Annotated in this window: 59 protein-coding genes and 2 pseudogenes (1 of these 61 running past the window's edge); 8 read left to right on the plus strand and 53 right to left on the minus strand. The window is 33.9% G+C overall.

From position 1 onward, the window contains the following. Positions 1-7: 7 nt before the first annotated feature. Both ACLTBU_RS07075 and ACLTBU_RS07080 read right to left on the minus strand, forming a co-directional pair. Positions 8-204 (minus strand): annotated as a pseudogene (locus tag ACLTBU_RS07075) (IS3 family transposase); the annotation flags it as partial. A gap of 485 nt (positions 205-689) precedes the next feature. Next, the gene (locus ACLTBU_RS07080) at positions 690-1,229 is read right to left on the minus strand and encodes a GNAT family N-acetyltransferase (protein ID WP_412218375.1); all 540 of its coding nucleotides are present in this window, start codon (positions 1,227-1,229) and stop codon (positions 690-692) included. A 681-nt stretch (positions 1,230-1,910) separates the two neighbouring features. Here ACLTBU_RS07080 and ACLTBU_RS07085 point away from each other — a divergent pair. From ACLTBU_RS07085 to ACLTBU_RS07095, 3 genes are all read left to right on the plus strand, one after another. Then, the gene (locus ACLTBU_RS07085) at positions 1,911-2,390 is read left to right on the plus strand and encodes a hypothetical protein (protein ID WP_177672123.1); all 480 of its coding nucleotides are present in this window, start codon (positions 1,911-1,913) and stop codon (positions 2,388-2,390) included. A 201-nt stretch (positions 2,391-2,591) separates the two neighbouring features. Then, positions 2,592-2,984 carry a DUF4358 domain-containing protein gene (locus ACLTBU_RS07090; protein WP_177672124.1) on the plus strand — a complete coding sequence of 131 codons (393 nt, stop codon included), beginning with the start codon at positions 2,592-2,594 and terminating at the stop codon, positions 2,982-2,984. Between the two features lie 1,031 nt (positions 2,985-4,015). After that, positions 4,016-4,354, plus strand: a complete 339-nt coding sequence (locus ACLTBU_RS07095) for a GNAT family N-acetyltransferase (RefSeq protein ID WP_412218376.1) — start codon at positions 4,016-4,018, stop codon at positions 4,352-4,354. Positions 4,355-5,033: 679 nt separating this feature from the next. On the opposite strand, the gene ACLTBU_RS07100 is transcribed toward ACLTBU_RS07095, so the two are convergent. Then, positions 5,034-5,234 (minus strand): hypothetical protein, encoded by a 201-nt coding sequence (locus tag ACLTBU_RS07100; protein WP_177672126.1) that lies wholly within the window; start codon positions 5,232-5,234, stop codon positions 5,034-5,036. Positions 5,235-5,408: 174 nt separating this feature from the next. Between ACLTBU_RS07100 and ACLTBU_RS07105 the strand changes: the two genes are divergently transcribed. From ACLTBU_RS07105 to ACLTBU_RS07115, 3 genes are all read left to right on the plus strand, one after another. Next, a complete protein-coding gene (locus tag ACLTBU_RS07105) occupies positions 5,409-5,561 on the plus strand; it encodes a hypothetical protein (RefSeq protein ID WP_177672127.1) in 153 nt (50 codons plus the stop codon). A 65-nt stretch (positions 5,562-5,626) separates the two neighbouring features. Beyond that, positions 5,627-7,249 carry a recombinase family protein gene (locus tag ACLTBU_RS07110; protein WP_412218379.1) on the plus strand — a complete coding sequence of 541 codons (1,623 nt, stop codon included), beginning with the start codon at positions 5,627-5,629 and terminating at the stop codon, positions 7,247-7,249. A gap of 46 nt (positions 7,250-7,295) precedes the next feature. Next, on the plus strand, positions 7,296-7,529 hold the full coding sequence (locus tag ACLTBU_RS07115) for a hypothetical protein (protein ID WP_412218380.1): 234 nt from the start codon (positions 7,296-7,298) through the stop codon (positions 7,527-7,529). 151 nt (positions 7,530-7,680) lie between these two features. Here the strand turns inward: ACLTBU_RS07115 and tnpA are convergent. Together tnpA and ACLTBU_RS07125 are read right to left on the minus strand one after the other, a co-directional pair. Beyond that, positions 7,681-8,151: pseudogene (gene tnpA, locus ACLTBU_RS07120) on the minus strand (IS200/IS605 family transposase). Between the two features lie 224 nt (positions 8,152-8,375). Continuing rightward, positions 8,376-10,136: a heparinase II/III family protein gene (locus ACLTBU_RS07125; protein ID WP_412218383.1), complete on the minus strand. Its 1,761-nt coding sequence runs from the start codon at positions 10,134-10,136 to the stop codon at positions 8,376-8,378. Positions 10,137-10,852: 716 nt separating this feature from the next. On the opposite strand from ACLTBU_RS07125, the gene ACLTBU_RS07130 reads away from it, so the two are divergent. Continuing rightward, a complete protein-coding gene (locus ACLTBU_RS07130) occupies positions 10,853-11,845 on the plus strand; it encodes a LacI family DNA-binding transcriptional regulator (protein ID WP_249332522.1) in 993 nt (330 codons plus the stop codon). Positions 11,846-11,889: 44 nt separating this feature from the next. Here the strand turns inward: ACLTBU_RS07130 and ACLTBU_RS07135 are convergent, their stop codons facing one another. The 26 genes from ACLTBU_RS07135 to proC form a co-directional block, all read right to left on the minus strand. Further along, positions 11,890-12,462 (minus strand): GNAT family N-acetyltransferase, encoded by a 573-nt coding sequence (locus ACLTBU_RS07135; RefSeq protein WP_177672132.1) that lies wholly within the window; start codon positions 12,460-12,462, stop codon positions 11,890-11,892. Between the two features lie 53 nt (positions 12,463-12,515). Beyond that, complete coding sequence (locus ACLTBU_RS07140; protein WP_249332521.1) at positions 12,516-12,812, minus strand: AzlD domain-containing protein; 297 nt, start codon at positions 12,810-12,812, stop codon at positions 12,516-12,518. Further along, positions 12,803-13,006 carry an AzlC family ABC transporter permease gene (locus ACLTBU_RS07145; RefSeq protein ID WP_177672134.1) on the minus strand — a complete coding sequence of 68 codons (204 nt, stop codon included), beginning with the start codon at positions 13,004-13,006 and terminating at the stop codon, positions 12,803-12,805. Before ACLTBU_RS07145 ends, ACLTBU_RS07140 begins: the two co-directional genes overlap by 10 nt. A gap of 83 nt (positions 13,007-13,089) precedes the next feature. Then, positions 13,090-15,219, minus strand: a complete 2,130-nt coding sequence (locus ACLTBU_RS07150) for a polyribonucleotide nucleotidyltransferase (protein WP_412218386.1) — start codon at positions 15,217-15,219, stop codon at positions 13,090-13,092. Between the two features lie 167 nt (positions 15,220-15,386). After that, a complete protein-coding gene (rpsO, locus tag ACLTBU_RS07155) occupies positions 15,387-15,650 on the minus strand; it encodes a 30S ribosomal protein S15 (protein ID WP_177672136.1) in 264 nt (87 codons plus the stop codon). 118 nt (positions 15,651-15,768) lie between these two features. Next, on the minus strand, positions 15,769-16,698 hold the full coding sequence (locus ACLTBU_RS07160) for a bifunctional riboflavin kinase/FAD synthetase (protein WP_412218388.1): 930 nt from the start codon (positions 16,696-16,698) through the stop codon (positions 15,769-15,771). 21 nt (positions 16,699-16,719) lie between these two features. After that, complete coding sequence (gene truB, locus ACLTBU_RS07165; RefSeq protein WP_412218390.1) at positions 16,720-17,610, minus strand: tRNA pseudouridine(55) synthase TruB; 891 nt, start codon at positions 17,608-17,610, stop codon at positions 16,720-16,722. A gap of 12 nt (positions 17,611-17,622) precedes the next feature. Continuing rightward, positions 17,623-18,582 carry a DHH family phosphoesterase gene (locus ACLTBU_RS07170; RefSeq protein WP_177672139.1) on the minus strand — a complete coding sequence of 320 codons (960 nt, stop codon included), beginning with the start codon at positions 18,580-18,582 and terminating at the stop codon, positions 17,623-17,625. Next, positions 18,572-18,937 carry a 30S ribosome-binding factor RbfA gene (gene rbfA / locus ACLTBU_RS07175; protein ID WP_177672140.1) on the minus strand — a complete coding sequence of 122 codons (366 nt, stop codon included), beginning with the start codon at positions 18,935-18,937 and terminating at the stop codon, positions 18,572-18,574. Before rbfA ends, ACLTBU_RS07170 begins: the two co-directional genes overlap by 11 nt. An 11-nt stretch (positions 18,938-18,948) precedes the next feature. Then, positions 18,949-21,120, minus strand: coding sequence for a translation initiation factor IF-2 (infB, locus tag ACLTBU_RS07180; protein WP_249332517.1), 2,172 nt, complete (start codon positions 21,118-21,120; stop codon positions 18,949-18,951). A gap of 27 nt (positions 21,121-21,147) precedes the next feature. Further along, positions 21,148-21,459 (minus strand): L7Ae/L30e/S12e/Gadd45 family ribosomal protein, encoded by a 312-nt coding sequence (locus ACLTBU_RS07185; RefSeq protein WP_412218393.1) that lies wholly within the window; start codon positions 21,457-21,459, stop codon positions 21,148-21,150. Continuing rightward, entirely contained in the window at positions 21,452-21,721 is a 270-nt protein-coding gene (gene rnpM, locus ACLTBU_RS07190) for an RNase P modulator RnpM (protein ID WP_177672143.1), read from the minus strand. The genes ACLTBU_RS07185 and rnpM overlap by 8 nt, the downstream gene beginning before the upstream one ends. A gap of 5 nt (positions 21,722-21,726) precedes the next feature. Then, positions 21,727-22,860 carry a transcription termination factor NusA gene (gene nusA, locus ACLTBU_RS07195; RefSeq protein ID WP_177672144.1) on the minus strand — a complete coding sequence of 378 codons (1,134 nt, stop codon included), beginning with the start codon at positions 22,858-22,860 and terminating at the stop codon, positions 21,727-21,729. Between the two features lie 28 nt (positions 22,861-22,888). Then, positions 22,889-23,353, minus strand: a complete 465-nt coding sequence (gene rimP / locus ACLTBU_RS07200) for a ribosome maturation factor RimP (RefSeq protein ID WP_249332515.1) — start codon at positions 23,351-23,353, stop codon at positions 22,889-22,891. Between the two features lie 177 nt (positions 23,354-23,530). Beyond that, positions 23,531-24,589 carry a flavodoxin-dependent (E)-4-hydroxy-3-methylbut-2-enyl-diphosphate synthase gene (gene ispG / locus ACLTBU_RS07205; protein WP_283246180.1) on the minus strand — a complete coding sequence of 353 codons (1,059 nt, stop codon included), beginning with the start codon at positions 24,587-24,589 and terminating at the stop codon, positions 23,531-23,533. Beyond that, complete coding sequence (locus tag ACLTBU_RS07210) at positions 24,586-25,614, minus strand: M50 family metallopeptidase (protein WP_177672146.1); 1,029 nt, start codon at positions 25,612-25,614, stop codon at positions 24,586-24,588. The genes ispG and ACLTBU_RS07210 overlap by 4 nt, the downstream gene beginning before the upstream one ends. Beyond that, on the minus strand, positions 25,611-26,777 hold the full coding sequence (locus tag ACLTBU_RS07215; RefSeq protein WP_177672147.1) for a 1-deoxy-D-xylulose-5-phosphate reductoisomerase: 1,167 nt from the start codon (positions 26,775-26,777) through the stop codon (positions 25,611-25,613). The genes ACLTBU_RS07210 and ACLTBU_RS07215 overlap by 4 nt, the downstream gene beginning before the upstream one ends. Positions 26,778-26,792: 15 nt before the next feature. Next, positions 26,793-27,608, minus strand: coding sequence for a phosphatidate cytidylyltransferase (locus tag ACLTBU_RS07220; RefSeq protein ID WP_177672148.1), 816 nt, complete (start codon positions 27,606-27,608; stop codon positions 26,793-26,795). Positions 27,609-27,619: 11 nt separating this feature from the next. After that, the gene (locus ACLTBU_RS07225) at positions 27,620-28,321 is read right to left on the minus strand and encodes an isoprenyl transferase (RefSeq protein ID WP_177672149.1); all 702 of its coding nucleotides are present in this window, start codon (positions 28,319-28,321) and stop codon (positions 27,620-27,622) included. A 51-nt stretch (positions 28,322-28,372) separates the two neighbouring features. Continuing rightward, positions 28,373-28,927 (minus strand): ribosome recycling factor, encoded by a 555-nt coding sequence (gene frr, locus ACLTBU_RS07230; RefSeq protein ID WP_177672150.1) that lies wholly within the window; start codon positions 28,925-28,927, stop codon positions 28,373-28,375. 18 nt (positions 28,928-28,945) lie between these two features. Next, positions 28,946-29,653, minus strand: a complete 708-nt coding sequence (gene pyrH / locus ACLTBU_RS07235) for a UMP kinase (protein WP_177672151.1) — start codon at positions 29,651-29,653, stop codon at positions 28,946-28,948. Positions 29,654-29,791: 138 nt separating this feature from the next. Next, positions 29,792-30,703 carry a translation elongation factor Ts gene (gene tsf, locus ACLTBU_RS07240; RefSeq protein WP_177672152.1) on the minus strand — a complete coding sequence of 304 codons (912 nt, stop codon included), beginning with the start codon at positions 30,701-30,703 and terminating at the stop codon, positions 29,792-29,794. Between the two features lie 21 nt (positions 30,704-30,724). Then, on the minus strand, positions 30,725-31,471 hold the full coding sequence (rpsB, locus tag ACLTBU_RS07245; RefSeq protein WP_249332513.1) for a 30S ribosomal protein S2: 747 nt from the start codon (positions 31,469-31,471) through the stop codon (positions 30,725-30,727). Positions 31,472-31,886: 415 nt separating this feature from the next. Then, positions 31,887-32,465 (minus strand): hypothetical protein, encoded by a 579-nt coding sequence (locus ACLTBU_RS07250; protein ID WP_177672154.1) that lies wholly within the window; start codon positions 32,463-32,465, stop codon positions 31,887-31,889. Between the two features lie 59 nt (positions 32,466-32,524). Continuing rightward, positions 32,525-33,061 carry an NUDIX hydrolase gene (locus tag ACLTBU_RS07255; RefSeq protein ID WP_177672155.1) on the minus strand — a complete coding sequence of 179 codons (537 nt, stop codon included), beginning with the start codon at positions 33,059-33,061 and terminating at the stop codon, positions 32,525-32,527. Between the two features lie 15 nt (positions 33,062-33,076). After that, on the minus strand, positions 33,077-33,877 hold the full coding sequence (gene proC, locus ACLTBU_RS07260) for a pyrroline-5-carboxylate reductase (RefSeq protein ID WP_249332512.1): 801 nt from the start codon (positions 33,875-33,877) through the stop codon (positions 33,077-33,079). A gap of 130 nt (positions 33,878-34,007) precedes the next feature. Here proC and ACLTBU_RS07265 point away from each other — a divergent pair, with 130 nt between their 5' ends. Continuing rightward, positions 34,008-34,466 (plus strand): NfeD family protein, encoded by a 459-nt coding sequence (locus ACLTBU_RS07265; RefSeq protein ID WP_412218397.1) that lies wholly within the window; start codon positions 34,008-34,010, stop codon positions 34,464-34,466. Positions 34,467-34,609: 143 nt separating this feature from the next. Here the strand turns inward: ACLTBU_RS07265 and purB are convergent, their stop codons facing one another. From purB to pgeF, 22 genes are all read right to left on the minus strand, one after another. After that, positions 34,610-36,040, minus strand: a complete 1,431-nt coding sequence (gene purB / locus ACLTBU_RS07270; protein ID WP_177672158.1) for an adenylosuccinate lyase — start codon at positions 36,038-36,040, stop codon at positions 34,610-34,612. A gap of 156 nt (positions 36,041-36,196) precedes the next feature. Further along, complete coding sequence (locus ACLTBU_RS07275; protein WP_320650234.1) at positions 36,197-37,390, minus strand: pyridoxal phosphate-dependent aminotransferase; 1,194 nt, start codon at positions 37,388-37,390, stop codon at positions 36,197-36,199. A gap of 298 nt (positions 37,391-37,688) precedes the next feature. Then, positions 37,689-39,248 (minus strand): ribonuclease Y, encoded by a 1,560-nt coding sequence (gene rny, locus ACLTBU_RS07280; protein ID WP_412218399.1) that lies wholly within the window; start codon positions 39,246-39,248, stop codon positions 37,689-37,691. Positions 39,249-39,340: 92 nt separating this feature from the next. Further along, on the minus strand, positions 39,341-39,970 hold the full coding sequence (locus ACLTBU_RS07285; RefSeq protein ID WP_177672161.1) for a regulatory protein RecX: 630 nt from the start codon (positions 39,968-39,970) through the stop codon (positions 39,341-39,343). Positions 39,971-40,112: 142 nt separating this feature from the next. Next, positions 40,113-41,174 carry a recombinase RecA gene (recA, locus tag ACLTBU_RS07290; RefSeq protein WP_177672162.1) on the minus strand — a complete coding sequence of 354 codons (1,062 nt, stop codon included), beginning with the start codon at positions 41,172-41,174 and terminating at the stop codon, positions 40,113-40,115. A gap of 74 nt (positions 41,175-41,248) precedes the next feature. Then, complete coding sequence (locus ACLTBU_RS07295) at positions 41,249-42,478, minus strand: competence/damage-inducible protein A (RefSeq protein WP_177672163.1); 1,230 nt, start codon at positions 42,476-42,478, stop codon at positions 41,249-41,251. Between the two features lie 84 nt (positions 42,479-42,562). After that, complete coding sequence (locus ACLTBU_RS07300; RefSeq protein WP_330597606.1) at positions 42,563-43,879, minus strand: uracil-xanthine permease family protein; 1,317 nt, start codon at positions 43,877-43,879, stop codon at positions 42,563-42,565. A 28-nt stretch (positions 43,880-43,907) separates the two neighbouring features. Beyond that, positions 43,908-44,438 (minus strand): bifunctional pyr operon transcriptional regulator/uracil phosphoribosyltransferase PyrR, encoded by a 531-nt coding sequence (gene pyrR / locus ACLTBU_RS07305; RefSeq protein WP_177672165.1) that lies wholly within the window; start codon positions 44,436-44,438, stop codon positions 43,908-43,910. A gap of 185 nt (positions 44,439-44,623) precedes the next feature. After that, positions 44,624-45,535 carry an RluA family pseudouridine synthase gene (locus ACLTBU_RS07310; protein ID WP_177672166.1) on the minus strand — a complete coding sequence of 304 codons (912 nt, stop codon included), beginning with the start codon at positions 45,533-45,535 and terminating at the stop codon, positions 44,624-44,626. 3 nt (positions 45,536-45,538) lie between these two features. Then, on the minus strand, positions 45,539-46,033 hold the full coding sequence (lspA, locus tag ACLTBU_RS07315) for a signal peptidase II (protein ID WP_177672167.1): 495 nt from the start codon (positions 46,031-46,033) through the stop codon (positions 45,539-45,541). Positions 46,034-46,075: 42 nt separating this feature from the next. After that, complete coding sequence (gene aroB, locus ACLTBU_RS07320) at positions 46,076-47,158, minus strand: 3-dehydroquinate synthase (RefSeq protein WP_177672168.1); 1,083 nt, start codon at positions 47,156-47,158, stop codon at positions 46,076-46,078. Between the two features lie 2 nt (positions 47,159-47,160). Then, on the minus strand, positions 47,161-47,739 hold the full coding sequence (locus ACLTBU_RS07325; protein ID WP_177672169.1) for a DivIVA domain-containing protein: 579 nt from the start codon (positions 47,737-47,739) through the stop codon (positions 47,161-47,163). 13 nt (positions 47,740-47,752) lie between these two features. Next, the gene (locus tag ACLTBU_RS07330) at positions 47,753-48,526 is read right to left on the minus strand and encodes a YlmH/Sll1252 family protein (protein ID WP_177672170.1); all 774 of its coding nucleotides are present in this window, start codon (positions 48,524-48,526) and stop codon (positions 47,753-47,755) included. 24 nt (positions 48,527-48,550) lie between these two features. Then, positions 48,551-49,000 (minus strand): cell division protein SepF, encoded by a 450-nt coding sequence (locus tag ACLTBU_RS07335; RefSeq protein ID WP_177672171.1) that lies wholly within the window; start codon positions 48,998-49,000, stop codon positions 48,551-48,553. A gap of 38 nt (positions 49,001-49,038) precedes the next feature. After that, entirely contained in the window at positions 49,039-49,728 is a 690-nt protein-coding gene (locus tag ACLTBU_RS07340) for a YggS family pyridoxal phosphate-dependent enzyme (protein WP_177672172.1), read from the minus strand. Between the two features lie 12 nt (positions 49,729-49,740). Further along, complete coding sequence (locus ACLTBU_RS07345; protein WP_412218402.1) at positions 49,741-51,636, minus strand: HlyD family efflux transporter periplasmic adaptor subunit; 1,896 nt, start codon at positions 51,634-51,636, stop codon at positions 49,741-49,743. A 103-nt stretch (positions 51,637-51,739) separates the two neighbouring features. After that, complete coding sequence (gene spoIVA / locus ACLTBU_RS07350) at positions 51,740-53,218, minus strand: stage IV sporulation protein A (RefSeq protein ID WP_249332507.1); 1,479 nt, start codon at positions 53,216-53,218, stop codon at positions 51,740-51,742. Between the two features lie 77 nt (positions 53,219-53,295). Next, positions 53,296-54,291, minus strand: a complete 996-nt coding sequence (locus ACLTBU_RS07355) for an NAD(P)H-dependent glycerol-3-phosphate dehydrogenase (RefSeq protein ID WP_177672175.1) — start codon at positions 54,289-54,291, stop codon at positions 53,296-53,298. A gap of 11 nt (positions 54,292-54,302) precedes the next feature. Further along, positions 54,303-54,908 carry a glycerol-3-phosphate 1-O-acyltransferase PlsY gene (gene plsY, locus ACLTBU_RS07360; RefSeq protein WP_249332506.1) on the minus strand — a complete coding sequence of 202 codons (606 nt, stop codon included), beginning with the start codon at positions 54,906-54,908 and terminating at the stop codon, positions 54,303-54,305. Positions 54,909-54,910: 2 nt separating this feature from the next. Next, complete coding sequence (gene der / locus ACLTBU_RS07365) at positions 54,911-56,239, minus strand: ribosome biogenesis GTPase Der (protein ID WP_177672177.1); 1,329 nt, start codon at positions 56,237-56,239, stop codon at positions 54,911-54,913. Next, positions 56,236-57,582: a DUF512 domain-containing protein gene (locus tag ACLTBU_RS07370; protein WP_249332505.1), complete on the minus strand. Its 1,347-nt coding sequence runs from the start codon at positions 57,580-57,582 to the stop codon at positions 56,236-56,238. The genes der and ACLTBU_RS07370 overlap by 4 nt, the downstream gene beginning before the upstream one ends. Positions 57,583-57,594: 12 nt before the next feature. Beyond that, on the minus strand, positions 57,595-57,671 hold the final stretch of the coding sequence (gene pgeF / locus ACLTBU_RS07375; RefSeq protein ID WP_249332504.1) for a peptidoglycan editing factor PgeF. The gene runs 748 nt beyond the window's last position; only the last 77 of its 825 coding nucleotides appear in the window; its start codon lies beyond the right edge, outside the window; it ends in the stop codon at positions 57,595-57,597.

The following is a 57,671-nucleotide window of genomic DNA, read 5'->3' on the forward strand; positions in this document are numbered from 1 at the left end:
ATTAAATTCATAAAATCAACTTAACTTTGTGTCTACTTTTTATTGACAACTCCACGAATAAGGATTGAATCCTATATTGTACAGGACTTTTAGTTTACTCTTTATTCTTTTAGGATTATAATATTCGATATAATTTTCTAATTCCTCCTTAAAGTGTTCTATTGAGTAGAATTCTTGTAAATAAAATAACTCTGATTTTAGTAGCCTATTTTTCATTCGCATTTTGTCTTTTTCATTAATGCTTCCTTCACCTGAATGAAGGCATTTAACTTTTTTAAGTATTCATTTTCCATACGCAAATATTCTAATTCATTGATTAATCCTTCACTATTCATTTTAGAGCATTTAGGCTTTGTTTGTTTAAATGATACAAGGTTTTCATGCACATATTCTAGTACATGTTACTAGAAATCACCAGAATAAGAATGCTTTTTCATGGCAAGGCACTGAGCACCGTGTATCTCATATCTTTTTACCCACCCGTTGTACAAAAGTATATAGAACACAAAAATATTTACTTGTATATTCAATAGAATGATACCGCCCAACAACTAATAGAACTATTTTAAGTTTTTCTTCATGGGAATATTTAGACATAAAAATGCCCTCCAAATACAAGACATATTTTGTCTAACATTCGGGGGGCACTTCATCTCAAACTGAAAGATTTTCTTCAAACAAAAGAATATCTACTTGCTAAGGATCAACTCCATATGACAATCAAATGGCTCTAATTGATATAAATAGTCATCAATTTCCTCTGCATCTTTACACCCTAATCTTTTATAAAACAACTGTGATTCTTCAGATGAGTGTGCAGAAATATAAAGTTTTTCTGCACCTATATTTTTAGCAAACTCACAGCTTTTAGTGAATAATTTTTTCCCAATTCCTTGTCCTCTATAGCCATAACTTGTATAAATATGATGAAGAATGGCATACTGCTTTCTTGATCCAATCAATAGGCCTTCTACCGAAGCAAATCCTACTAAAATATTCTGTTCAAACGCTCCATAAACAACACCCTTGCCTGCAATCGTTTCTCTTAAAGATTGTATAATTTCTCTTTTATCTTGCTCATTCCATTGTTCTATAAAAGCTATATCTCTTAAATACCATTTATTATTTTCCTTACGCCAACATCTTTTTACTTCTGGATAGCGATTAAATTTCTTGAGAATATGATCTGATAAATGTTGATTACCTAAAGATTTATATACTATCCCCATTTTATAATTCTTCACCTTTCTTATTCTATAAAATATCCAAATATCCCTAAAAATACTTAGCATAAAATTAAAATCATTTTCAAACATCCTTCTTATACTAATTTTTATATTTGTATTATTACATATTTTTTATCGAATTACTATATAAAGTAGAGCTAGAACTTATGTTCAGACCTACCTTTACGTTTATTCTTTCCTCCTTGGCAAGATAAATATCCCTAAATAAGAATAAGTCTATGTAACTTTTTTCTCCTAATAACTTATCTGCCAGTACTTTAATCTCACGTTACATCCTCTTCCAAAAAGTAAATTTATTTCATTGAAATATTCAGAATATATTGTATCATATAATTAAAGAAGGTGATAATGATGTTAGCATGGATTCTTTGGCTAATAAAAAATTTTCCCTAGTTTCTCCAAGGGGGATTTGTCCCTCTTGGAAGCCTCCAAAAGTAAATTTTATTGATTCTAACACCCTATTAACATCTACGATTTAAGTAGATAGGTGTCTCGCTTCCAATTCATGACCTATCTAACGAATATGCCTTATTAGAATAAAATTTAATCAACCCAAACCCCTTTCTCTCACAAGGGATATTTTTTATTGAAAATCAATTTTATCAGTATATTTTTATCTAATATGACACAATATAAATTTAAATACTAATTTAGGAGTATATTATGAAATCAAAATTTAAACTTACTCTTACAATTTTATTATCATTTATTTTGATAATTAATACATCTTTGTATGCATCTACTCTACCTAGTAATTCGCAACAAGATGTGCAGCAGTATATAAGTAATTTAACATTACTTAAAAATAATATGTATACACTAGCTCAAGAAATTGTATTCTCTTGGGATGATACTTCTTCAGCTGATGATGCTCTTACTCGCTTACATTCTTCTTTAAATAATACAGCTAATAAAATAGGACTTAATTTAAATAGTGCTCCTCAAGATTCTTCTCTTTATAGAAATTTACTTATTCTTTTTAACGCTACAAATTACCTTAAAGCTGCCTTATATGAATTAGAATTATTAGCTCAACAAAATACACCTTCCGAAAAAATACGTACTTTAGAAAGATATTTTAATTTCTTGGTATATGCTAATAATTCAATTAGATTTTTTGATAATCTTCAGTCTATCTCCTAGCTGAAGATTATTTTTAATATCAAAGACTAATTTTATTTATTTCAAAACTACTTAATCAAAAAGCTATTTCATTAATTTATATTACCCTACATTATACATCTTAATTACTTTACATACAACTTCAGCATCTAGCTCCTTGATTAATAAATTTTATCTGCCATTCCTCCAAAAAGTTATTGTATAGTAGAATACGCCTTAAGCGTGGAACTTTCATTTATTCATATATGTCTTATAAGAAAAACGCTAAAAAGGCGCTTACAAAATGAAAAAGCTCTTGTAGAACAAATTCTTGAAAACGATGAAACACCTATACTTGAAGAACCTACTGACGAGCTACTTAAAGATATGTTCTATCTAGATGAAAGTTTATATGAAAGCCAGTATACAATGTTTTCTATGTTTAGAACCTCTACTACTAATGTAAGTATTGTAAAACCTAAAGAAAATCAATATAATGCTGTCAAAGATGCTCTTACAAAGAGAAAAGAGGATGTACTAGGTGTATTTGAACATTATGCTATGGAACTTACTATTAGTGTTCCAACTAATGGATGCGTTATTGAAAAGATGGTTATATTATTCTACTTATGTTAGACGATCAAGAAGGTGAACTGGCTAAAATAAATAAAGCTTTCGCCCAGTAAATATATATCCCCCTTCCTAGCCTAAAAGTTCTTTTGGGCTTTTATTTATTTCATGCATTTCCCACTTCTAAACCATCTAAAAGAATTATTTTATTTTTTCTCTTTACTGTGTTAGTCTTTAACTAAAGATTATTTATCTAATAGGAGGCAAGGTAAAATTGGATAAAAGAAGCTCAAGTAAGTTAGTTGATTTAGTTATTGATTCAATAAATTTTGTTATACTTAATTACTTATTGGTTTGTGGCCTGTTATCTTTCAGAACATCACCAATATGGATACTTTTAATAGCAACAAATGTACATTTTATTTCCACGTTTTACACTAACCTTAAAATCTCTACATCAAGTACAATAAAGTCGATTATCATAATTGCTAGTTGTATTATAATCCTTACCATAATGTTATTAACTATTGGATATTTCCCTATCTCTATGAGGACACAAAAACTAATATAAAGATTAAGAGCATACTCTTCATATAATCAAATAGTATTTTTTATAACAGTCTCATTGATTCAGAATAGTGTTGTTATTTCATTAGTTAACTATGTCCCTAAACAAACTTAGTTTTGGCCAATTGTCTACAGTACCCCTTTGCAATACTTACATGTATAACAACTTTTTATCCATACGCTCACTTCCTCAAAAAATTATTTTATTGCTTGAATCTATCTTTTGCTATTTGATATACTCGAGCTAACAATTAGATACTTACTTAATGAACCTTATATACTTTGTACGATTATACTGCTTTGGCATTATAATATAAAATTTTAATGAAGGGGTGATATCTTATGAAGAATACAGTGTCCGTAAAAAAACAACCAAACCAGGAGGGTACAATACTTTAACCCTCCTATAAATAGGAGGAAAGCAGAATGAAAGACATATTGATTTCAGATTTTACCAACCCTTATTTTGAAGTGGCATTTAAAAGATACTTTGCCGAATTAGATATTAAAGTAACAAATTGTTTGAAGAAATGAATAAAGATCAAGGCAACCATGCTTTTGTTAGACTAACAAAAACAGATGATGTTGTAGGCTTTATTCAATTTAAACCAATCGAGTTAACTAATTGGTTCTTTTGTATCAAAATGGGTTTCATTAGAGAATTTTGGATTGCCAAGGAGTTCCGTAACACTGGAAATGGCTCTGATTTATTACATCTTGCGGAAACATATTTTATAGAACATGCAATATATAAATCTATATTAACTACAGATACCGCTAGTTTATTTTACGAAACTCGAGGCTATAAAAAAGAGAATCATATTGTTGCAGAAAACAAAGATAATGTTTACATCAAAAACTTAAAATAATTTTTGATATTGATTATGACTATACTGCGAAGTACCTAAACTGCTTTATTTTCTCTAATAGAATAACTACTCTGAGTAGTAAACCTCACTGTTTAACTCAGTGAGGTTTTTAATTTCTCCCTCTACCTCATCCAAACAAACTTAGATTTTGCTTACTTCACCATGCCTATAGATTTCAAAAACATTCGCTTTTTAGTACTTTATATCCGTATGCCTCTATCTCTTCAATAACATGATCTAAAGTAAGTACTTCATCACCACAAACTCTAGTGATCATCTCCATTTGAATATGCTTAACGTCGTTGCATTCCTTCTAAAATCGCAAAGCAAGATTATCCAAATCCATTTGTACTACAAACCTAATTAAATCTGTACACTCATGCAAGTAAATATATCCAAGCATAGGCTCGTCATAAGCTTATACCATTTTTGAAACTGCTCCTTCTGATGGAATTTCTTTGCCTATCTCCCCTTTACTAAGTGCTGTTGTTCCTATGTTAACTCTCTTCCTTTTCGTGACTTTGCAAGGGCAAATTCATTTTGTTTCATTATGCTTCATTTCTCTCTTGTTCGATTAGACCCATTTTTGTTTATAAAATGGACTGATTGTTCTATTCTTAATATGTATTTAATACAGTAATATGTCTTTAGTATCTACTTATATATGTTCTTCTTAAAGTTACACAGGCGTTGCAGCTAATCTTTCAAAAACAAGTTCCCCAACTTCTTTAGGCATCTTATTAATCTGATTAATGATAACCTTAGCCTGAAACTTCGTAACTTCTTGATTAATACATGTGAGATGTTGGTTCTCTTTAGTAAGAGGTGTTCCATCTTCTAAAAAACATCTGATGTTATACTCTTGTTCTTTGCCTGTCATAACTGCCCCTCCTCTATTTAATGTTTATGAATGTTTAAATTTGTCCTATGCAATAACTGTATTACTTCAAATAGATCTATTGATATTTACTGATACAATCAATGATACTCTATTGAATAACTCCACGAGATACAGTATCATAAGAACTATAGACCTACGAAAAGGATAAATCTGATGGAAGAACCATTTAATAAAATTTTGGAATCTTTACAAGCCTTACAAAAAGGTCCAGAAGATTTAAGGAATACTCAAGATAAATTTTCAACAATAGAAAAAGTAACTGCTAAAAATTGTTACGATATTGCACATTTAAAAATTATAAAATAACATTAAAACTCTGAGCTCCTTGTAGAATACTACTTGGGGCTTATGTTTATATTAGGAGGTCTATTATGAAAATAGCCATATACTCCCGTAAGTCTAAGACTTCTGATAAGGGAGAATCTATAGATAATCAAATACATATGTGCAAAGAATATGCCAACACGCATTTTGATGCACCAGAGTTCTCTATCTTTGTGGATGAGGGTTTTTCTGGTGGTACTACTAATCGTCCTCAATTTAAAATACTTATAGACGAACTAAAAAAAGGCCTGTATGATGTACTCATCTGTTATCGCCTAGATCGTATTTCTAGAAATGTTTCTGATTTTGCATCTACACTAGACATCTTGACTCAGCATGCAATAGGTTTTGTGTCTATCAAAGAAAACTTCGATACCACTACACCAATGGGACGTGCCATGATTCACATATCGTCTGTATTTGCACAACTTGAAAGAGAAACAATCGCAGAACGTGTAACGGATAATCTTCTAGAACTTGCTAAGCTTGGACGCTGGCTTGGTGGTACTTCCCCACTGGGTTACAAAGGTAAAAAAGTAGCGTATCAATCTAATGGTAAGACCAAACATTATTCTGTCCTTGAACAAGATTTAAAGACAGCTCCAACTGTTAAACTTATTTTTGACAAATACTTAGAACTTGGTAGCATTTCCAAGGTTGAAACTTACCTAATGCAAAATGGCATTAAGACATCTAATCAAGCGCATTTTCGTTCTAATGTTATTCGGAATATATTAATTAACCCTGTTTATGCCACTGCTGATGCATCCATCTATGAATATTTTCATAAGCTAAAATGTATCTTACCTAAACCTAAAGAAGAATTTGATGGTAGCTATGGGCTTATGCCATATAATCGTAATAAAAAGGGTAAGGGAAACTTACAAAATCCTCCTGATAAATGGATTATCTCCCTAGGTACTCACCAGCCTATTATATCTAGCCTAGATTGGATAAAAGTACAAAAACAACTTAAAGCAAATAGTGACTTAGCTTACTCCAATGCCAGTGCTTCTCCCGCTCTACTTAGTGGACTTATTTACTGTAAACATTGCGGCGCACCTATGCAAGTATCTGGTAAAGGTGTTTTAGTAAATGGTACAGTATGCTACAACTATAGATGTACTACTAAGACTAAAAGCCGAGGTAAACTATGCAGTATTGCCAATATAAGTAAAGGCTATGCTATAGATACGCTTGTCATCAAACGCATTCGCGCTATGCTTGAAAATGAAACAGCCTTAATTAAAGAACTCAAAAAACATAAGCAAGACTTAACCTTTAAAATAGATACTGTTGAAAAAGAAAAGGTGCGCATTAAAGAGGAATTACAATCCAATACCACTACCATTAGCAGTCTTATTAAAAAGCTTGCACTCTTTGATGATTCTACCATGGAACACTATATACAAGATGAAGTTAAAGCTCTGCATAGTAAAAACTCTGTACTTAAAAAACAGCTTGATGAACTTCAAAATTCAAGTGTAAATCAAGACTATTCACTTGCCAATATTGAGCTTACTCTTCACTCTCTTAAAGAATTTAATGAGCTTATAGATTATGCAACCTTACATCAAAAGAAAACACTTATGCATAACTTGATTAAGCGCATTGAGTGGGACGGTGAAAATATAGATATATTCTTCTACTTCCTGCAGAGTCCATTATGAAGAAACGAAAAATACCCCTATTCATATCATGGTAGCAAAATCTCTTATGCGTAACGGTAAACCTATTATTCTTGCTATTTCCACAAACGATGGCTTAGGCCTCAACCTTGAAAATATTGGACACGTAATGCCAAATCAAAATATTTACTTTGTACCTTTTGGTCAAGACAACGCTGTAGCAAAACCTTACTCCTTAGTAGCTGACTTAACCCTTGTACCTGATACCTTAAAATTTGCATTAGATGGCAAACAAATCCAACCTGTACTCATTAAATACTAAAATTTTATCTATAACCTAAACAATCATAACCACCCGTCTAACGGGTGGTTTGCTCTAGCCCTATAAGGGCATATTACTAGCAATGCCTTAAGGCATATTGAATAGTTCGCCAACTGCATATTTTTTTCAAGCAGCCTCTAAAGAGGCTCTTTTATTTGCTCTTTTTTACCGGCTCACCCGTAAACGGGTCCATATATTCTTTAATTGTCATTTGTTCTTCTGTTAAATCTTCATATAATTGATTTTTTATATATTCTTGTATTGCCTTTTTATTTCTTCCTACTGTATCTACATAATACCCCTTACACCAAAACTATCTGTTTCCATATTTATATTTTAAATTTGCATGTCTATCAAAAATCATAAGTGAACTTTTACCTTTTAAATAACCTACAAAACTTGATACACTTGTCTTAGTTGGAATACTGACCAACATATGAATGTGATCTTTACATGCATTAGCTTCTATTATTTCAATTCCCTTATACTCACATAACCTTCTTAAAATAATACCTATATCCCTCTTTATTTTTCCATAGATTATCTGTCTTCTATACTTAGGTGCAAATACTATATGGTACTTACAATTCCATTTGGTGTGTGCTAAACTATTTTTATCCATTTGGATAAACCTCCTTTGATTTGATTGGTTGGCGAACCTAATCTTATTCTTCAAAGGAGGTTTTTTATTTATACTCATAGCTCTAAGCTTTTTCGAACCCCAGGCATAGCCCGGGGTTTTCTTTATACAATAAAAAGTGGGCATATCTCCTCAGAAATATGCCCACTTTTACGTATATTAACTATAAAATTTCATTTTTCGCTCTACCTTCTATCTCACTCGCTTTATTTTATAAGGACCCTACAACATACATTATTTCCTTTATCCTTCTTAGATGCCTGCAAGATATAAGCTATACACTCTTCCATCTTATGATTCTCATATTCTTCCTTTAAAACCTGTAGATCATATCCTTCATCAAAATAAAGCTTCAATTCTTCCTTACCATTTTTTATCACTACACTTGTTCCTTCTATATTTATAGGTGAACGGCTTATAAAGCGTTCTTGTATCACATCAGGCTTATTAAACTTAAATAAATCTTCTAATTCTATATAGTTTTCTTCTATATTGTGTTTAATCCTGCGAACAAAAGATTCTAAGTTATAAGAAGGATAACAACTCTGTAACTCAGCCTGGAATGTTTCTATCGTCCCAAAGTTCACTAAAACATTCTGCGCACCATATTCTTTCCCTGCTCTTTGCTCTGTTCCTGCTACAATTGGCACATTATGACTTCTGGATGCGTTCACAAAAATATCATACCTCTTATTGGAAAAGTAATCTGCATTATATAAACCTGCCCCTAAGTCCTCTAACATTGGAACACCATTTTTATAGAGGATAAATGAGCCGCAATCATTATGATTATGACTTTCCCCATTGTGACCACCTTTGGCTACAAGAATAAAAGTATTTCCATGAGATAGAAACCATTGTGCCTGAGATAACCAAACAGACTGTTTCTTATCCCCCTGCCACCCTATATTGGGGTCATACCACAGAATATCCCTTAATGCTAAACAAAAACGGTAGCAGGTATCCTCCAATATAGATTGGGCATACTGTAATAGTGGAAGCTGTACTGCCGGATAACACTTTTTCAAATACATAGAAAGCCCTATTCTGTATCTTCCTTCATCCCTACCGTCTGCAAAACTTATGGTATGATTGCCTACTAAATAGTAAGCTTGTTGATTGAGAGCAATTTGCTCTACTTTCTTATCCCTAAAAAAATTTAGCTGTCCATTGGTTCTTTGTTTTAAATAATCTGCAAAGCATACAAAGAAGCCAAAACCATAACTCCAATAATCTACACCTTCTACACATACTCCATCTTCTCCAAAAGATTGTAAATAAACTTCTATACAAGAAATAGCTCTGTGTAAAAAGTTAGTCAGTTTTTCTTCATCTTTAAGAAGTAGAATTCCCACACATCCTACGGCACCACCACATACTGCTGCCCAGTTATTAGCCCTAATTTCAAATGGATAAAATTGATTACCATCTAAAAAAGGTTCAATGATACGTTTATTAAGCTGAATTCTAGCAAATTCTATACATCTCTTAGATAAAAAAGGCTCACACATTCTTAGTGTCTCTGCAATAGCAAAACCTGTTTCTGCCGCAAATAAATCAATCTGTCCTTCGTATTTTTCAAAAGGTAAATCTCTTCCTTCTTTATCTGTAAAATGTGCTGGTAAGGCCCACATAGGTTCACTACAAATATCCCATAAAACATTTTCAAGCTCATGTTTATAGTGTAGATTTTCATGTCTTCTCCAGAGTAGCATAGCATACAGAAGTAATCTCTTCCTTTTAGCGTAATAGGCATCTTGATAGATACTTCTATCTCCCGTTTCCCAAAAAAGCTTAAATTTATCATAACTTAAAGATTTTATTTCTTCTTGCTCTTTTTCCGTCTCTTCTAATAACTGAAATTGCTGCCTTATGTAGGGTATTTGATTGTAGGTTTCATGATAGGCTATTTTAAAAGGCAACGCTTTCCCATTCTGTATACCTTTTAAAATCTCTCTTTTATTCATAGCTTCTCTTTACCTTCCTTTTACTCTATTTTGATCTTGCTAAGGTGTCTTACCAATGTAATGTTACTCCTTCAATTGCCTCATCATTTTTTCTATCATCTGTTCTATTTAACTGTTCCCAAAATATTATTCCCACTGCATATTTTTATTTGTATCCGCTTATTAATTTATGCTTTTTTATTTATGGGAATCTTGTTTAAAGATAACTAGATCATCTATGCATTTCTTACTTCCTACTATTGTACTCAGTAAAAGCGTACTTATATACTTTGAATTCCCCCCCCTATTTAGATTTTTAGTACTTTTATTTTAAAATCATTTTCTTTCTAGTTCTATAATCAGATTTTTACTTTTATCATTAATTTTTTACTTTTATTTTAAATAGTGCCTACTTTAACATATTTTATTGAAGCTAAACCTCTCTAAGTAAGCTATGCTTATAACATCGTGTATCAGCGTGATGAAATATGCTTGAGACTCTATAAAAGCATTTAAAACTTTATACTAGCTAAATACCTTGCCTTCTAGTACATGAGTTCTAATGAGCACCTCTATATCAGCTTGTTTCTTTTCAGTTTTATGCTCTATATAATAAGATTAGAATTAAAATGCTCTTTCTTAAAACTAAAACTTTTTGTACTATAATTGACTTAATGTTCGACTTATGCTACGCTAATCCAAGATAAACTAGATTTTTATAATGACTGGAGGCCTTTATGAGCATTACAATACGTGAAATTGCAAAACTTGCGAATGTTTCTATTGGTACTGTTTCTCGCGTCTTAAATAATAAAGAAACAGGTTACACAGAAGAAACAAAAGCTAAAGTATTAGATGTAGTTAAGAGATACGATTATATTCCCAATAGTGCAGCTCGTGCATTAAGTACACAATCTACAAAGACATTAGGCTGTATTATTCCTGATATTTGTAACCCCTTCTTTCCGGAGCTTGCACGTGGCATAGAAGATATGGCAGGTAGCCATGGATATCATATTTTTCTCTGTAATACTGACCTGGATGCCCAAAAAGAAGAAAGCTATGTCTATACCCTTTTAGAAAGGCAAGTTGATGGACTCTTATTTGCTTCTTCTACTGCTACTACACCAAAAAATATTACACGTATTCAAAAAGTTAATAAGCCTATTATCTTATTAGATGCTTGCATGCATGATGAAGCAATCCCTCATGTCTATATTGATAACTGTTTTGGAGTTTATACAGCTACCAAACATCTTATTGAAAAGGGACATACTTCTATTGCCTTTATAACTGGTTCTATGAACCTCTCTACCTCTAAAGAACGTCTTAGAGGCTATAAAATGGCCTTAGAAGAAGCTGGTTTACCTATACAGGAGCAACTTATCACAGAAGGAGATTATACTGTTGAAGGTGGTTTTAGAGCAATGGAACTTCTCCACCTACAGTCCTATACAGGTTTAATTGCTTCTAATGATTTAATGGCCTATGGCGTTTATAAATATGCACGTACTCAAGGTATTCGTATTCCTGAAGATCTTTCTGTCATAGGTTTTGACAATCTATCCTTTTCTCAAATTATTGATCCACCTCTTACAACAGTTAGTCAGCCTGCTTACGAGCTTGGCCAATATGCAGCTGAAATGCTTATTAAATGCCTTCAGGGCATGGATACACCTTCTTATCATCTTTATAAACCTACTCTTATTGTCCGAGAAAGTGTTAAATAGCTTCAATATACATAAAAAAAGTACCCTTTATTAAGGGTACTTTTTTACTTATGCAACATACAATATTGCACCATATGTTCATAAGAAATCTCTTCTACTGTTTCGAAATTAAAGTGTTTATAAATCTCAGTATTATCTAAATTCTGTGTTTCAAGTGTAAGTGGTAAATTTTTAACTTTTGCTTCATTAATTACATATTCAATAAGCTGTTTAGCTTTGCCTAACCCTCTATAGTCTCTTTGAACTGCTAATAAATCAAGGTGTATATAATTACCTTGTACCACCTCATCAATCCAATTTGAAGACATCTTTTTGACTGTTTTAATCATACGTCTAATATCCTTCAAACTTATAAACCTTAAGAAATCAATCAGCCTAAAGGTCGCAAAAAATAAATCTTTATAATAAAGTAATTTATTCTCAAATCGCTCTTCATAATAAATGTAGGCTATTGCAGTTAAATCTTCAGAAGTTGTAACAATGTCACCGTATTTTCCATATATATCTAAATAAGTTCTAAAGAAAAGCTCCAATACTTCTATTCTAGTTGTATTATCTGGAAACATATACAGATAAAGTGGATCATCATAAAATGCTTCTGCAAATAAATGTGCCATACGTTTTTTTGTAAAGTCGTTCTGTTTAATCCTGATTAAAATAATTTCACCCTCTAAAATAGATTCATAATATAAATGCTAATGACTGCAACAAGCGATACTTGAAGCAAACTTCCACCTAAGTAAGCAAGTACTATGCTTATCCCTGCACCTACTATACCACTTAATAACCTTCCTGTCGAATGAAAAATAGCTGGAAAGGTGATGGAAGCCAATACTGTATAGGGCACATAATATAAAAAAGACTGTAGAAATTTAGACTCTATTTTCTTTTTCATAAGAATTAAGGGGCCAACCCTTGGTAAATAAGTTACAAGGGCAATCACTAAAATTGCTAAAACTATGTACATCTTGTATAATCCTCCTCTTTAATAGGAAATAGCCCTGCAGAGGTAAAATTGGTAAGTGAAATGATAGTTGCCGTTATAGGATCTATGCCTCCACCAGAAGCCATAATACCAAAAGTAAATGATACCGGAAAATAGCCTAATGCAATAGGCATTGCTTTCTTTAGCCCTGCTTTAAAACGATTATGTTGATTCATGCTCTTCTACTTCCCTAATAACAATCATTACAAATAGCAATATGCATGTAGAAGGGTATCTACCAAAGTAGATACCCTTCTAATTATTGTTCAGTTTTTGCTTCTTCTTTTTTAGGCTTTTCAAGGAGTACTTTTCTTGATAGGTTAACACGTCCTTGTTTATCTATTTCAATAACTTTAACCTCGATAGTATCCCCTACATTCACTACATCTTCTACTTTTTCTACACGTTCATGTGCAAGTTGAGAAATGTGCACAAGACCTTCTTTACCTGGTAAAAGCTCAACAAATGCTCCAAAGTTCATAAGTCTTACAACTTTACCTGTATAAACTTGACCTGCTTCAATATCTTTGGCAATACCTTCGATAATTTCGATGGCACGTTTTGTTTTTTCAGCATCAATACCGCAAATGAATACGCGTCCATCATCTTCAATATCAATTTTAACGCCTGTTTCATCAATAATCTTATTAATTGTTTTACCTTTTGGTCCAATAACTTCACTAATTTTTTCAGGATTGATTGTAATTTGAGTAATACGTGGTGCATATGGAGAAAGTTCTTCTCTTGGCATATCAATTGCTTTAGCCATAATATCATCTAAGATATAGGTACGTGCTTTTCTTGTTTGTTCAAAAGCTTGTTTAATAATTTCCGGTGTTAAACCTTGAATTTTCATATCCATTTGGATTGCTGTAATTCCTTTATGTGTACCACCTACTTTAAAGTCCATATCTCCAAAGAAGTCTTCTAGCCCTTGAATATCTGTAAGCATAACAAAATCATCATCTGTTTCTCCTGTTACAAGACCAACAGAAATACCTGCAACAGCGGACTTAATGGGTACACCTGCTGCCATTAATGAAAGTGAAGAACCACAGATACTTGCTTGTGAAGTTGAACCATTAGAGCTTAATACTTCAGATACTGTACGAATAGCATATGGGAATTCATTTTCTGATGGTAATACTGGAATAAGTGCACGTTCTGCTAAAGCACCATGTCCAATTTCACGACGTCCTGGTGCACGTGGTGCACGTGCTTCACCTACTGAATAAGGAGGGAAGTTATAGTGATGCATATAACGTTTAGATACTTCTAATTCATCTAAACCATCTAAAGTTTGTGTATCTGCTAAAGGTCCAAGAGTTGTTACAGTAAGTACTTGTGTTTGACCACGTGTAAACATACCTGAACCATGTACGCGAGGTAATAAGTCAACTTCTGCTGAAAGTGGACGAATTTCATCCAATGCACGACCATCTGGACGTTTATGTTGTCTTAAAATCATACGTCTTACTGTTTTCTTTTCGAAGTTATAGAAAGCTTCGCCTAAATAAGCTAAGTGTTCTTCTTTACCTTCTTCAGTAAGTTTTTGAGTTACTTCTTCTTTTAATGTTTTAAGTTGTTGTTCACGCACTTGTTTATCATCTGTAAATACAGCTTGTTCCATACGTTCATCGCCAATGATAGCTGTAATTTCTGCTACAATTTCTTCTGGAACTGTAAATCTTACATAATCTTCTTTCTTAGCTTTACCACAGTCTGCTTTGATTTCATTAATAAAATTAACAATTTCTTGGTTTACTGCATGTGCTTTCATAATTGCTTCAAACATAAGATCATCATCAATTTCATTAGCACCAGCTTCAATCATCATAACTTTAGAGCTACTTGAAGATACTGTTAAAGCAAGTTCACTTACTTCTCTTTGTGCTGAAGTCGGATTGATGATAAGCTCACCATCTACATAACCTACTTGTACGGAACCAACTGGACCTGCAAAAGGAATATCCGAAATATCTACAACAAGTGAAGCTGCAATCATAGCTGTTACTTCTGGGCTACAGTCTTGATCTACTGCCATAACTGTTGTTGTAATCACGACATCATTACGGTAATCTTTTGGGAAAAGAGGACGCATTGGACGGTCAATAACACGTGATGTTAAAATTGCTCTTTCTGAAGGACGCCCTTCACGTTTAATATAACCACCAGGAATTCTACCTACTGCATAGAATTTTTCTTCATAATTTACACTAAGAGGGAAGAAGTCAATCCCTTCTTTTGGCTCCTCACTTGCAACAACTGTTGCTAAAATAACTGTTTCACCATAACTTACAAGCGCACTACCATTTGCAAGCCCTGCCATTTTACCAATTTCAACTTTAAGTGGTCTACCGGCTAAAGTAGTAGAATAATTTTTTATCATAATCAATTTCCCCTTCCGATTTTATTTGAGGAAGAGAGACATAACTTGCGCAATCTTAGAAAGATTTAGATATTAAATCCTTTTAACATTGCACAATAAGTATGCTCATTCCTCTATAATATTACAAAAAAGGGTGGAATGCCTCCACCCTGTCCTGTTTAAAATTATTATTTTCTGATACCTAAATCTTTAATGATAGCACGGTATCTTTCGATATCTGTTTTGATTAAGTAGTCTAAAAGACCTCTTCTTTTACCGATCATAAGGAATAATCCACGACGTGAGTGGTGGTCTTTTTTGTGTGTACGTAAGTGCTCTGTTAAGTGGTTGATTCTTTCTGTAAGAAGTGCGATTTGTACTTCTGGAGAACCAGTATCATTAGCAGTTCTTGCGTATTTTTGCATAATTTCTTGTTTGAATTCTTTAGTCATTGTTATTTCCTCCTATAATTTCAATCTATCCGATAACTAAGATAAGGTCGGAGTGTCCACTATCTGAGTAACGGCTTAAATACTTAATTAGTATAGCACACGCCTTTAAGCTTGTAAACTATTTCATATGTGTGCTTAAAAATTTTTTGCCTGTCTGTGTATCTCTTGCAATTTGTTTAGAAAGTTCTTCTACATTATCGAATTTCTGTTCAGGTCTAATAAACTTATGGAAAGCTACTTCTACTTCTTCGCCATAAATTTCACCTGTAAAATTAATAATATGTGTTTCTATCATTTTGTAGCTACTGCCAACCGTTGGATTATAGCCTACATTAGTTATACCCATATATTCATGATTATATACCTTTACTGTTGTAGCATAGACACCGTTAGGTGGATGGATACGAGCTGGATCTGCAATCATATTAATTGTTGGAAAGCCAATGGTTCTCCCTAATTTTTTACCATGTACAACTGTTCCAATAACTGTATAAGGATGACCAAGAAAGCTTTCGGCTTCTTCCATCTTACCTTCGCTAATCAATTGACGAATATGTGTACTTGATATAACCTGTCCATCTTTTTTAACCGTATCTACTACTAGAATTTCTACATCATACTTTTCTCCAAGTACTTTCATATAATCTACATTCCCTACTTTATTTTTGCCAAAGAAATAGTTGCTACCAACAACGACTACTCTTGCATGAAGTTTATCTACAAGAACATCTTTAAAGAATATATCAGGACTAATATGTGCAAAATCTACGGTAAAAGGATATTCAATAAAAAGATCCATGCCTTCTGCTTTAATTTGATGCTTACGGTCTTGCCTAGACATAACAAGAGGCTTAGGATTATTGCCTAGCACCCACGTAGGGTGAGGATAAAAAGATAGTGCAATAGCCATTAGGTTATTTTCTTTTGCCTTTGCTTTTGCCTCATGTAAAAGCATTTGATGGCCTTTATGTACACCATCAAAATTCCCTAATACAACTACACTTTCTCCTGTTATTTGTATGTCTGTTGACCCACAAATATATTGCACTACCCCACCTCCTTCTAAAAATCAAATAAATAATTTCTCTACTATAAATTGCTGTAACTTATTATTAACTTTATAAATACCCCTAAAAGTACCTTCTTCATCATAGATACGTACGAATTGATCTAATTGTTCTGGTAATAGCTGAGCTGACTTAAAAGGAAGTGCATTGCCATTATAAAGATATTTATTATAAGTGTGTAAAATAGTAATCTTAGGATAATTCCCAAACATTTCTTCTACCGGCTCAATATACTTATCTATCTCATGCTTATGACTTTCTAATGCTCCTAATGTCAGACTATCCTCTAGGCAATAATGGCCTACTCGTACTCTTAAAAGATATTCCATGTAAGCTCCACAACCTAAAGCTCTACCTATATCTGTACAAAGTGTACGAATATAAGTACCCTTAGAACAGTCTACACGGATTTTAAAGGTTGTATCATCAATCCACTCTATTAAATTACAACTTGTAAGGTAAACATCTCGACTTGGTCTATCGACTACAATCCCTTTTCTAGCTAATTCATAGAGTCTTACACCATTTACCTTAATAGCTGAATACATAGGAGGTGTTTGTGTATAGGGACCTTCAAAGCTTTTAACAACTTCCTCTACCTGACTCCTTGTAACATTTACATCAAAAGTTTCAAGGATTTCACCAGATGCATCTTCTGTTGTAGTATATGCGCCTAATTTAACAGTCGCTTCATAGCATTTATCCGCATCTGTTAAATAAGGAACTACCTTAGTTGCTTTGCCTATACATAAAGGTAACACCCCTTCTGCATCAGGATCAAGCGTTCCAGTATGACCAATTTTTCTTTCACGCAAAATACCTCTAGCTTTGGCTACCACATCATGGGAAGTAAAACCTTTTTCTTTATAGATGTTTAATATACCGTTTAACATAATAACCTCTTTCTAACTTTCCATAAAGGCACAAGTGGCATCTTGAACATGTTTAAGTACTTCTTCAAGTGTACCCTCTAAAGTTGCACCAGCAGCTCTTTCATGTCCACCACCATTAAATTGCTCACAAAAGGCAGCTACATTGAAAGGTGGATTACTTCTCATACTTAATTTATAAGTCTGTGAATCTGTTCCTTTTGGATAAATAAAAGCAATAAGCTCTGTTCCTTTGATTGTCTTTAAATAACTTACTACGCCGTCTATATCTTCTTTAGAAGCCTCACTTCGTGCAATATCTTCAGAAGTAATATAACTTAAATACATACCTGGTTTATTCATTTGCTTCATATGTTCTACAGCTTTAGCTTGCAGTTTAGCTGTTGCTAAAGATTTTTCACATAAAATCTTTTCGTAAAGTTCACTAAAATTAAAAGGGAATTGAATAAGCTCTGCTACTGCTAAAAGTGTGCTGGGACACGTACAAGAATGCCTAAAGCCACCTGTGTCTGTTAAAAGACCTGTATAAAGCGCCTTAGCTATTTCTACATTTACAGGTATATTTCCCTCTTTAATAAGCCTATAGATGAGTTCACTTGTAGAAGAAGCTTCTGCATCTACATAATTATACTGAGCAAACTTTGTATTACTTATATGATGATCAATATTAATAGTATGTTGAGCCTTATCAAAATAAGCATCATAACCTACTAAGCGTTCTAAATTTCCACAATCTAAAGCAATAAAAGTATCTACCGTGTCTTTTAAATCAAATGCATAATGACACCCTTTTAAAAGATAACTAAAAGCCTTGGAAGATTGCTCTAATAAAACGGTATAACTTTTTTTATAGTAAGCACAAAGATGGCCCATAGCCACCATAGCCCCGATAGCATCGCCATCGGGGTTAGTGTGTGCACTTATTACTATAGAGTTAGCATTTTTTATCACTTCAAGAATAGCTTTAAAGTTCATTACTCTCACTATCCTTTAAGACATCATCAATCATCTTAGACATTTTCATACCATAAGCAATAGTTTCATCTAATTTAAAGATCAGCTGTGGGGTATTACGTAAGTTAATGCGTCTTGCAATCTCTTTACGTAAAAAACCTCCTGCCGCATTAAGTCCTACAAGGACATCTTCTTTTTTGCTTTCTTCTAGTACGCTAATAAATACTTTAGCAAACTTTAAATCATTTGTTGTATCCACATCAACAACAGAAATCATAGCACCAGATACACGAGGATCTTTGATTTCTGAGCGTACAAGTTCTGATAATTCTTTGCGAATTGCTTCGTTAATTTTAATAATACGTTGACTGGCCATTATGCCACCTCCTATCTTGGAACTTCTTCCATAATAAAGGCTTCTGCTATATCGCCTTCTTTAATATCATTAAAACGTTCAAACATAACACCACATTCATAGCCTGTGTTAACTTCTTTAACGTCATCTTTGAAACGTTTAAGAGATGCAAGTTTACCTTCGTAAACAACAATACCATCACGTACAATACGGATACCACTATGACGAGCAACTTTACCATCTAATACATATCCACCACCAACTGTTCCTACACCAGATACTTTGAATGTTTGACGGATTTCAATATGTCCTGTTACTTTTTCAACGAATTCTGGATCAAGCATACCTTTCATAGCTGCTTTAATATCCTCAATTGCATTGTAGATAACACGGTAAAGTCTAATATCGATTTCTTCTCTATCTGCAATAGCCTTTGTTGCAGCATCTGGTCTAACATTGAAACCAATGATGATTGCTCCTGATGCAGATGCAAGCATAAGGTCAGACTCTGTAATAGCACCTACTGCACCATGAATAATGCGGATACGTACTTCTTCATTTGAAAGACGTTCTAAACTTTGTTTAACAGCTTCAACTGAACCTTGAACGTCCGCTTTAACAATAATATTAAGATCTTTTACTTGCCCTTCTTGAATTTGATTGAATAAATCATCTAAAGATACTTTTTGTTGAGATTGTCCAAGAATTTGTAAACGTCCTTGTGCTTTTACTTTCTCAGCAGCTTGACGTGCTTGTTTATCGCTATTTGCAACATAGAACATATCGCCTGCTACTGGAACTTCTGATAAACCTAAAATTTCAACTGGTGTAGATGGACCAGCTTTCTTCACTTGGCGACCTTTGTCATCTACCATAGCACGGATTCTACCATATGCTGTACCTGCAACAACTGGGTCACCTACTTTTAAAGTACCACGTTGAACAAGTACAGTTGCTACTGGACCACGTCCTTTATCAAGTTGTGCTTCTACAATAGTACCACGTGCTTTACAGTTTGGATTTGATTTGTAATCATTCATTTCAGCTACTAATAAAATCATTTCAAGAAGGGTATCAAGACCTTCCCCTTTAAGTGCTGATACTGGTACACAGATTGTATCACCGCCCCAGTCTTCAACAAGTAAGCCTTGATCTGCTAATTCTTGTTTAACACGATCAGGGTTTGCACCTGGTTTATCCATTTTATTGACTGCAACGATAATTTCAACACCTGCTGCTCGAGCATGGTTAATCGCTTCGATTGTTTGAGGCATTACCCCATCATCTGCTGCTACTACTAAGATAGCAATATCTGTTACCTGAGCACCTCTCATACGCATTGCTGTGAATGCCTCATGCCCAGGTGTATCAAGGAAAGTAATTTTCTTACCATTTAAAGTTACTGTTGAAGCACCGATATGTTGTGTAATACCACCTGCTTCTCTTGATGTAACATGTGTTGAACGAATTGCATCTAATAAAGATGTTTTACCATGGTCAACGTGACCCATTACAACTACAACTGGTGGTCTTGCTTCTAAATCTTCCTCTTTATCTTCTACTTCTTTAAAGATTTCTTCAAGTAAATCTTTCTCTTCTTCAAGTTCTACAATTACTTCGAATTCTTCTGCTACCTGACTTGCAAGTTCAAAATCAATTTCTTGATTAATTGTAGCCATCTTGCCTTTTTTCATTAAACATTTAATAATTTCAATTGCAGCAATACCCATTTTATCAGCTAAATCTCTTACGCTAATAGATGCTGGTATTTCAATTACTTTAATATCGTCTTCTGTAATCATCGTATCATTCCCTAAGTTAGTTTGTTGTCCCATATTTCCTGCCTTTTCTGCTTTTTCCGCTTTTTTATTTTTCTTTTTATTTTTACTTTTTGTTGATTTCTTATGATGTGTTAAATCTGGCATACGTCGCTCTACTTCAGGAGCTTTTGAAAAGTTAGCCTCTTTTTGTTGTATAATCAGTTCAGTTGGTGGCTCAGTTTTTTCGGTAGTATTAACCTCATGGATTATTTGATTTTTAGGTTTATCTTGATTATAGTAGTCAATAATGAGTTTCACTTCTTCATCTTGTAAGGAACTCATATGGCTATGTACGTCAAAACCATATTCCTTTAATTGATCAAGGATTTCTTTTGTACTAATATTAAGCTTCTTTGCTATTTCATAAACTCTAACTTTTGACATGAATCCACCTCCGTATTACTTTACTTTTTATCCATCACTTTTTATCATAGTTGCTATCTTCTCCGCTAGTTTATCATCTACTATTCCTATTACAACGCGAGTTTCTTTTCCAAGCATTTTGCCCAGCTCGAAACGATCTCCCCACTTAATGCAAGGAATATTTCTATAATTACATTTATCATTAAAGAGTTTTGTTGTATTCGCAGAAGCATCTTCTGTTATAATAACAAGCTTAACAGTTTCACTTAATACAGCCTGCTTAACTGCAAATTCACCTGATATTAATTTACGTGCCTTTTGGCATAATCCGATTAATTGATAAACTCTTTGATCATTCATTTGCTTTAAACTCATTTCTTAAATCATTATAGATTTCTTTGCCTACGTTTGTCTTAAATGAACGTTCTAGTCCTTTATTTTTCTCTGCTTGATTTAGGCATTCTATTTGCTTACAGATATATGCACCTCTACCTGGTTTTTTCCCTGTAAAATCTAATGAATAGTTCCCCTCACTATCTCTTACAATACGAACCATCTCGCGTTTATCTTTCATTTCACCACAACCTGTGCATTTACGTAAAGGAATCTTTCTTGTTTTCATTGGCATTACTCCTCTGTATTTTCTACAGGTGTACTTTTAATGTCAATTTTCCATCCAGTAAGTTTTGCTGCTAAGCGTACATTTTGACCACCTTTACCAATTGCTAAAGTTAAGATGTTTTCTGGTACGATAACCTTTGCACTTCTTTCAATGCCTCTTTCAGTTTCTACTTCTTCAAGTGATACTTCAAGAACTTTAGCTGGACTAAGCGCCGCTTCAATAAATTCTTTTGGATCTTCACTCCAACGTACAACGTCAATCTTTTCACCATTAAGTTCATCTACTACAAGACTGATACGTTTACCTTTTTCACCTACACAAGCCCCTACTGGATCAACTACAGGATCATTTGAGTGAACAGCAATCTTTGTACGAGAACCTGCTTCTCTTGCAATACTCTTAATAACGACAACGCCTTCTTTAATTTCAACAACTTCTTGTTCAAAGAGACGTTTTACTAAATCTGGATGTGTACGAGAAACAATAACTTGTGCGCCACCCTTTGATTTACCATCCATTTTTTGCTCATTTTTGTTAAAGTCTTTTACATTTAATAAGTAGAAAGCTCTTTGTGTCGTATGATCTTCACCACCCATTTCAGTCTCAAAAGTTTCACCTGGGATAGCTTCTGTAAGAGGAAGAGAAGCTTCTGTATGGTCAAGTTGAACAATAAAACCATTTTTTTCTTTTCTCATTACAGTTCCTTTAATGATATCATTAAGCTTAACACTGTATTCATCATAAACCATTTCACGTTCTGCTTCTTTAATTTTTTGAATAACAACTTGCTTAGCATTTTGAGCTGCAATACGTCCAAAGTTTCTAGGTGTAATTTCAACATCAATAACGTCTTCAACATCAATAACTGGATTGATTTTTTTAGCTTCTGATACACCAATTTCAGCAATATCTACATCTACTTCGTCATCTTCAACAACTTTTTTCACTGCATAGACTTTTACATCACCAGTTTCTTCATTAATGTCTACACGAATAATTGGTTTAACTGCCCCTACACTTCCAAAGTGTTTTTTACAAGCTGCCTCTATAGATTGTCGAATGGCATCAAATAGCTTATCTCTATTAATTCCTTTAGATTTCGCAATTTGATCAATTGCCATAATAAATTCCTGATTCATTATAATCCTCCTCTAGTGCATTTTACATTTAAAATAGTATAGCAAGTCTTACGACTACAACATTTTTCATTGGGATTTCGATTGTTTCTCCATCCTCATCACAAAGTGTAAGAGTTTCTTCTGTTTTTGAAACAAGCTCTCCTTGAATCATTTTTTGTTTATTAATTGGTGTGTAAAGTTTTACATCTACAACATGACCATTAAAGCGTTCAAAATCTTTATCTTTTTTTAGTACACGATCAAGACCTGGTGAACTTACCTCTAACATATAAGCTGGCTCAATAATATCTTTTTCATCTAATACTTCTTCAATGGCACGACTTGTTATACGGCAGTCTTCAATAGTAACGCCGCCCTCTTTATCAATATAGATTCTTAAAAAATAAGAAGGACCTTCTTTTACAAACTCTACATCAACTAATTCAAAGTTGAACTTTGCAAGAATAGGTTCAAGGTAATTAGTTACTTCATCGACTATTTGTTTTTTGTTCATTTGCGCTCATCCTCTCATACAAATAGTTTTGCTTATTCTAGATGAACTATTCATTTAAGTTATAAACAATTCATCCATGCATATAGAAAGAGTGGGCAAATTACCCACTCTTTCTAGTCGCATCAATATATACTACAAAAAGTATAATACGTTTTATACTAAAAATCAAGACTCTATTCAAAGAATCTGATTAAGTTCCTGCATAAACACTTCTAGTAGTTCATTTTCTTTCACTTTACGTACAATCTCACCTTTTTTAAAGATAAGTCCTTCGCCTCTGCCTCCCGCAACACCAATATCTGCTTCCTTAGCTTCTCCTGGCCCATTTACTGCACAACCCATTACTGCAATCTTAAGAGGCTTTGTAATATGTTTAGTACGTTCTTCTACTTGTTTAGCAAGTCCAATTAAATCGACATTTGTTCTACCACAAGTTGGACAAGAGATAATCTCTACACCAAATTGTCTAAGTTCCAAAGATTGTAATACTGCCCTTGCACATTCAATTTCTTGAACTGGATCATCTGAGAGTGAAACACGTATCGTATCACCGATATCTCTTGATAAAATAGCACCAAGTCCAGCTGATGATTTCACTGTCCCTCTATAAAGTGTCCCAGCTTCCGTAATCCCTACATGTAAAGGATAAGCATATTTCTTAGCAAATAATGTATAAGCTTCTATTGCAAGAGGAATCGTCGAAGCTTTAAGAGATACTACAATATCGGTAAAATCCATACCTTCTAATAAATCAATATGTTTCTTAGCACTCTCTACCATAGCAGCTGCACAGACCCCACCATATTGCTCAAGTAATACTTTTTCTACAGAGCCTGAATTCACACCAATACGTATTGGAATATGATACGCCTTAGCCTTTTCTACAACCTTTTGTACACGCTCACTATTTCCAATGTTACCTGGATTAATTCTAAGCTTTTGTACACCATTTTCAATAGCCATCAAAGCTAGTCTATAATCAAAATGTATATCCGCAACAAGTGGAATATGAATGCGTTTTGTAATATCTGAAATAGCTCGAGCAGCCTGCTCATCTGGCACTGCTACTCTAACAATTTCACATCCTGCTTCCTCAAGTTTAAGGATTTGATTAACTGTTGCTTCTACGTCATGTGTTTTGGTATTCGTCATAGATTGGATAGCTATAGGATTGCCTCCTCCTATTTGAACACCACCAATATTAATTATTTTTGTTTCATTTCTTGTATACATCATCCAAAAATCCTCATTATATCATTATAAAGTACAAATACCATAAGCCCCATTAAAAGAACGAATCCAATAAAGTGTACCATCCCCTCTTTTTCTGGGTCAACTGGTTTACGTCTAATCATTTCAATTAAAGTAAAGACGATACGTCCACCATCTAAGGCTGGAAGAGGTAGTAAATTAAAGACACATAAGTTTGCTGAAAGTATACCGGCTACATATAACAAATTCATAAATGCCGCTGTAAAACTTTCTTTCATTCCTTCATTCCATACGTCAGAAGTAATCTGTACAACACCTACAATCCCTGCTAGCTGGTCTGCGCCTAGCTTTCCTGTAATAAGATCAATAAAACTTTGGAAAACTTGTTTCACCATCACAAAGTTAGTCTTAAATCCATCTACAATCATACGTCCTATGTTTGTATGTGCACTGGTAGTTGAAAATCCAAATTTAGCTGTATTATCTTCCATAATTTGAGGCGTCAGATTGATATCCTGCTTCGCACCATTACTTTTCTCAATAGTAAAGGCATAGCTTTTATGTGGATCACTTACTTGATTTAGTATATCCTCTAAATCCTCTGTCTTATTCCCATCTACAGCAATAATACGGTCTCCTGCTTCTAAACCTGCTTCATAAGCCGGCAAACCTTCTTGAACAACTCTAATTTCATTGGTACTATACCCTAAATAGCCAATAATAACAGTAAAAATCAGCCATGCAAGTAAAAAGTTCATTACTGCTCCAGCTATGAAAATAATGAATTTTTGCCATGGTTGTTTAGTCATCATAGAATTTTCTTCATAAGAGTCTCCGGACTCTCCTTCTATACTACAAAATCCACCTAAAGGGAGTGCACGTATAGAATATAAAGTTTCACCCTTTTGCTTGCTAAAGAGCTTAGGCCCCATTCCTATAGCAAATTCATTAACTCGTACTTTAAAAAAACGTGCTGCTAAAAAATGTCCAAGTTCATGAATCAAAATAATAAGTGCAAACATTAATACAATCATTATGATTTTACTCACAGTTTTGCAACCTCCTGTCTACTGTATACCCTTGCCCATTTATCTATCTCTAGAATTTCTTCAAGGCTTGGCTTACTTATACATATGTGGCGATTCATAACTTCATGAATCATTTCAGGAATTTGCAAGAAGCTTATTTCTCTCTGAAGAAATGCCTCTACAGCAACTTCATTAGCTGCATTTAAAACAGCTGGCATAGTGCCACCTATCTCTAAAGCATCATAAGCAAGCTGCAAGCAAGGGAATAAGTCTTTTTTAGGTGCTTCAAAAGAAAGATTACTCATTTTAGTAAAATCTAATTTAGGTATATAAGATGTCATAGTACGTTCTGGATAATATAGGGCATAGGCAATAGGATGTCTCATATCTGGCATACCAAGCTGAGCGATTGTTGAGCCATCTATGTACTCTACCATGGAATGAATAATACTTTCCTTGTGTACAACGACATCAATCTGACTTAAAGAAACATCAAATAAATGTTTAGCTTCAATAACTTCAAGTCCTTTATTCATTAAACTAGCTGAATCAATAGTAATTTTACTTCCCATACTCCAGTTAGGATGTTTTAAAGCCGCTTCAACCGTTACATTTTGAAGCATGTCTTTTGTATAATCTCTAAAAGGCCCACCCGAAGCTGTTAGAATAAGACGTGAAACGGTCTGATGACTATTACCTCTTAAACATTGAAAAATGGCACTATGCTCACTATCCACAGGTAAAATGGGTACATTATAAGCTTTAGCTGTCTCCATTACAAGGTCCCCTGCTGTTACTAAAGTTTCTTTGTTAGCAAGAGCAATAATTTTACCTTTTTTAATAGCTTCCAGTGTAGGGAGCAGACCAATCATGCCTACTACAGCAGTTACAACAACTTCTGCTTCCTCTAAAGTTGCTACTGCAATAAGCCCCTCCATGCCGCAGGTTACTTCAACAGCAAGATTTTGACTAGCCATTCTTCTACTTAATTCTTGCGCTTTTGTTTCATCCATTACACAAACTACTTTAGGATGATATTTTTTAATTTGTTCTTCTAACAAATCTATATTACGATGTGCACTCAGCCCCACTACTTCTATGTGTTCATCATGACTGACTACATCGAGTGTCTGTGTTCCTATAGAACCTGTTGAGCCTAATAAGGCAATTTTTCTTGTTCTCACGATTTAAACTCCTATCTATGCAATCATCTTAAATTCTGAAATAAATTGCAATGCAATCACAATAAAAGGTGCTACAAATAAAATACTATCAAAACGATCTAATACACCACCATGACCTGGAAAAATATATCCAAAATCTTTAACGCCTAATGTACGCTTTATAGCTGAAGCTGCTAAGTCACCAAATTGAGAAAGTATAGCACTTACTACCACTATTCCTACTATGAGCAACATATTTTCACGCATATATGGAATTGCAAACAATGTATAAATATAGGTATAAACTACTGCTAAAAGTCCTGCTCCTACTGCCCCACCAATAGCACCTTCAACTGTTTTCTTAGGACTCAATACAGGCGCTAATTTATGCTTTCCAATTAGGCTACCTGTAAAGTAAGCACACGTGTCGCTTCCCCATGCACTAATAAAAATAAGCCACACGAAAAATTGTCCATACTCCGCTTCGCGTAAGAGGATTACAAAACTTATTAAAAGTCCTACATATAAAGGCGCAAAGAGGGTAAGTGCTAAATCCACAATATTATATTTAGGATAAGTACATACCATAAAAATCAGTAATCCCATAATGACTAAACTTATAAATAGAGCGAAATGCTCCATAATCCCCCTATGATTTAAGAAAAAGATTATAGTTACACCATATCCTATCCAATCAATAGGATGATACTGTTTTTTTATCACATCATAAAACTCATAGACACCAATCAGTGCTACGATACACCCCATAATTTGTAAAAGTGGATTTCCTAGAATCATTATTAAAATAACAAGTGGTATACCTATAACACCTGTTAAAACTCTTTTAAGCACGTGAGTTCCTCCTATTCACTTTTACCAAAGCGTCTTTTTCGGTTACTGTATTCTTCTAATGCTTTATCAAATTCTTTGGTTGTAAAATCTGGCCATAAACAAGGTGTAAAGTAAAATTCACTATAAGCAAGCTGCCATGGTAAATAATTACTTGTTCTCATTTCTCCACTTGTTCGAATCATTAAATCTGGATCTGGTATCCCTTTCGTATCTAGAAAACTTTCAAATAATTCCTCATTTAAAGCATTTGGTTCTACACGAGCTTCTATCATGTGTCTACATGCTCTAATGATTTCATCTCTTCCCCCATAATTAATGGCAATATTAATACAAATACCTGATTTATCTTTTGTTAGCCCCTCCAGCTCTTCAATCTGGTTTTGAATATCTTGCGGTAACCCTATACGATCTCCAATTACTCTAAACTTGGCATTATTCTTTTTGGTATCTTTTATATGATTTTTTAAATATCGGCGTAAGAGATTCATTAAGCCATCTACTTCATCTTGTGGTCTCTTCCAATTTTCAGTTGAAAAGGCATATACTGTTAAATATTCTATACCTAATTTTTCAGCATAGTTCGTAATCTTTTTTACAACTTCACTTCCTTTTTTATGACCTTCATTACGGGAGAATCCACGTTCTTTAGCCCATCTCCCATTTCCATCCATAATAATTGCAACATGTCTAGGTAATTTGTTTTTCTCTATCATAATGCCTCCTAAAAAACAATAAAACCCCTCATATTGAGGAGTTTTAAATGATTAAACAGATAAAATTTCTTTATTTTTATTCTCAATATGACGATCAATTTCTTCAACAAATTTATCCGTTAATTTTTGCACGCCATTTTCTATTGTATTATATTCATCTTCTGTCATTTCATTAGCTTTTTGCATTTTTTTGAATGCATCTAACGCTTCACGACGAATATTACGAATAGCAACTTTAGCATTTTCGCCTTTTTTCTTAGTTTCTTTAGTAAGTTCTTTTCTGCGTTCCTCTGTAAGCTCAGGGAATACAAGACGAATAACTTTACCATCATTAGATGGGTTAATACCTAAGTCAGATTCATTAATTGCTTTTTCAATTGCTTTAAGTAATGTAGCATCCCATGGTTGAATCATAAGGATACGTGGTTCTGGAACACTTACGTTACCTACTTGCACAACTGGTGTTGGTGCGCCATAGTAATCTACAGAGATACGATCTAAAACGTGTGGATTCGCTCTCCCTGCTCTAATTGTGTTAAACTCATCTAAAAGGCTATTGATAGTTTTTTGCATTTTGTCTTGATATTTGTTTAATTGTTGATTCATAAAATATCCTCCTATAAGTTATTCCACATAAATGGTGGTGCCTATTGGTTCACCTGCTGCAGCTTTTAAAATACCCCCTGGTGTATCTAAATCAAATACGATAACTGGAAGCTTTTGATCAATACATAAAGTTGCCGCGGCAGCGTCAATTGCTTTTAAGTTTTTAGCTAACATTTCTTGACATGAAAGACGCTCATATTTTTTAGCTTCTGGATTAAGCTTTGGATCGCTATCATATACACCGTCAATATTTTTAGCAAAAAGAAGTGCTCCTACTTCTACTTCACAGCCTTTAAGTGCTGCACCTGTATCTGTAGAGAAATAAGGATGTCCTGTTCCGCCTGCAAAGAAAACGATTCTTCCTTGTTTCATATGTAGAAGAGCGCTATCTTTTGAGAAAAGTTCAGTCATGTTTCCTACTGCAAATGGTGTTTGAACTACGGATTCAATACCTTCACTACGACATACATCTGCAACATAAATGGCATTCATAATTGTTGCCAACATCCCAATTTGGTCAGCTTTTGTACGATCCATATCTCCACTTGTACGGCCTCTCCAGAAGTTTCCGCCACCAATTACAACACATACTTCTATTCCATTTTGAACAAGTTGTTTAAGTTCGCCAACTACACGTGTAATAACCTCATGATCAAAACCTCTTTGCTTGTCTCCTGCTAACGCTTCACCACTTAACTTAACAAGTACACGGTTATATTTTTGCATTACATTCACCTTCCTGCTATGAATACTCTACCACAAAATTCTTCTTATTTCTAGACGTAAATAAAAATAATTAAGTATTTTCATGGCGTCTACGCTGTAAAAAAGGGGACACCATGTGCCCCCTATATGTTACTCTTATTAGTTTCCAGCCATTTGTTTAGCAACTTCTTCAGCAAAGTTTTCTTCTACTTTTTCGATACCTTCGCCAGTTTCGAAACGTACGAAAGCTTTAACTACATCAGCATTGCCAAGTTCAGCTGCAACATATTTACCAACTGTGAAATCTGGATCTTTAACATATTCTTGTTCAAGTAAGCAGATTTCTTTAAGTTGTTTATTTAATCTACCAATTACCATTTTCTCAATGATGTTTTCAGGTTTACCTGGGTTTTCATTAAGTGCTTGGTGCATTAAGATTTCTTTTTCTTTTTCTTGTTTTTCAGCAGACACATCTTCTGTTCTGATGTATTCTGGGTTAACAGCTGCAATTTGCATTGCAACGTTACGTCCTACTTCAAGAGCTTTTTCGCCTTCAGCGCCCATTTCAACTACAGCGATAATTTTACCACCACCATGTGTATAAGCAGCAAATACACCATCTGTTGTCATACGAGCAATACGACGAAGTGTTAAGTTTTCACCAATTGTAGCGATTTTTTCTGTTAAAACATCACCAACTGTTTTAGATGCATCTTCACACCATGGAAGAGCCTTTAATGCTTCTACATCATTTACTTCGTTGTTAAGTACCATTTCTGCTACTTGATTTACGAAAGTAACGAATTGTTCGTTTTTAGCAACGAAGTCTGTTTCTGAGTTGATTTCAACTAAAGCAGCTGTTTTATGATCAGCAGAAATCATTTCTTTAACAAGACCTTCAGCAGCAACGCGACCAGCTTTTTTAGCAGCTTTTGCTAAACCTTTTTCGCGTAATACTTCGATAGCTCTTTCCATATCGCCATCAACTTCATTTAATACGTTTTTGCAGTCCATCATACCTGCGCCAGTTCTTTCACGTAACTCTTTTACCATAGCAGCTGTAATAGCCATTGTACATTACCTCCAGATTAATTATTCAGCGATAACTTCTTCGCTGTTTGCTTCTGTTTCTTCTTCTGCGTTTGCTTCAAAGATTTCACCTTGATTTGTCTCTATAATTGCATCAGCCATTTTAGCTACGATTAATTTAACCGCACGAATAGCATCATCGTTACCTGGGATTACATAATCAACTTCTTCTGGATCACAGTTAGTATCAACGATAGCTACTACTGGAATTCCTAAGATGTGAGCTTCTTGAATAGCGATTTTTTCTTTTCTTGGATCAACTACGAACATAAGGTCTGGTAATTGTTTCATTTCTTTGATACCACCTAAGTTCTTTTCAAGTTTGTCCATTTCTTTACGAAGTTCAATTACTTCTTTTTTAGGAAGTACTTCGAATGTACCGTCTTGTTCCATTTCTTCTAATTGTTTAAGTCTAGCAACACGGCTTTTAATTGTTGAGAAGTTTGTAAGCATACCACCTAACCATCTTTGGTTAACATAGTACATACCACTGCGTTCTGCTTCTGATTTGATTGATTCTTGAGCTTGTTTTTTAGTACCTACGAATAATACTTTTCCGCCTTCTTCAGCTACTTGACGAATTGCAGCATAAGCTTCATCGATTTTTTTAGCTGTTTTTTGAAGGTCGATGATGTAGATGCCATTTCTTTCTGTGAAGATGTATTCTTTCATTTTTGGGTTCCATCTTCTTGTTTGATGTCCGAAATGAACACCTGCTTCTAAAAGTTGTTTCATTGAAATTACGCTCATGTTATTTCCTCCTGGTTATACCTCCACATAGTCTTTATGCAAAAGACTTATTCAGCACCTTTTTGCACCATACTATGTGTGTGTTTTATTTTCGCATTGAATTATACCATACTCTATGTTGTAAGACAATACATTAAATTAGATTTTATGATTTTCCTGTTAAAATAGCTAGAATAATGTCATATAAGTTTACGACAAGTGTAATTCAGAAAGCTGTGAAATCTTTCTAATTCCATTATAGAATCTTTCATTTGAATGTATTCATTGTATACTAAGCTTATCTATCTTTTATAGGATTTACCCTATAAACTATAACTATCAACAAGAATAATATTATATTATTTAAAAATAGCTTATAGCATTATGTCAAAATACATTTAAAGCATAACGCTATAAGCTATTTAAATTTTATCTCTTATAAAATTCTATAAATAAGTGTTTGTAGCATAGGCTGAATATAAGTATCTACCAAACTCACTATCCCTATACTGATACAGGCAAAACCTAGTACATTTAAATAGGGTTTTAAATAATGCTCTTTTCCCTTTTGCTGATACCTTAAACTATGCTCTCCAATATACATTCCCATAAAAACAATAATAAGTCCCTGGAGCCCGAAAAGAAGTAAGTTCACCCAAATCCCCTTCATTCCATATAACAAAAAGAAACTTGTTACAGAAAAACCATAACTAAATGAAATGCCCAGGAATATCAACAGGCTAATGATAAACGTAAGCTTTGATAATCCCCCTAGCCACATACCTATGAGCTGTATAAGATGTATCCCTATTGATTCCTTTAATAGAGCCCACTCATTTCCTTTATGAGATAAAGGCGTCATAGTTATTTGATTTAGTACAAAAAACAGTTCTGTCTGATTCTTTAATGAAATGCTATATAAACTTCCCGCTACAAGGCCAATTAAAAACAGTACAAGCCAGAAAAGGGTTTCCCCTATAACACCTCGTAAAAATAGATGATAATACTTTTTCAAACACTCCCCCTCTTTCTATAGGTTTGTCCTATTATTAAGGTATGAAGTATTCAAATAGATTAGAACGTCTTTCTTAAAAATTCTTTAACAGCCAATAATCCTACTATGGTTTTACTATCTTTAATTTCTCCTGTAAAAATCATCTTAATCGCTTCTTCAAGCGGATAGGTTACAAGTTCAATATATTCATCTTCATCTAAGCTTTGTTTGCTTTTCACAAGCTCGGTTGCTATATAAAGATGGAGCTTTTCATTACTAAATCCTACTGCTGTATACATAGCACATATTTTTTCGATAGCTCCTGCTCTATAGCCAATTTCTTCCTCTAGTTCTCTTTTCGCACATGTTAAAGGTTCTTCTCCCTTTTCAAGCTTACCTGCTGGTATTTCTAAGACATCTCCATTTTCTGCATTTCTATATTGCTTAACTAAAATGACTTCTAGATCTTTTGTAAGTGGTACAATAGCACAAGCCCCATTATGCATGACCAAATCCCATTTTGCCCTATTTCCATCTTCAAATTCAATTTCATCTTGTACTACTGTAAATATTTTACCTTTATAAATTTCTTCTCTCCCTATACGCTTTGCGCTCATCTAATCCTCTCCTCTTTATTTTTTCTGACTCATCTTTTCTGCTTTTTCATAACATGCAGTCATACTACTAATGACACTGTGTCTAAAACCTGTCTCCTCTAATTTAGCTACAGCTTCTATAGTAGTTCCTCCTGGAGAAGTAACAGCATCTTTTAGTGTACCTGGATGCTCTTTAGTTTCTATAACCATTTCACAAGCCCCTTTAATAGAACGTGCCGCCATTTCATATGCCATTGGTCTTGGAATACCAAATTTAACTGCTGCATCTGCCATCGCTTCAATAAAAAGATAACCGTAGGCTGGAGATGAGCCTGATAAGGCTACGATAGCATTCATCTGATGTTCTTCTACCTTAAAAGATTTACCAAAAGCTCCAAATCGCTCCTCAATAACTTTTGCTTCATTTCCTTCTATCATTTGTCCATCATAGCATAAAGCTGTAACACCTTCTCCTACTAAAGCTGGTGTATTTGGCATAGTACGTACAACTTTCTTATGTCCATTTAAAAGATTTTTCACTTCTTCAATACTAAATCCTGGTGCCACGGTAATAATAACATGCTCTGGTGTTAATAAATCTTTAATTTGCTCACATACACCTTTATAGTATTGAGGCTTAATCGTTAAAACAATATATGTAGACTTTTCTACTAAAGTTTCAATATCTTCACACTTGCAAATATTATTTTCTGTAAACTTTTCATATTGTCTACTATCTACATCATAAACACAGATAGCCTCTTCAAATTTTCTAGCAATAGCATTAATCATTGCACTCCCCATATTGCCTGCGCCAATAAATCCAAAATTGTTCATCTTTATTCCTCATTTCTCAAGTTTTATTTAAAATATTCAAATTACTATGATATAATCATAATGTAATATTTTGTAAGCTCATACTCTCTTTATTATAACATTGTATGGCTTAAAAGAAAGGAGTGATTTTATGTGGTTGCTATGGTTAGTTATAGGCATTGCTTTTGCTATTGCTGAAATAGCCTACAGTGGATTCTTTCTTATGTGGTTCTGCGTAGGTGCTTTTGCAAGTCTTATTACTTCTTTATTTACTTCTAGTATTCCTATTCAATTAGGCGTCTTCCTGATTGTGTCCTTTATTCTACTTATTACTTTAACCAAGCGTTTTACGACCCAATTTTCACATAAAAATTCTATTCCCACCAATATTGATGCACTCATAGGTAAAAAAGGAATTGTTCTAGAAGCTATCACCTCTTCTACATGTGGAGTAGGCCAAGTAAAACTAGATGGTGAAATTTGGAGTGCTATTACCTTAGATAACACTTCTATTGAAAAAGGTGCTACTGTTATTATTCAAGAAATTAGAGGCGTGAGACTTGTTGTTACCCCCAAAAAAGATGAAGCTTATCTATCTAAGGAGTCCTAATCATATTGCTTATTATTGGTATGATTCTTTTTATCATTTTCATTCTATTAATCGCCTTAAGTTCTATTAAGATTATTAAACATAAAAGGTGTAGAGCTCAAAGAGCTTCTACACCTTTTTAAATAGATTTTATTTGATAAAACTTATACCCTTACTTCACCAGCTCTACCTAACACTTCAGCATTGGCATCTAAAATAGGTTGAATCACTTCACCGATAAAGTCATCTACCTGCATACTTGCACATCCAATAAAGAGTTCTGGTTTTAGAATACTACGTAATTCTTCTTCTGTCATTTTAAATGTACCATCTGCAAGAATACGTTCAATAAGGTCATTTGGTTTACCATTTTGTTTTACTTCATAAGCTGCTTCCATAGAAAGCACGCGGATTTTCTCATGAAGTTCTTGTCTATCACCGCCGCGTTTAACACCTTCCATTAAGATAACTTCTGTAGCCATGAATGGTAGTTCATTTTGAATATGCGTAGCAATAACTTTCGGATAAACAACAAGCCCATCTGTAATATTTAAATAAGTTTCAAGGATAGCATCTGTTGCTAAAAATGCTTCTGAAACAGATAAACGTTTATTGGCACTATCATCAAGTGTTCTTTCAAACCATTGTGTTGAGGAAGTCATAGCTGGATTAAGTGCATCACAAATTACAAAACGTGATAAAGCACTTATACGCTCACTACGCATTGGGTTACGTTTATAGGCCATAGCAGATGATCCAATTTGATTTTTTTCAAATGGTTCTTCAATTTCTTTTAAGTGTTGTAATAAACGAATATCATTACTAAATTTATAAGCAGATTGTGCCACTTGACTTAAAGCGTTTAAAATTTGAGCATCTACTTTTCTTGAATAAGTTTGTCCTGTTACAGGGAATACATCTTCATAACCTAATTTTTCAGCAATACGTTTATCTAAAGCTTTAACTTTTTCAAAGTCTCCATCAAATAAAGTTAAGAAAGTTGCTTGTGTACCTGTTGTACCTTTTGCCCCTCTTAATCTCTTGTGTGCAAGTAAATGATCAATTTCTTGTAAATCAAGCCACAACTCTTGTAGCCATAGTGTTGCTCTTTTTCCTACTGTTGTAAGCTGAGCTGCTTGGAAATGTGTAAAACCAAGTGTTGGCATTCCTTTATATTTTAATGCAAATTCAGTAAGCTTTTGCATAACATTAAGTACTTTAACACGAATAACTTCTAATGCTTCGTACATAATAATAAGATCTGTATTGTCCCCTACATAACAACTTGTAGCCCCTAAATGAATAATTGGCATAGCTTTTTCTGCTTGTTCACCATACGCATGTACATGTGCCATAACATCATGTCTTACTTTTTTTTCCCATGCATCTGCTACATCATAATTAATGTCTTGTTCATATTTTTTCATTTCTTCTATTTGTTCATCTGTAATAGCAAGACCTAATTCTTGTTCTGTTTCTGCTAATGTAATCCATAGCTTACGCCATGTTCTAAACTTTTTATCATCTGAAAATAAATAAAGCATCTCACGACTTGCGTATCTGCCTGCTAATGGACTTGAGTAAGTATCTTTCATGCACTTCTTCCTTTCTTCTGCTACCCGTCAATTTATAGTTCTCTTTTATTATAAGAAATTTTTTTATTAAACTCAACCATAATCGAACATTTTTATAATTTCTTAGTATTTTGTTCATAATCTTATCTAAAAAAATAAAGACATAGAGAGAAAACTCTATGCCTGTAATTTACTTACGAAATCTTTTATTCTTAAAAGCCCTTTCTGAATAAGTTCTTCACTCATTGCATAGGAAAGTCTTATACAATCAGGTGCTCCAAAATCCTGACAAGGTATAATGGCTACTTTTTCTTTTTCTAAAAGATATTTTGCAAAATCTGCAGCATTCGTAATGGTTTGATCATCATACTTCATACCATATAAAGCAGAGACATTAATAAAACAATAGAAAGCACCTTGTGGTTTAATCACATCAAATCCTTCAATCTCACATAACCCCTTATACATAACTTCTCTTCTCTCTCTGAATACTTCCACCATATCTTTAGCAAAAGTTTTACTAAGATCTAGAGCAGCCTCTGCAGCTTTTTGAGCAATAGAGTTTGGATTAGAAGTAGCATGAGACTGAATATTCCCAGCTGCTTTTGCAACTTCTAAAGGAGCAGCAATATAGCCTATGCGCCATCCTGTCATAGCATGACTTTTAGAAAGTCCATTAATAGTAATTGTATGATTATAAATCTCTTCAGACAAAGAAGCAATACATGTATGTTCAGCCTCCTCATATACAAGGTATTCATAAATCTCATCAGATACAATCCATAAATCATATTTAACAGCTACTTCAGCTAAAGCCTTAAGCTCTTCTCGTGTATAGACAACGCCTGTAGGATTAGAAGGCGAATTGATTACAATAGCTTTTGTATGAGTGCTAATAGCTTCCTCTAGATCTGAAGGTTGTAATTTATATGCATTCTCCTTAGATGTATAAAGAATTTTAGGAATACCATAAGCCATTTTAATCATTTCAGGATAGCTTAACCAAAAAGGTGCAGGTACAATAACCTCATCTCCTGGATTTAACAAAGCCATAAAGGTATTTACTAAAGAGTGCTTAGCACCATTATTCACTACAATTTGTTCAGGTGTATAAACGACATTATTCTCTTTTTGCAGCTTGTTTGCAATAGCCTTTCTTAAACTTAAAATACCCGATGCAGCAGTATACTTTGTAAAGCCTTCCTCTATAGCTTTAATAGCTGCCTGTTTAATATAATCGGGTGTATCAAAATCTGGCTCTCCCGCCCCAAATCCTACAACATCTATACCTTCTGCTTTCATAGCATTTGCTTTAGCTGTAATAGCTAAAGTCGAAGACGGTGCTATACTACTTGCTAATCTAGATATCATATCTTCACCACCTAAGTTTATTTTGAATTTTTATGATTATTATAATTTATTTATCAGACTTTTGCAAGAAATATAATCTTAAAATTCATAATGTTTTTTAATATTATTTTATGCAGTTCTCTTTATTTTTGTTCTATTTTACAAGTTTAATACTTTTTTCTGCTTAATTTTATTTATATTTCTCTATTTTACTTCATTTCTTAAATTGTATTAGATTTAATTTATGAATTTTCATTTAATAAAACTCTCAAATTTGCACAAAAAAGAAGTAGTATAAAAATTATACTACTTCTTTAATCTATTTAGCATATTCAGTTGCTCTAGTTTCTCTGATAATACTTACTTTAATCTGACCAGGATATTCTAAATCCTTCTCAATTTGTTTAGTCACTTCACGCGCTAATAAAATAAGTCCTTCATCATCTACTTCCTCTGGTACAACCATAATACGTACTTCACGTCCAGCTTGGATTGCAAAAGATTTTTCTACACCTTTGAAAGATGTGGCAATCTCTTCTAATTTTTGTAAACGTTTAATATAAGTTTCAAGTGTTTCACGTCTTGCACCTGGGCGAGCTGCTGAAATGGTATCTGCAGCTTGAACAATAACAGCAATAGCTGTTTCTTGATCTACATCACCATGATGAGATTCTACTGCATTTACTACAACTGCATTTTCACCATATTTACGGCAAAGATTTGCACCAATGCTTACGTGGGAACCTTCCACTTCATAATCTACAGATTTGCCGATATCATGTAATAATCCAGCACGTTTTGCAAGGCGAATATCAAGCCCAAGCTCACCTGCAATAAGACCTGCTAAGTTTGAAACCTCAATAGAATGTCTTAATACATTTTGACCATAGCTTGTTCTAAATTTCATCTTACCAAGAAGTCTAATAAGTTCTGGATGAATACCATGTACACCTGTTTCAAAAGTTGCAGCCTCTCCTTCTTCACGAATAAGAACTTCAACTTCCTTACGTGCTTTTTCAACCATTTCCTCAATACGTGCAGGGTGTATACGGCCATCTACGATTAGTTTCTCAAGTGCAATTCTTGCAATTTCACGACGGATAGGATCAAATCCTGATAAGATAACAGCTTCTGGTGTATCATCAATAATTAAGTCAATACCAGTAAGTGTTTCAAGAGTACGGATATTGCGTCCTTCACGCCCGATAATGCGCCCTTTCATCTCATCGTTTGGTAATGGTACAACAGATACTGTTGTATCTACTACATGGTCTGCGGCACATTTTTGAATAGCATTTGTAAGTACTTCTTTTGCTTTTTTATCTGCTTCAAGTTTAGCTTTGGCTTCAATTTCTTTAATAAGTAGCGCTGATTCATGTTTAACTTCATCTTCAATAGTCTTTAATAGATATTGTTTAGCAGCTTCTGAAGTTAAACCTGAAATGCGTTCTAATTCTTCGAGTTGTTTTCTCTCTAACTCTTCAATTTGGAACTTTGTTTTTTCAATTTTATCAAGTCTTATCTGAAGTTGCTCTTCTTTTTGCTCGAATTGATTAGATTTCTTATCAAGTACCTCTTCTTTTTGTAGTAAGCGTCTTTCAAGCTGATGAAGTTCACCTCTACGTTCTTTAACTTCTTTGTCTAATTCGTTTTTAACTTTAATATTTTCTTCTTTTGCTTCTAAAAGCATTTCTCTCTTTTTAGCTTCCCCAGTCTTTATAGCATCATCTATTACTTTTCGCGCTTTTTCTTCTGCTGAACCAATTTGAGCCTCTGCTATACGCTTTCTATAAAGAATGCCTGCTGCAAAGCATAATATTCCAACTACAATTATTATTACTACTGCCACAACTATACCAATTATGGCACTACTACTCATGCTGATATTACCACCTCCCTATTTTTGTGCTAAAAACGTGCAAATAACAACATAATTGTATAACTTTTTAAAAACACTGTCAAGCATACGCCTTAGGCGTCAAAGCCTTCATTTCTCTTTCTTAGGCATTTTTCCACTTGACTATATTGAAAGCCTCTTGTTAAAAGACGATTAATGATCTTTTGCTTTTGTTTAATATCCCATGTAGGGTCATATCTAAATTTATCTAAAAAATACTCTATATTAGCTTCTTCTCGTTCTTCAGTATCTTCACAGTAGTCTTTTACTTGATCCACTAAAATACCTTTTCTATAGAGTTCTGCTTTAATTTGTCTTAAACTTTTATGGCTATATTGACTTCTAGATTCTATATATCTTTTAGCAAGTGCATCATCGTCAATATACTGATATTTCTTTAAGAACTGCATAACTTCCTCTACAATATATTCACTATACTCTGCCTGAATAAGTTTTTCACGCATTTGTTTCTCACTCTTGCTTCCTCTGCTAATCATATCTAATGCCTTAAATTTAGCCTTATCTAACTGGAGCGCTGCCATAAGCTTCTCATAGGCTGGCTGGTCTAATACCATGCCTACACAGAGCTGATAACGCTCTACAGCCTTTTTAGAAAGTCCAAATCCAAATGCTCCATTAATGAATACTGAACATCTGTTAGGATCTTTTTTCTGTTCTTCAATTGCTGTAATTTCATAATTCATAGTTCCCTTAAATCCTTCCCAATTTTTTCAATTTCTAAACGTTTTTCTCCTTAGCTGCTTAGGTATTTATGGTAGCATTATTTAGTTTTTATATAATAAAAAAAGGATATAACATGAAAACGACTTGTTATATCCTTTACTATTAATCTTCTAAATCTAACATCATTTCTTCAGCATCTACATCTTGCTCATCATAGTTTCCTTCTTGCAGTTTGTTGATACCATAATGTTCACGTACAGCCATTTCAATCTCTCTAAGAAGATCCTCATTTTCTTTAAGGAATACTTTAGCATTTTCTCTACCTTGCCCAAGTCTTATATCTCCATAAGAATACCATGCACCACTTTTATTAACAATATCAATATTACTTGCTAAGTCAAGTACATCACCTTCTTTAGAAATACCTTCACCATACATAATATCAAATTCTGCTTGTTGGAAAGGTGGAGCTACTTTATTTTTAACAACTTTTACACGTGTACGGCTACCAATAAATTCATTGCTTTGTTTAAGTGTTTCAATTTTACGTACATCTAAACGCACAGATGCATAGAATTTAAGAGCACGACCACCTGTAGTTGTTTCATTACTTCCGAAAGTAATTCCTACTTTTTCACGTAATTGGTTAATAAAGACTACTGTACATTTTGATTTATTCACTACACCTGTAAGCTTTCTAAGGGCTTGTGACATAAGTCTTGCTTGAAGACCCATATGAGAATCACCCATATCTCCCTCAATCTCTGCGCGTGGTACAAGGGCTGCAACAGAGTCTACAATAACAAGATCAATTGCACCTGAACGTACCATTGTTTCTGCAATTTCAAGAGCTTGTTCTCCATTATCTGGTTGTGAAATATAAAGTTCATCAATATTTACACCTAATTTTTTAGCATAAGCTGGGTCTAATGCATGCTCAGCATCAATAAAGGCTGCAATGCCTCCCATTTTTTGAACTTCTGCAATCATATGAAGTGTAACGGTTGTTTTACCGGAAGACTCAGGTCCATATACCTCAATAATTCTTCCACGTGGCATTCCCCCAACCCCAAGGGCTATATCTAAACTTAATGAACCTGTTGGAAAAGTAGATACACTTGTTTCTGTTGCTTCTCCTAGCTTCATAATAGAGCCTTTACCAAATTGTTTTTGAATTTGAGCTATAGCTGCATCTAAAGCTTTTTTTGATTCGTTATTCATCATCTCACCTCTTCATCTAATCGAACATTTGTTCTGTGTTTATTATAACTAATTTTTTTCCTAATAGCAAGTCCTAATTATTTAAGTTTTTTATAGAGCTGATAAAGTGTATGTTTGACTGCCTGCAACCGTATAGATTGCCTATCACCCTGTAAATGTAATTCATAAACAAAAGTCTCACCTGGCAATGCTATACCTATATAGACAAGCCCTACAGGTTTTTCCTCTGTGCCGCCATCAGGGCCTGCAATGCCTGTTGTAGCAAGCCCAATATGAGCCCCTGCAGTTTGTCTTACACCCTCTGCCATTTCTTTAGCTATTTCATAACTTACTGCGCCAAATTGATTTAAAGTCTCTTCCTTAACATGAAGATACTTCATCTTGGCTTCATTACTATAAGTAACTATACCTTCCTTAAAATAATTCGAAATGCCACCACAATTAACTAATGTTCCAGCCAATAATCCTCCTGTACAAGATTCAGCCGTTGTTACACTATATTGCTTAGTTTGTAGAAGTTTCAAAATATTCTCTTCTATCGTTTCTTCATTATAACCAATTATATAAGGTCTTAATCGCTCTTCTATCTTATTTTTATAACGCTCAGCCTCTTGCCTAGCGGCTTCTATACTTGTTTTCCAAGTACAAATACGAATGATAACTTCTAAATTACTTACATAAGGTGCTATTAGTGTATCTTCAAATTCACCCAATAGGTCTCCTGCTAATTGTGCAAGATGACTTTCTCCTATACCAAAACATTTTATATCTAAAGTATAATAAACCTCTTTTAGATCCTTCTCTAAATAGGGACAGACTTCATTGTTAAATATGGGAATAAGTTCATTCGGAGGTCCTGGTAATAAGAAAATTTTTTTGTTTTCTACTGGAATCATACATCCTGGAGCTGTTCCATTATGATTGTCTAAAATAGATGCATCCTCTGGAAAATATGCCTGCTTACGATTATTTTCTGGTGTTATACGATTTGTTTTTGCAAAATAGGCTACAATTCCTTCATAAATAGAAGGATAAAACACAAGAGGCTTCTTAAGATACTGACATACTGTTTCTTTAGTTAGATCATCTTGAGTTGGACCTAGTCCACCTATTATAAAAATATACTCTGCATGACTTAATGCATGGGCTAAAGCTTCTTCAATATCCTCTTTACAATCCCCTACTGCAATATGGTATTTAACCCCTATGCCGTATTCTTTAAGACGTTTTGCAATATAACTTGCATTTGTATTAACTGTATGTCCCATAATGACCTCATTACCTACAGCAAGTATTTCAGCTTTCACTTTCTCATCCCTCTCAAAAAAATAATAGGGAGATATTTATCTCCCTATTAGTATAACACTATTTTTACTTAAGTATAGCAATTATTATAGATCTTGTGGTAAGAACTTGTTAAGAATTACACCAAATAAAGCTGCGATGGCAAGTCCTGAAATGGTAATATTTCCCCACATAGGCACATCAGATACACCAATACCTACTACAAAAATAACAGCTGCAATAAGTAAGTTACGGCTATGTTTAAAATCAAGTTGTTCTTCAACTAGTGTACGTACACCTACTGCTGCAATCATTCCAAAGAGTACAATACTAATACCACCCATAACAGCACCTGGAATGGTATTAACAAGTGCTGTAAACTTACCACATAAACTTAAACCAACAGCAAAAAGCGCTGCAATACGAATAATTTTTGGATCATATACTTTTGTAACAGCAAGTACACCTGTATTTTCACCATAAGTTGTATTAGCTGGGCCACCTAAAAGACCTGCTGCTACAGTAGCTAAACCATCACCTAGAAGTGTTCTATGAATTCCTGGATTTTTAAAGAAATCTTTTCCTACAACCGCACCATTTGTTGTAATGTCTCCAATATGCTCAATAAATACAACGAGTGCAATAGGTGCTATTGCTAATATTCCTACTAATGCATCTTGATTAAAGGCTGGCAATGTCATTATTTGGCTAAAAGCTTCTTCCGAGAAACCTATCCAGCTTGCCTCCATAATAGGTGTTACATCAATCATTCCCATTACTAAACAAACTACATATCCCATTACAACCGCAATTAAAATAGGAATCATTTTGAAGAAACCTTTTGCCCAAATAGAGATGGCAATAACAATACATACAACTAATAGAGCAACAAATACTTTTTGCATATCTAAAGGTAATACAATACCCATATTTTGAATAACTTCAATTGGTAAATCTTCTGGAATACCAGCTGGAAGATTTGCAAGTAGATTCTCTGGTGTACTATCAATACGCAGCATATTAATAGCTGTTGGACTTAATCTAAGGCCAATAACCATAATCATAGGTCCTACTACAATCGGTGGGAAGAATGATTTAACCTTTTCTACCCCTACAAGTTTAATAATACCTGCCATCATTATATAGACAAATCCTGTTGCAATAATACCTGTTTTCACAACACCAATACCATATTGTGATAAAACAAGGCTAATAGCACTAATAAACGCAAAGCTTGAACCTAAAAATACTGGTACAATTCCTTTTGTAACAGAATGAAATACAAGTGTACCTATACCTGCTGCTAAAATAGCAATACCTGGATTAAGTCCTGTCAGCATAGGTACAAGTACTGTTGCTCCAAACATTGCAAGCACATGCTGCATGCCTAAAATAACTTTTTTACCTGTTGAAATTTGTTCCACTTCAATCCCTCTCTCTTATTAAATTTTCTTATTTAGTTTCTAGTAAAACACAGCTTTCTCCATCTATTGATTGGATTTTAACATGTACAATTTCCTTCTTAGAAGTAGGAATATTTTTTCCTATAAAATCTGCACGAATAGGAAGCTCTCTATGTCCTCTATCAATAAGCGTTGCTAATTTAATATAACTTGGTCTGCCCAAATCCATCAGTGCATCCATTGCAGCACGCACTGTACGACCTGTATAAATAACATCATCTACTAAAATAACTGTTTTGTCATTAATATCATGAATACTGCTTTCCCCAGCTAAAGGTTGTGTATACTTTTTCTCTAAATCATCACGGTAAAAAGCAATATTAATTTTCTCAACGGGTACTTCTACATTTTCAATCATTTTAATTTTGTCTGCGAGTATTTGCGCAAGAGGTACTCCCCTTGTCTCAATTCCCACAAGTATAATATTTTTAGCCCCTTTGTTTGCTTCAAGAATTTCATGTGCTATACGTGTAAGTGCACGATTCATAGCAAGTTCATCTAATAATACTTTAAATGCCATGAAAATTTCCTCCTTCTCTTGTCCATAATCCTCAAAATAAAAAAGCTTCCTACACCTGTAAGAAGCTTTTTAGATATACATATTTCAATACTGCTTTTAAGCAATATGAATTGGCCTATTAACCGATCTGTACATCCTTATTAGCCTCGCGGACTACTTTAAAGGATTTTATCAGTTTGACCTTATCACATCTTTCTTAATCTGTCAAGTATTGTCTGAAAATAGCCTGGTAAATCACTATTAAATTCTACATATTGTGAGGTGGTTGGGTGTTCAAATCCTAATACTTTAGCATGTAAAGTCTGTTTTGTAAGTCCCCACATAGATTTTTGAGGTCCATAAATAGGATCTCCTAAAATAGGATGTCCTATACTTGCTAAATGTACTCTAATTTGATGTGTTCTTCCTGTAAACAGTGTAAGTTCTACGTAAGAAAACTTGTCAAATTCCTCTAAAACTCTATAGTGTGTTTTCGCATAGCGTCCATCACTTACAATAGCCATTTTCTTACGGTCCTTTGGTGATCTGCCAATAGGCTTTTCAACAATACCTTCTTTTTCTTTAAAAGTTCCATATACAATAGCATGATATTTACGTGTAATATGATGATCTTTTAAAAGTGACGATAAAGCTAAATGGGCTTTATCATTTTTAGCAATCATTAAAATACCTGATGTATCCTTGTCAATACGATGTACAATACCAGGGCGTACTTCTCCATTAATACCAGAAAGTCCATCTTTACAATGATAAAGAAGTGCATTGACTAATGTCCCTGTATAATTACCCGGTGCAGGATGCACCACCATATCCTGCGTCTTATTGACAATAATAAGATCATCATCTTCATAAAGAATTTCTATTGGAATATTTTCAGCAATAATATCTACCTCTTTAGGCTCTGGAATATTTACTGTAATAGAATCACCTTGTTTTACTTTGTAACGTGCTGGCTGTACTATACCATTAATTAAAATATTACCTTCTTCTATTTGTTTTTGCAAAAAAGAACGTGTATAGTCCGTTAAAACTTGGCCTAAATATTTATCTAGCCTTTGTCCACTCTCTTTAACATATAATTCTAATGTTTCATTCATTGTCTATTCCTCGTTGTCAATTAATTCTTGTTCCTCTTGTTCAATATTACCAAACAATAAAATAGGGAAGAGTAGAACCACTCCTACTACTACACACATGTCTGCCACATTAAATACTGGGAAATCAATAAGAGAAAAATAAATCATATCACGTACATAATTTAAACAAACTCTGTCAATGAAATTTCCTATAGCACCACTCATAACTAGCACAAGTGCAACTTTCATCCAATGACCTGTCCTACCTTGTGGAATATGTCTCCAGTACCATACAATCATAACAAGAACCGCTGCTGTAATGATAACAAAAAGCCATACCTTACCTTGCATCATCCCAAAAGCTGCTCCTCTATTTTCTACATAAGTCAACTCTAAAACACCTGGCCATAAAATAATATTCTCTTTGCTAGGATCAGAAAAATATTCTACAATACCTATTTTAGTAAGCTGATCCAAAATCACCAAAAGTGCTACACTAATAGGTGCTAAAAAACGCATCTCTTTTTCTCCTTTCAAGCCTTACTCATAAGAAAAACGTGCTTACTGGCACGTTTTTCTTACATAGAGTATAGCTTCTTCAATTTCTTCTTGTGTTACATCATTCTTAATACATGCCTGCCCAATTGCTTGAAGCAAGATGAAAGAAACCTTGCCATAAGCTTTCTTCTTATCATATAAAATATGCTGTAAAAGTGAATGAATATCATACTCACCAAAAGGCGCTAGCAATTTATAAGCCCTACAAAGTGACTCCACATCTTTTAAATGTGATGCTTCTATATAGCCTCTTCCATAACTTATATAAGCTGACATAACCATACCATATGCTACACATTCGCCATGTAATAAATTAAAATGAGATTCTGTCTCTAAAGCATGACCAATAGTATGTCCAAAATTTAAAATTTTTCGTAGTCCTAACTCTTTAGCATCTTCCTCTACAACTTCACACTTTGCCTTACAAGAGGTATATGTCATTTCGATAAGACTTCTATCGTCTTGTTGTAATATTTTATCCTTTTCTTTTAAAAGATAATCATAAAAAGCTTTATTTTTAATAAGTGCATGCTTTAAAACCTCTGCAAGTCCCGAAATAAATTCTCTTTCAGGCAAAGTTCCTAATGTTCTAATATTGGTATAAACAAGCTTAGGATTATAAAAAGCCCCAACCATATTTTTATGATCTAAATAATCTACGCCTACCTTACCTCCCATACTACTATCATTTTGAGCTACAATAGTTGTTGGAATCTGAATAAAAGGAATACCTCTCATGTAGCTTGAGGCTACAAAACCTGCTATATCACCTACAACACCGCCCCCTAATGCAATAATAAGGCCACTTCGGTCCATATGAACCGCTAAAAGAGCATTATAAATTTCAGTGATAGTACCTAAATGTTTAGAAGTTTCACCTGCCTTAAAGGCATAATCATATACTGGAATGCCTTCACCTAATTCTTCCTTAACAGTTGCTAAATAAAGAGGACCTACATGGGTATCTGTAATAATCATGATAGCACTTGGACAGGCTACTTCATTAATAGCTGCTTTTAAGCCGCTAAAATCACTGGTTAAAATAATAGGATAAGGTCTAGCCTCCATCGCTTCTAATCTTCTCATCTCTATGCCTCTTCACCATGAAGAAAAGTGAATTCCTTTGTGAAAAATTCATCATCTTCTTCTGTAATTGCTACCTCTTCTTCTGCTTTAACTTCTTCAAATTTAATAGGTGCACTAATTTCATCTGTTAACACTGTAATATTTTGCTGTTCTAGAATTTCAAGTTGCGCTTGTAACATTTGTTTAATTTGAACTTTCATAGCAAGGTATTGCTTTTTGAGCTCTTCGATTTTATTGCTTAAAGTATAGATATCTTTTTTCGCCTGATCCAATATACCCTCTGCTTTTTGCTCAGCATCTTTTTTAATTTGATCTGCCTTTTCATAAGCTAAAGTTTTTGTATCTTGAGCTGTTTTCTCAGCCAATACGAGCGCATTTTGTATAGTTGCTTCCATTGTACGATAATATTGAATATTATCATTAAGCATGTTAATTTTATCTTTAAGTTCATAGTTTTCTTTTGTAATATGCTGATAAGCTTCAAGTACCTCATCTAGAAACTCATTAACTTCTGCTACATGGTAACCGCCTACTTTGGCTTTTCTAAACTCCTTATTTTGTATATCTACTGGTGATAACATTCTGAGTAACCCCCTATATATATTTTTCTATTGTAATATGCAGTCTATCTTTTTTGGTTGTACCATTTACTGCCCCTAGGCGCATTTTACCATATCCTCTTAGTGTCCCTACATCCCCGACTTTCATAGGATGACTAGCTGTTACAAACATACCATTCACTTTACCTTTATCACCTTGTAAGTATCTTACTACTTCTGATCTGCTCAAACCAAAAGCAGCTGCAAAAATAGCGTCTACACGTAAAGATGGAACTGTTGTCAGACATTCTTTAAATCTCGGTGGATCTACTTCCATATCTAAAAATGAAATTTCCTCAACCGTAATCTTTTGATAACGTCCTATTCCAGTTAAATGACAACAAATAAACTCCGCCATCTCCTTCATAACAATGACATAAGCTCCAAAAGGTTTGAGTAAAATATCCCCTATAGTCTCGCGCTTAAGACCTAAGCCAAGTAAGGCACCTAAAAAATCCCTGTGTGTAAGTGTTTTACCTATTCCTGTCTTAACAGTTACTTTAAGTGCACAAATGGGCATCTCCATATAAGACTGATCATAACCAAAGACAAGCACTTGCCTTTCGGCATACTCATAGCCCCCCATGAAACAATACTGATTGAAAGCACTTTGCATATTGTATTTATGTAGTACCTCGTCCATCCATTCTTTATTATAAAAAAAAGTGGATAACATGCGGTATTGTTTTTCTGATTTTTCATTATAAGCTATTATAGTTTTCAAAAATTGTTTTTCTTCTTCATTGGTTATGCTTGTCCATTTTATCATGTCATATACTACCTCGTATTTATTCTAGACTGTTGGCCAAATATTTTTTTGTTTAATAACCTCTGGTGTAATATTGACACTTTCTGGTGCAAATATGTAAATTTGATCTGTAATACATTCAACTGATCCATTAAGGGCATAGCATGCACCTGTTAAATAATCTACAGCACGTTGTACTTCACCTGGTGTCAGATTTTTCATATTTACAATAATAGGTTTCTTATTTTTAATATAGGCTGCTACTTCCCCTGTCATCTCATAATTTGACATTGTGAAATTTAGAATTTCCATTTTATCTTGCACCGCATTAGTAATTGGTGTTAATTTTGGCTGAGCTTGTGGCATAGGGAGTGGTTGTCTTGGTCTTGGTATACTCTCTACTTTATGCTCTACCTCTTCAAACTCTTCATCTTCATCTTCAAAATCTACATTAGACATAATCATGTCCTTCATTCTAGTCATTATTCCTTTCATTATATACGCCTCCTCAAAATTGATGATTTCTTTGTCTCTTATCTATTGTAATCGCGCGCACCAAAGAGTGCTGTCCCAATACGAATGAGTGTTGCCCCCTCTTCGATTGCGATTTTATAATCATTACTCATCCCCATAGATAATATACTTGTACTTATATTATCAATGTTTTGTTTTTGAATGTCAACTGATAAGTCATAAAGGGCTTTAAAGATTGGCCTATTTTCTTCAGGGTCTTCTGTAAAAGGTGCCACTGTCATAAAACCTTCTATTTTTACATGTGGCAACTGTGCAATTGCCTTTACAAGCTCTAAAACATCCTCCACATAGATGCCATGTTTAGAATCTTCCTTTGCCACATTAACCTCTATTAAAATAGAAGTTACAACGCCTTTTTTAGCAGACTGTTTTTCGATTTCCTGAGCAAGTTTTAAACTATCTACGGAGTGAATAAGTTCTACATGACCTATAACATATTTTACTTTATTCGTTTGCAGATGTCCTATTAAATGCCACTTTGGATTTCCTTTTACTACATCTACTTTATTCATCAGCTCTTGAACCTTATTCTCCCCAAAATGCTCACACCCTAATGATATAGCCTCTTCAATAGCCTCTGCTGGATAAGTTTTTGAAACCGCAATAAGTGTAATATCCTCACTTTTTCTACCACTTATCTTAGCATGTTTTATAATATCTTCTTTAATTTGCTCTAATGCTTCTTTCATTTTATCACCTATCTATTCATTTTGAACATTCATATACTTGAGAAGTTGATCCTCTTTAATGTTTTTAGGATTAGAAATAATCTGATCAAACTCTTTAAGCTTTGTTCCCCTATCTTGTGTTAAAATAGCATATTCTTTATTAGTCATTGCTACTTCAATACGTTTAAACTGTGCAAACTGACCGTTCACTACATACACGCCTTGAACAGTCTGCATATCCGAAATGGTATACGGCTTTTCCTCTGTAGGATGCTCAATAACGCTATTAAGACCTATACCATCTAATTGATCTATCTGCTGCATAATATAAGAAAAGTCATCATCTGAATACTGAATATTAAGAGGCATAAATACATTCATCTGGTTTTGCTTTTTAAACACACCTTTTTCTCTACCCTGCTCTACAATATATTCATTTGGTATACCTAGCATGTTTTTCTCAACAATAGCTTTAAGTGGAATCTTAAGTCCTTCTGCTTTATTCTGCCCAATACTAAATTCGACGAGTCTATAAGCTAAGAAATCTGACAAATAATCACTTGAACTAAAGACGAGTTTTGTTAAACCTGTTTCTACTTCTTCCTGCTTACTTTCTAATTTAAAACGTATTTTATCTTGTTTAGTGTCTTCAAAATAAAGATTATAATACGTACCTACATCATATGTATTTGCTTGTTCAGTTTCTATATAAGTTACGATTTCCCATCTATCACTAGTAATAATCTTATACAGTGGTTCATTGGCCTCTGCCACAACCGAAGGTAGTCTCATCTCTGACTTTTTAGTTTCTGCAAGCAATTCTTTATATTGATCATATTGAAGTGTTTTCATTGTTTCATCGTTTAATTTAGTTTCATAGCCATCTAATGCATAGGAAACAATACCTGATGTAGCTGCTTTTTGTGAAGACTGATTGTTTTTTAAGCTATTGATAATAGCTTCACGATTAGATTGAAAACCTTCTGTTGTTTTAGATTCATCTTGTATATAAAGGCTTGTACGATCTTCTATAGTCTTATCAAGAGATTGGCGTAGTTCATAGACACTTTTAGGATTTTCCCAATACTTACTGTCTATAAAGTTATCCATCTCTTTTTTCAGTACTTCATTAATTTGATAAAGGTCTGCTTGATAATAAGATAAGTCACTACGTTTTTCTTGTTTATTATATAAACTATCATCTAATGTATAAAGCTGATCTTTAAGTGACTGAATTTCTGTACTTTGCGCTACAAGGCATACACTCCCTTGTTTAGAAACTTTCTCTCCTTCACTTAAAATATAATGAATATCTCCAGACCGTGTGCTATTAAATACTTGCTCATCTCTAAAAATAATTCCTTTTAATTGATTTGAATTATCCATAACACCCATCTGAACAGTCTGATAAGAGATAGAAGGATATCTAAATAAATCAATAACTTTAAGCCCTGCATAAGTAATAAACATAGTAATAATGACACCAACTGTCATCTTTTGCATCATCCGTCTTTTTCTACGTTTAGCTTGTGCCTGAAGCTGCTTACGTGTCATCTTATTCTTACTGCGTATTTCTACTTTTCTTTGCTCTGGTGTAGGATGAACCTCTTTCTGATCATATATTGGAGGTGGTGGTGTATAAGAACTCTGACTTATATAAGAACTTCGTGTATAGTTATCCTCATAAGGAGAACCATAACGAGGTGTATTAGATTTGTTATATTGGTTGCGATAGGGATTGCTATTCGTTTTTTCCCTACTCCTATCTACATTGCCAGTGCCCATATCTGCATAAGGGTTATAATAATTTCTCTTTTTATTACGATACTCGTCTAAATTATAGGTCCCTCTAGAAGGATTATTGGAATTTAGATTGGGCGAATGTTTTTTTGTATTTTTATTTGATTGACTTGTTTTATTCTTCTTCATTTGCTCACTTCCAACATTTTCTTTAATAGTACCATCATATAATGGATTGATTAATCTTGCAATAGCTTACATATAAGTAAAAAAATAAAGGCACAATGTGCCTTTATAAAAGAATGCAAATTAATCCGCCGTTACCTTCATTGATAATTTTTTGAAGTGTTTCTTGTAATTTGATTTGGGCATCTTCAGGCATACGATACAGTTTATTCTGTAAACCTTCATTAACAAGTTCATGAAGTGTTTTGCCAAAAATATTAGAATCCCAAATTTTAGCTGGGTCTGTCTCAAATTCACTCATCATATAATTAATGAGATCTTCACTTTGTTTTTCTGTTCCAACAGTCGGAGATACTTCTGTCTGGATATTTGCTCTAATAATATGATAACTTGGTGCACTTGCCTTAAGCTTAACCCCAAAGCTATTACCCTGTTTTACAATTTCTGGCGCTTCCAAAGTTAATTCATCAAAAATTGGTGCAACAACACCATAACCTTTTTGTTTCACCTCATTAAGTGCATAAGCAACTTTATCATACTCACGTTTAGTAGCTGCTAAATCTTTAATGAGTGTCATTAACTCATGATCACCATTGATTTCCATCCCTGTTGTTTCAGAAAGAACACGATAGAATAAGTCATCTGTTGTGTTAATATCAATTTTAACAACACCTTCGCCTAAGCGAATTTTTTCTAAATAAACATTTTTAATAAACTCTAAGTCTTTAAAACGTTCTAGACTTTGTTTAATCTGGCGGATATTTTCTAATGGATAGATAACCTCTTTAATATAATCTATCCATTGTTTTTTGAGCCAGTGCTCGCTTTCAAGTGTTTCCACCCATTTAGGAAGCATAAATTGAATTTCATTAAGTGGAAATTCATAAAGTACTTTTTCAAGTAAATTATTAATATCTTCTACTTTCATCTGTGCTACATCTAATGGCACAACAGGTACATCATACTCTCTTGAAAGTGTTGATGTTTCCTCAAGGACTTCAGGATCATAAGGTCTCTTTGTATTGTAGACTACAATAAAAGGTTTCCCTATTTTTTTAAGTTCATTAATGGCACGTTCCTCTGCCTCTATGTAATTATTGCGTGCAATATTGGTAAAGCTACCATCTGTTGTTACAACAACGCCTATAGTAGAGTGATTGTTAATAACTTTCTTAGTCCCAATCTCTGCTGCTTGAGCAAAAGGAATCTCCTCTTCAAACCAAGGTGTCTTAACCATACGTGGTACATTGTTGTACATATGACCTTCTGCTTCAGGAATCATGTAACCAACACAATCAATAAGTCGCACACTTACATCAAAGTCTCCACCAATGGTAATATCTACTGCTTCATTTGGAATAAATTTAGGCTCTGTTGTCGTAATAACTTTACCATCTCCACTTTGAGGTAGTTCATCTTGAGCACGTCCTTTACTATACTCATTCGCAATATTAGGAATAACAAGTGCTTCCATAAAACGTTTAATAAAAGTAGATTTACCTGTACGTACAGGGCCTACAATTCCTAAGTATATATCACCGTTTGTCCTTTCTGAAATATCTCTATAGATGTCACAATATTCCATTTAGGTCCCTCCTTCTATATTTAAAATGTATGGGTACATTTTAAATATATGTCTAAAGGGATGATATATGCCTAACTTTAATCAAAACTCTCCATTTTTTTATCACGATTCATAAGCTTTTGCACACATTCTTGTACAGAATAATTTTCAAAAAGTACTTCATAAATACCCTCTATAATAGGCATCTCTATTTCATAGGCTTTCATTAAGGCATAAGCCCCTTTAGCTGTTGGAACTCCTTCTACAACCATGTTAATTTTTTGAGTTGCTTCTTCTAAAGAATAACCTTGTCCAATGAGTTCTCCACATCTACGGTTACGGCTATGTCCACTCATACATGTTACCATAAGGTCACCAATACCGGTAAGCCCACCAAATGTAGCAGGCATCCCCCCCATAGCTACACCTAATCTTGAAATTTCTGCAATCCCTCTTGTCATAAGTGCCGCTTTTGAGTTGTCACCATAACCTAAGCCATCTACGACACCTGCTGCTAATGCAATAACATTTTTAAGCGCTCCACCTAATTCAACACCTATAATATCCGGATTAGTATAGACTCTAAAGTACTCTGTCATAAAGAGGTCTTGAATTTTTTCGGCACTTGCCATACAGTTGCTACTTGCTACCACTGTTGTTGGCATATGCCTTGCTACTTCTTCTGCATGACTTGGTCCTGATAAAACAACAACTGGGTTTGACACAACAGATTGTATCACTTGTGAAAGGGTATAAAGTGTCTCAAACTCGATTCCTTTTGATACATTAACAATAAGAGCCTCTTCAGCCACAAATGCTTTCATACTTTCTGTAGTCTTTCTAATAGCTTTAGATGGTACAGCCATAATGACTACATCTTTTTCTTTTACTGCTTCTTCCACAGAAGTTGTAAACTGAATTTCTAAAGGAATTTTAATACCTGGTAGACATCTTTTATTTTCTCTAAAAGTTAAAATATCTTCTTTTTCTTTTGAATCATAGCACCATATGGTGATTGCATTTCCTTTTTCATTGAGTAAAAGTGCTAGTGCTAACCCCCAGCTTCCTGCACCTAAAACTGCTATCTTTTGCATAGAATCCCTCCTTATCTTTTACTTCCAAGCTTTGATTCTGTTCCTTCCATTAATCGCTTAATATTTGCTTTATGTCTATAAGCCGTTATGCCTGCAATGACTACTCCTAATGTAACAATCTCCACAATATGCTCATTTCCTTTATAAAATACAAATAAGAGAATAGGAATAAAACTTGTTAAAAGTAAAGAACTTATAGAAACAATACGTGTAATCCATGCACTTATAATAAAAATAAGACTGACAATAAGAGCAGTAGGTAGATCAATCATATAAATTGCACCAACTGTTACAGCAATTCCTTTACCTCCTTTAAATTTAAAGAATAAAGGATAGCTATGACCCAGAATAGCACCAATACCTGCATAAAGCCCAGCTAAAAGTACCATTTCTGGAAATAGTAATTTTGCTAGGATAACTGCTAATACAGCCTTTAATACATCACACAAGAAAACAATAAGGGCTGCTTTTTTACCTAGTACACGTAGGGTATTTGTAGCCCCTGCATTGCCACTCCCATGATTTCTTATCTCAATCCCTTTAAAACGTCCATATAAAATGGCACTTTGAATCCCCCCAAGCAAATAGCCCAGACCAAGTGCGACAAGTCTGTACATTTTTATTCATCCTTTCTGCCTTTTTCTCTTACGATGAAATGAACTGGTGTTCCCTTAAAGCCAAAAGCTTCACGCATTTGGTTTTCAATATACCTTAAATAAGAGAAATGCATAAGTTCTTTATCATTTACAAATAGAACAAATGTTGGTGGTTTAACGCTTACTTGTGTCATATAAAAGATTTTAAGTGCTTTACCTTTATCTGATGGTGGTTGATTCATAGCTGTTGCTTCATAAAGTACATCATTTAATAGACCTGTACTAATACGAAGTGTTTGATTTTGTGCAATGGTATGAATCATGTCAAACAGCTTACCTACACGTTGTCCTGTTGCAGCAGAAATAAACATGCATGGTGCATACTGCATATATGCAAGTGTATTTGTAATATCTTTAAGGTATACATTCATTGTTTTATCGTTTTTCTCAATAGAATCCCATTTGTTCACAACGATAATACAGCCTTTGCCTGCCTCATGAGCAATCCCTGCAATTTTTGTATCTTGCTCTGTAATCCCCTCATTCGCATCAATCATAATAAGTACAATATCTGCACGCTCTACAGCTGCTACTGTACGGATAATACTATATTTCTCAATGCTTTCTGTAACTTTCTTTTTCTTACGAAGACCTGCTGTATCAATAAGTACATATTTTTGTCCATCAATTGTTACTTCTGTATCAACAGAATCTCTTGTTGTACCAGCAATATCACTTACGATAACACGCTCTTCACCTACAATTTTATTAACAAGTGAAGATTTACCTACGTTTGGTTTACCAATGATAGCAACTTTAATCGCTTCATCTTCTTCCTCTTCCTGCGTGTCACCTGGGAAGTGCTCAACAATAGCATCTAACATATCTCCAAGGTTAAGAGGTTGTCCAGCTGAAATTGGAATTGGATCACCAAGACCTAAATTATAGAACTCATATACACCCATAGTTTGTGTTTGCATATCATCTACTTTGTTTACAACAAGTACAACTGGTTTATGTGCTTTTCTTAACATATTAGCAACGTGCATATCTGAATCTGTAAGACCTGTTTTAACGTCAACTAAGAATACAATCACATCTGCAGATGCAATAGCTGCTTCAGCTTGTCTACGCATTTGAGATAAAATAATATCGTTACTTTCTGGTTCAATACCACCCGTATCGATCATGGTAAATTTGTGATTAAGCCATTCTACGTCAGCATAAATACGGTCACGTGTAACACCTGGTGTATCATCTACAATAGAAATTCTAGCTTTTGCTAGTCTATTAAATAATGTAGATTTACCTACATTTGGTCTTCCTATAATTGCTACAATTGGTTTACTCATTTTGTTTCTCCTTTTGCATGTAAAATCTTCTCTAGCCACTCTTGTCCTTCATTAGGCATAACAAGGACAGGCATATCTAGTTCGTTCTTTAATTGGTCTAATGTGTAATCATCTAAAAAGACTTCTTCACCACATTTTAACATATTCTCAGCAATTAGCAAAATTTTCCCTAGCTTCTTTTGTTGTTTTAAGGTACTTACAATGTCTTGTCCTGTCAAAAGACCGGTTACAGTGACTTCTTCTCCAAAGAAATGATTCACAACCGGATAGACATGTATCGTTACATTAGGAAATTTTTCTTTTACTTTAGTTGCACACATTTTCATAAATTCACCTGTAATACAACCTGTTACAAGACAGCATTCAAAATCTATAGATTCATCTATTTGATGCATTGCAAGTGCCTTTTCTAATTCATATTTAAATTTAGTTAACATCCCTACACCATTATCTAAAACTGGGAATCCTTCATAACTTTCATAACTTGGCAGCTCTACTCCACCTGTTACGAAAAATTCATCTGCGGCATAGACAAAACGTGTACCCATTTTCTCTAAATAATATTTTTGCCATTTTTCAACAACTCTAATAACCTCTCTAGAAGATGGTCCGTCAAAAGAAGTTAATGTAGTAAGACTTTCTCTAAATTTAGATAAACCAACAGGTACAATAGTAAGCGATAAGATATCCGGAATAAATTCACTTAAGTCTTGGATCGTTTGATCAAGGACTGCACCATCATTTAAGCCTTTACATAATACAATCTGTCCATTAACCTGTATACCATTGTCTATTAAATGTCTAATCTGTTCTTTAATAGCACCTGCAAAACGATTGTGTAACATATTAATTCTTACTTCAGGATCTGTCGCATGAATAGAGATATTAAGAGGTGATAAACGGTATTTAATCATACGACTTAAGTCACGCTCTGAAATATTGGTTAAAGTAATATAGTTACCATTTAAAAATGACATGCGCCAGTCATCATCTTTAAAATAGACTGTCTTACGCATATTAGGTGGCAACTGGTCAATGAAGCAGAACTGACACTTGTTACGACATCTAATAAGTTCATCCATCAGTTCTGTCTCAAAGACAAGTCCTAAATCTTCACTGTAGTCCTTCTCAATTTCTAAATTCCAAAGTTCACCATTTGCTTTCTCAATATAAAGATCAATTTCTTCATCTGCTAATAAGAATCGATAATCAAATACATCTTGTATATATTCATCATTAATGGCTAAAAGCTTATCGCCTTTTTCTATTTCTAATTCCTCTGCAATACTACCGGGTAGTACATCTGTAATAAGATGTGCTTTATATTCTGTTCTGTTTTTCACTGTTGTCAACTCCTATTTCAAGTACATAAAAGCACCTAATGTTCCTCTTTTTCCTTGTGTTTTTCGATGTGAATAAAAAATATCACTTT

The organism is Zhenhengia sp., from assembly GCF_046966505.1.
GTDB classification, from domain to species: domain Bacteria; phylum Bacillota; class Clostridia; order Lachnospirales; family Cellulosilyticaceae; genus Zhenhengia; species Zhenhengia yiwuensis.

Excerpts from the sequence above, each read along its gene's own strand:
- ACLTBU_RS07115 (WP_412218380.1), top strand. The coding sequence starts at position 7,296 with ATGCGTAACGGTAAACCTATTATTCTTGCTATTTCCACAAACGATGGC.
- frr (WP_177672150.1), bottom strand. The coding sequence starts at position 28,927 with ATGAATCAACAATTAAACAAATATCAAGACAAAATGCAAAAAACTATC.
- ACLTBU_RS07255 (WP_177672155.1), bottom strand. The coding sequence starts at position 33,061 with ATGAGCGCAAAGCGTATAGGGAGAGAAGAAATTTATAAAGGTAAAATA.
- ACLTBU_RS07330 (WP_177672170.1), bottom strand. The coding sequence starts at position 48,526 with ATGATAAAATGGACAAGCATAACCAATGAAGAAGAAAAACAATTTTTG.
- spoIVA (WP_249332507.1), bottom strand. The coding sequence starts at position 53,218 with ATGGAATATTGTGACATCTATAGAGATATTTCAGAAAGGACAAACGGT.
- pyrR (WP_177672165.1), bottom strand. The coding sequence starts at position 44,438 with ATGGCATTTAAAGTATTATTAGATGAACTTGCTATGAATCGTGCACTT.
- rpsB (WP_249332513.1), bottom strand. The coding sequence starts at position 31,471 with ATGAGCGTAATTTCAATGAAACAACTTTTAGAAGCAGGTGTTCATTTC.
- ACLTBU_RS07325 (WP_177672169.1), bottom strand. The coding sequence starts at position 47,739 with ATGTTATCACCAGTAGATATACAAAATAAGGAGTTTAGAAAAGCCAAA.
- purB (WP_177672158.1), bottom strand. The coding sequence starts at position 36,040 with ATGAAAGATACTTACTCAAGTCCATTAGCAGGCAGATACGCAAGTCGT.
- ACLTBU_RS07135 (WP_177672132.1), bottom strand. The coding sequence starts at position 12,462 with ATGGCACATTTATTTGCAGAAGCATTTTATGATGATCCACTTTATCTG.
- ACLTBU_RS07355 (WP_177672175.1), bottom strand. The coding sequence starts at position 54,291 with ATGCAAAAGATAGCAGTTTTAGGTGCAGGAAGCTGGGGGTTAGCACTA.
- ACLTBU_RS07150 (WP_412218386.1), bottom strand. The coding sequence starts at position 15,219 with ATGATAAAAAATTATTCTACTACTTTAGCCGGTAGACCACTTAAAGTT.
- proC (WP_249332512.1), bottom strand. The coding sequence starts at position 33,877 with ATGAACAATTTTGGATTTATTGGCGCAGGCAATATGGGGAGTGCAATG.
- ACLTBU_RS07335 (WP_177672171.1), bottom strand. The coding sequence starts at position 49,000 with ATGAAAGGAATAATGACTAGAATGAAGGACATGATTATGTCTAATGTA.
- rny (WP_412218399.1), bottom strand. The coding sequence starts at position 39,248 with ATGAGTAGTAGTGCCATAATTGGTATAGTTGTGGCAGTAGTAATAATA.
- ACLTBU_RS07170 (WP_177672139.1), bottom strand. The coding sequence starts at position 18,582 with ATGAACTTTAAAGCTATTCTTGAAGTGATAAAAAATGCTAACTCTATA.
- pyrH (WP_177672151.1), bottom strand. The coding sequence starts at position 29,653 with ATGCAAAAATATAACCGTGTACTTGTTAAGTTAAGTGGTGAAGCGTTA.
- ACLTBU_RS07110 (WP_412218379.1), top strand. The coding sequence starts at position 5,627 with ATGAAAATAGCCATATACTCCCGTAAGTCTAAGACTTCTGATAAGGGA.
- der (WP_177672177.1), bottom strand. The coding sequence starts at position 56,239 with ATGAGTAAACCAATTGTAGCAATTATAGGAAGACCAAATGTAGGTAAA.
- ACLTBU_RS07095 (WP_412218376.1), top strand. The coding sequence starts at position 4,016 with ATGAATAAAGATCAAGGCAACCATGCTTTTGTTAGACTAACAAAAACA.
- ACLTBU_RS07275 (WP_320650234.1), bottom strand. The coding sequence starts at position 37,390 with ATGATATCTAGATTAGCAAGTAGTATAGCACCGTCTTCGACTTTAGCT.
- recA (WP_177672162.1), bottom strand. The coding sequence starts at position 41,174 with ATGATGAATAACGAATCAAAAAAAGCTTTAGATGCAGCTATAGCTCAA.
- ACLTBU_RS07080 (WP_412218375.1), bottom strand. The coding sequence starts at position 1,229 with ATGGGGATAGTATATAAATCTTTAGGTAATCAACATTTATCAGATCAT.
- ACLTBU_RS07310 (WP_177672166.1), bottom strand. The coding sequence starts at position 45,535 with ATGAATGAAACATTAGAATTATATGTTAAAGAGAGTGGACAAAGGCTA.
- ACLTBU_RS07105 (WP_177672127.1), top strand. The coding sequence starts at position 5,409 with ATGGAAGAACCATTTAATAAAATTTTGGAATCTTTACAAGCCTTACAA.
- ACLTBU_RS07085 (WP_177672123.1), top strand. The coding sequence starts at position 1,911 with ATGAAATCAAAATTTAAACTTACTCTTACAATTTTATTATCATTTATT.
- ACLTBU_RS07345 (WP_412218402.1), bottom strand. The coding sequence starts at position 51,636 with ATGAAGAAGAATAAAACAAGTCAATCAAATAAAAATACAAAAAAACAT.
- ACLTBU_RS07130 (WP_249332522.1), top strand. The coding sequence starts at position 10,853 with ATGAGCATTACAATACGTGAAATTGCAAAACTTGCGAATGTTTCTATT.
- infB (WP_249332517.1), bottom strand. The coding sequence starts at position 21,120 with ATGTCAAAAGTTAGAGTTTATGAAATAGCAAAGAAGCTTAATATTAGT.
- rnpM (WP_177672143.1), bottom strand. The coding sequence starts at position 21,721 with ATGAAAACAAGAAAGATTCCTTTACGTAAATGCACAGGTTGTGGTGAA.
- ACLTBU_RS07225 (WP_177672149.1), bottom strand. The coding sequence starts at position 28,321 with ATGATAGAGAAAAACAAATTACCTAGACATGTTGCAATTATTATGGAT.
- ACLTBU_RS07285 (WP_177672161.1), bottom strand. The coding sequence starts at position 39,970 with ATGAATTATGAAATTACAGCAATTGAAGAACAGAAAAAAGATCCTAAC.
- rbfA (WP_177672140.1), bottom strand. The coding sequence starts at position 18,937 with ATGGCCAGTCAACGTATTATTAAAATTAACGAAGCAATTCGCAAAGAA.
- truB (WP_412218390.1), bottom strand. The coding sequence starts at position 17,610 with ATGTTAAACGGTATATTAAACATCTATAAAGAAAAAGGTTTTACTTCC.
- ACLTBU_RS07185 (WP_412218393.1), bottom strand. The coding sequence starts at position 21,459 with ATGAATGATCAAAGAGTTTATCAATTAATCGGATTATGCCAAAAGGCA.
- ACLTBU_RS07145 (WP_177672134.1), bottom strand. The coding sequence starts at position 13,006 with ATGAATCAACATAATCGTTTTAAAGCAGGGCTAAAGAAAGCAATGCCT.
- tsf (WP_177672152.1), bottom strand. The coding sequence starts at position 30,703 with ATGGCTATTACAGCTGCTATGGTAAAAGAGTTACGTGAAAGAACTGGC.
- ACLTBU_RS07340 (WP_177672172.1), bottom strand. The coding sequence starts at position 49,728 with ATGAAAGAAGCATTAGAGCAAATTAAAGAAGATATTATAAAACATGCT.
- rimP (WP_249332515.1), bottom strand. The coding sequence starts at position 23,353 with ATGAACAAAAAACAAATAGTCGATGAAGTAACTAATTACCTTGAACCT.
- rpsO (WP_177672136.1), bottom strand. The coding sequence starts at position 15,650 with ATGACTAAAGAATTCAAACAAGAAATTATGCAAAAATACGCAAGAACT.
- plsY (WP_249332506.1), bottom strand. The coding sequence starts at position 54,908 with ATGTACAGACTTGTCGCACTTGGTCTGGGCTATTTGCTTGGGGGGATT.
- ACLTBU_RS07265 (WP_412218397.1), top strand. The coding sequence starts at position 34,008 with ATGTGGTTGCTATGGTTAGTTATAGGCATTGCTTTTGCTATTGCTGAA.
- lspA (WP_177672167.1), bottom strand. The coding sequence starts at position 46,033 with ATGCGTTTTTTAGCACCTATTAGTGTAGCACTTTTGGTGATTTTGGAT.
- ACLTBU_RS07125 (WP_412218383.1), bottom strand. The coding sequence starts at position 10,136 with ATGAATAAAAGAGAGATTTTAAAAGGTATACAGAATGGGAAAGCGTTG.
- aroB (WP_177672168.1), bottom strand. The coding sequence starts at position 47,158 with ATGAGAAGATTAGAAGCGATGGAGGCTAGACCTTATCCTATTATTTTA.
- nusA (WP_177672144.1), bottom strand. The coding sequence starts at position 22,860 with ATGAATCAGGAATTTATTATGGCAATTGATCAAATTGCGAAATCTAAA.
- ispG (WP_283246180.1), bottom strand. The coding sequence starts at position 24,589 with ATGATGTATACAAGAAATGAAACAAAAATAATTAATATTGGTGGTGTT.
- ACLTBU_RS07100 (WP_177672126.1), bottom strand. The coding sequence starts at position 5,234 with ATGACAGGCAAAGAACAAGAGTATAACATCAGATGTTTTTTAGAAGAT.
- ACLTBU_RS07140 (WP_249332521.1), bottom strand. The coding sequence starts at position 12,812 with ATGTACATAGTTTTAGCAATTTTAGTGATTGCCCTTGTAACTTATTTA.